We start from the raw sequence: 48,063 nt of genomic DNA, 5'->3' as shown, positions 1-48,063 counted from the left end.
TCGACGACGCCACCTGGGGCAAGGTCGAGGGCTTGGCCAATCGCACCGACGTGGACCTACTCGCCCACTCCAGCCGCTCCGGAAAGGACCTCAGCTACTTCGACGGGCTGACCAACTCGCGCTGGATGCCCTACGTGATCGCGCCCACCGCCGGGTTGTCCCGCTGCGTGCTGGCGTTCTTGATCGCGGCACTGTCCGAGGATTTCGCGGCCGACGCGCGCGGCGTGCCGAAGACCCGCACCGTGCTGCGGCTGGACCATCGGTTGGCCCCGGTGAAGGCGGCGGTGCTGCCGCTGTCCCGCAACACCGACCTGTCCCCGCGCGGACGCGCGCTGGCCGCGCAGCTGCGTCGGGACTGGAACGTGGACTTCGACGACGCGGGCGCGATCGGCCGCCGCTACCGCCGGCAGGACGAGATCGGCACGCCGTTCTGCGTCACCCTGGACTTCGACTCGCTGGCTGATCAGTCGGTGACGGTGCGCGAGCGCGACACCATGAAGCAGGAGCGCGTCTCGCTGGACCGGCTGCCCGGTTACCTGCACGAGCACCTCATCGGCTGCTGAGACACTCGGGGGGTGGCCACCGATCTCGCCCCGCTACGGCTGGGCTCGATCGAGGTCAACCCACCGGTGGTGCTGGCGCCGATGGCCGGGATCACCAACCGTGCGTTCCGCTCGCTGTGCCGTGAGCATGCCCGGGCGGCCGCGCCGCGGACGCCGTGCAGTGCGCCCGGGTTGTTCGTCAACGAGATGATCACTGCCCGCGGGCTGGTGGAGAACGACCGCACCACCCGTTCGATGGTCGCCTTCGAGGTCGACGAGCGCCCGCGCAGCCTGCAGTTGTACGGATCGGACGCGGAGTCCATCGGTGCCGCGGTGCGTTTGGTGGTGGCCGAGGACCTGGCCGACCACGTCGACCTGAACTTCGGCTGCCCGGTGCCCAAGGTGACGCGCAAGGGCGGGGGAGCGGCGCTGCCCTTCAAACGCACCCTGTTCGGGCGGGTGGTCGCCGCTGCGGTGGCCGGTGCCGACGGTCGCATCCCGGTGACCATCAAGATGCGGATGGGCATTGACGCGGACACCCTCACCTACCTCGACGCCGGGCGCATCGCCGCCGCGGAGGGCGTCGCCTGGGTTGCGCTGCACGCCCGCACCGCCGCCCAGCACTACTCCGGGACCGCGGACTGGTCGGCGATCGCCCGGCTGGTCGAGCACGTCGACGTCCCGGTGCTGGGTAACGGTGATATCTGGGAGGCCGCCGACGCGGTGGAGATGCTGGCCGCCACCGGCTGTGCCGGGGTGGTCGTCGGCCGCGGGTGCTTGGGCCGGCCCTGGCTGTTCGGCAACCTGGCAACGGTGCTGGGCGGCGGGTCCGATCCCGGCCACCCAAACCTGCCTACGGTGGCCGCCACGCTGCGCCGGCACGCCCGGCTGATGGCTCAAGACAGTGGGGAGATCTGGGCGTGCTGCGAGATCCGCAAGCACATTGCCTGGTACCTGAAGGGCTTCGCGGTGGGCCCCGCGCTGCGTCGCGCATTGGGCCTGGTGTCCTCTCTTGCCGAGTTGGACGACCTGCTGGGTGCCCTGGACCTCGCCCAGCCCTTCCCGGCCGAGGCCATCGGTGTGCCCCGCGGCCGCACCGGATCGCCCCGACGGGTGGCTTTACCCGATGGCTGGTTGACCGACCCGTTCGACGGCGTCGCGGCCCCCGACGACGCCGCTGACCTGGTGCCGTCAGGGGGCTGAGATCCAATCGTGTCCCCGCACGGGCCGAAACGTGTCCAATTACTCACGGCTCGATTGGGTGATACGGGGCAGAGCACGAAAGAATCCGCTCGGACCGCGACGAGCCCAGCCAACACCCAGGGAGTGCGCATGTCGCTGGAGGAGACCTCGACCGACCCAGTGGTGGTGATCGGGGCGGGACCGGCCGGGCTGACCGCCGCCCTGGAACTGGTGCGCCGCGGCCGTGCGGTCACCGTGTTCGAGGCCTCCGATCAGATCGGTGGCATCTCCCGCACCGAGGTGCGCGACGGCTGGCGGTTCGACATCGGTGGACACCGGTTCTTCACCAAGGTGCCCGAGGTGGAGAAGTTCTGGCACGACGTGCTGCCCGACGAGGACTTCCTGCAGCGCCCGCGGATGAGCCGCATCATGTACCGCGGCAAGCTGTTCGACTACCCGCTCAAGGCCGGCAACGCGTTGAAGGGCCTCGGCATCCTGGAGGCCATCCGCTGCGTGGCGTCCTATGCCTGGGTGCGGGTGCGTCCGCCCAAGGACCAGACCAACTTCGAGGGCTGGGTCGCCGCCCGGTTCGGCTGGCGGCTCTACCGGATCTTCTTCAAGACCTACACCGAGAAGCTCTGGGGCATCCCCGGCACCGCGATCCAGGCCGACTGGGCCGCGCAGCGCATCAAGAACCTGTCGCTGCTCGGTGCGATCAAGAACGCGATCTTCCAGCCCAAGGGCCAGACCGAGTTCACCACGCTGATCGACCGCTTCCAGTACCCCAAATACGGCCCGGGCATGATGTGGGAACGCTGCCGCGACCTGGTGGTCGCCGGCGGCGGCCAGGTGATCATGAACGCCCCGGTGGTCGCGCTGCACCGCGAGGGCGACCGGGTCAACGCGCTCACCGTGATGCACGAGGGCGAGGAGAAGCTGGTCCGCTGCTCCGACGTCATCTCCTCGATGCCGCTGGCCAATCTGGTGCAGGCGATGGACGAAAAGGCGCCGTCACCGGTCATCGAGGCCGCGCAGGGCCTGGGCTATCGCGACTTCCTCACCGTCGCGTTGGTGGTGCCGGAGGCCAACGGCTTCCCGGACAACTGGATCTACATCCACACGCCGGGGGTGAAAGTCGGCCGCATCCAGAACTACGGCTCGTGGTCGCCGTACCTGGTCAAGGACGGGCGCACCTGTCTGGGCCTGGAGTACTTCGTCAATGAGGGCGATGGCACCTGGACCTCCAGTGACTCCGACCTGGTGGACCTGGCCAAGAAGGAACTGGCCGAGTTGGGTCTGGTCAGCATCGAGGCGGTGGAGGCCGGGTACGTGGTGCGGGTGCCCAAGGCGTACCCGATCTACGACGAGGGCTACGACCGCAAGGTCGACATCATCCGGGAGTGGTTGGCCGCTGCGACGGTCAACGTCCAGGCGACCGGTCGCAACGGGATGCACCGCTACAACAACCAGGACCACTCGATGGTCACCGCGATGTACGCCGTGGACAACATTTGCGGGATTCCGCGCGACCTGTGGACGGTGAACGTCGAGGAGGAGTACCACGAGGAGAAGCGCAATGACTCCTCCAGTTCCTCGGGCACCGGCCGCTCCGCGCCGGTGCTGCCCCGCCGCGACCAGGCTCCGGCAGCCTGACGTGCGACGGGATTGACCAGCCCCTCGGTCCTCCGCCGTCCGGAGCGGCACACCGCCCCGGACTCCTCCGTCGCGTGGTGGTGGCGTTTCGCGCCCGCCGCGGCGGCGCTGGTGATACTCGCCGGGGTGGCGCTGCGACTGTGGGCGCACTCCGCGTTGTGGTTGGACGAGGCTCAAACGGTCGCCTTCGCCAAGCAACCGATGTCGCATCTGCCCGCGCTGCTGCGTACTGACGGCGCGCCGCCGCTGTACTACGTGGTGCTGCACGGCTGGATCAAAGCCTTCGGGGACGGCATCTGGGCGGTGCGCTCGCTGTCCATGCTGGCCTCGGTGCTGGCGTTGCCCGCGGCCTGGCTGGTGGCCCGGCGACTGGGTGCCGACCGTGAGGTTGCCTGGATCACCGTGGTGCTGTTCGCGGTCAACCCCTGGTCCATCCGGTATGCCGGTGAGGCCCGGATGTACTCCCTGGTGGCGCTCGAGGTGCTGCTCGGCATGCTCGCCCTGTCGCGGGTGCACCGACGCGGTGACCGGCTGGGCATGCTCGGCCTGGCGTTGTGCTCCGCCGACCTGCTGTACACCCACTACTGGGCGCAGTTCCTGCTGGTCACGGTGGGTGCCGGGTTGGTGGTGGTGGCCTGGCGGCGGCCGGGCGAGCGCCGCTTCGTGGGTCGTGCGCTGCTCGGCCTGGTGCTCGGCGCGCTGACGTTCCTGCCCTGGGTGCCGATCATGCTCTATCAGGCACAACACACCGGAGCGCCCTGGGCGCAGGCGCCGAACCTGGGTTCGCTGGCCGCCCTGCCGCAGGATTGGTCCGGCGGCTACGCCACCGCCGGCACCCTGGGCATGCTGCTGCTGGTGGTCATGCTGGCGGTGGCGATCTTCATCCGCCGGGCCCCGGACGGCGCGGTGACGCTGACCCGACCCGGTGGGACGAGCGCGTGGCTGGCCACGGTCACCGCGGTGACGTTGCTGCTCGCGCTGGGCGCGGCGATGGCGGACAACGGCGCGGTGGTCGGCCGCTACACCGCGGTGGTGGTGCCGCTGGTGTTGCTGTTGCTGGCTCTCGGTGTCGCCCGGCTGCCCCAACCGGCCGCCGCGGCCGTGCTGGCCGGGTTCACCGTGCTCGGCCTCAGCACCGGGGTGACCGCGGCGACCAGCCCGCACACCCGCGCCGACAAGGTCGCCAACGTGCTGAACGCCTCGGCCCGCGAGGGCGACCTGATCGTGTACTGCCCGGACCAGCTGGCCCCCGCGGTCGAGGCCCGGTTGCACGTGACCGGGGTGTCCCGCCTGGAGCTGCCGAGTGAGACCGACCCGTCGGTGGTCAACTGGGTGGACTACAAAGAGCGCGTCGCGGCCATCCAACCGCGGCCCACCGCCGCCCGCATCGAGGCGTTCCTGAAGGGCGATCCGGGCGCGTCCATCTGGTGGGTGGGTACCTGGGACTACCGCACCCACACCCGGATCTGCGGGCCGCTGTACGACCGGCTGCTGGCCGGGCTGGGTCTCCCGACGGTGTTGGTGCCCGACACCGGCGCCTTCGAACACCCCGGGTTGCAGCGGTTCACCCACTGAGCGGGTCGGGGGATCACCGGTAAGAAATCCGGACGCAATAAACTGCCCCGCGGAGAAGACACGAGGTTGAGGAGCACTGGGGTGCCGAAGTTCGTCTACGACTTCACCGAGGGCAACCGCGATCAGAAGGATCTGCTGGGCGGCAAGGGCGCCAACCTCGCGGAGATGACGAATCTGGGGCTACCGGTACCACCGGGCTTCACCATCACCACGGAGGCCTGCCAGGCCTACCTGACGACCGGCTCGGCACCCGCGGAGCTGTCCGCCCAGGTCAGCGACAAGCTGGCCTGGCTGGAGGCTCAGTTCGGCAAGAAGCTCGGCCAGGCCGATGACCCGCTGCTGGTCTCCGTGCGTTCGGGCGCCAAGTTCTCCATGCCCGGCATGATGGAAACCGTCCTCAACATCGGCCTGAACGACGATTCCGTCGCAGGCCTGGCCAAACAGTCGTCCAACGACCGCTTCGCCTGGGACTCCTACCGTCGGCTGCTGCAGATGTTCGGCAAGACCGTGTTGCACATCGAGGGCGAGCACTTCGAGGACGCCATCGACGCGGCCAAGAAGGCCAAGAACACCACCGCCGACCTCGACCTGGACGCCGATGACCTGCGTGGTCTGGTCGAGTCGTTCAAAGGGATCATCAAGCACCACACCGGCGCCGAGTTCCCGCAGGACCCGCGCGCCCAACTCGATGCGGCCGTCTACGCGGTCTTCAACTCGTGGAACGCCCCGCGCGCGATCCTCTATCGCCGCCAGGAGCGCATCCCGGCCGACCTGGGCACCGCGGTCAACGTGCAGTCGATGGTGTTCGGCAACCTCGGCATGGACTCCGGCACCGGCGTCTGCTTCACCCGGGACCCGGGCTCGGGCCAGATCGGCCTGTATGGCGACTACCTGGAGAACGCGCAGGGCGAGGACGTCGTCGCGGGCATCCGGAACACGCTGCAGTTGCAGGATCTGGAGCGCCTGGACAAAACCAGTTTCGACAATCTGGTCGGGATCATGTCCCAGCTGGAGACGCACTACCGCGACCTGTGCGACATCGAGTTCACCATCGAGCGCGGCAAGCTGTGGATGCTGCAGACCCGGGTCGGCAAGCGGACCGCGGGCGCAGCTTTCCGGATCGCCACCCAGCTGATCGACGAGGGCCTGATCGACGCCGACGAGGCGCTGCAGCGAGTCACCGGCGAGCAACTCACCCAGCTGATGTTCCCCAAGTTCGACACCTCGACGAACCCGAAGCGGATCACCAAGGGCATGAACGCCTCGCCCGGTGCTGCGGTCGGCAGGGCCGTGTTCTCCTCCGCAGACGCGGTGGCGTGGGCCGAGCGCGGCGAGGCGGTGATCCTGGTCCGCCGGGAGACCAACCCGGACGACCTCGAGGGCATGATCGCCGCCGCGGGCATCCTGACCAGCCGCGGCGGTAAAACCTCGCATGCCGCGGTCGTCGCCCGGGGCATGGGCAAGACCTGCGTGTGCGGCGCCGAGGAACTCGACGTCGACACCAAGGCCAAGACCATCAAGGCGCCCGGCGGCGTGCTCATCGCCGAGGGCGACGTGCTGTCCATCGACGGTTCTTCCGGCGCGGTCTACCTGGGCCAGGTGCCGGTCTCGCCGAGCCCGGTGGTGCAGTACTTCGAGGGCAACCTCGACCCGGCCTCGGCCGACGCTGACGACCTGGTCAAGGCCGTGCATCGGTTGATCACCCACGCCGACGGCGTGCGCACGATGCGGATCCGCACCAACGCCGACACCCCGGAGGACTCCGCGCGGGCCCGTCGGATGGGCGCCCAGGGCATCGGCCTGTGCCGCACCGAGCACATGTTCCTCGGGGACCGGGCGATCCAGGTGGAAAAGCTGATCCTGGCGAACTCCGACAGCGAGCGCCTCGCGGCGCTGGCGGCCCTCGAGCCGCTGCAACGGCAGGACTTCGTGGAGATCTTCGAGGCCATGGACGGCCTGCCGGTGACCGTGCGGTTGATCGACCCGCCGCTGCACGAGTTCCTGCCCAACCTGACTGACCTGGCGGTCAAGGTCGCCGTCGCCGAGGCATTGGGCCAGGACCCGGGGCATGACAAGGAACTGCTCGTCGCGGTGAACCGACTGCACGAGTCCAACCCGATGCTCGGCCTGCGTGGGGTGCGGCTCGGCGTGGTCATCCCCGGCCTGTTCGCCATGCAGGTGCGCGCGATCGCCGAAGCGGCCGCGCAGCGCAAGCAGGCCGGCGGCAACCCGCTGCCCGAGGTGATGATCCCGTTGGTCGGCGCCGTGCAGGAGCTCGAGCTCATGCGCGACGAGGCCGAGAACGTCATCGCCGAGGTCGCGGCCGCGAGCGGGGTGGACCTGTCGTTCATCCCGATCGGCACGATGATCGAACTGCCCCGGGCCGCGCTGACCGCGGATCAGATCGCCGAGGCGGCCGACTTCTTCTCCTACGGCACCAATGACCTCACCCAGACCACGTGGGGCTTCTCCCGCGACGACGTGGAGGCCGCGTTCTTCACCCAGTACCTGGAGAAGGGCATTTTCGGCGTCTCGCCGTTCGAGTCGCTGGACCGCGAGGGTGTGGGCCGGTTGGTGCGCATCGCGTCGCAGGAGGGTCGGGCCGTCAAGTCCGACCTGAAGCTCGGCGTGTGCGGCGAACACGGTGGCGACCCGGACTCGATCCACTTCTTCCACGCCGTCGGGTTGGATTACGTGTCCTGTTCGCCGTTCCGGGTGCCGGTGGCCCGGCTGGAGGCCGGTCGCGCGGCCGGCGCGGGCGGGTCCGATACCCGCTGATCGTCGTGGCGTGGCGCTAGGTTGGGCGCCGATGGTGGACCAGGCGGAGCTCGCGGACGGTTACGGCCCGGCCGACGTGGAGCGCTGGGTGCCGGAACCGCCCAAGCGGCCGGGTCGGACGGCGTTTCAACGTGACCGGGCCCGGGTGCTGCACTCCGCGGCACTGCGCCGGTTGGCCGCCAAGACCCAGGTGGTGGCGCCGACCAGTGACGATTTCGCCCGCAACCGGCTGACCCACTCCCTCGAGGTCGGTCAGATCGGCCGCGAGCTGGGCCGTCGCATCGGCGCCGACCCGGACCTGGTGGAGACCGCCTGCCTGGCCCACGACCTGGGCCACCCGCCGTTCGGGCACAACGGCGAGGACGCCCTCGACCTGGCCGCGGCGGGCTGCGGCGGCTTCGAGGGCAACGCGCAGACGTTGCGGGTGCTGACCCGGCTGGAGGCCAAGACGCTGTCCGCGGACGGGCACAGCGCCGGGGTGAACCTGACCCGCGCCGCGCTGGATGCCACGGTCAAGTATCCGTGGCCGCGGGGCGCCGGCGGCGGCAAGTTCGGCTGCTACGCCGAGGACGCCGCGGTCTATCGGTGGCTGCGCGCCGGGCGGCCGGACGGCACCCGATGCCTGGAGGCGCAGCTGATGGACTTCGTCGACGACGTCGCGTATTCGGTGCACGACATCGAGGACGGCAACTACGCCGGGCTGGTGGATCTGCGGGTGCTGTTCTCGCCGACCGAGCGCAGCGATCTGGCCAAGCTCGTCGCCGAGGCGTTTCTGGCCGACATCGATCCGGCCGAGATCGACCAGGCCGCCGTGGACCTGGTCGCCGAGCCCTGGTGGCCGCGGGAGCCCGACCGCACCCGGCGCGGCCTGGCCGCGCTGAAGAACATGACCAGCTCGCTGATCGGGCGGTTCTGCGAGGCTGCCGAGCACGCAACTCGGGCCCGGTACGGCGCGGAGTCCCTGACCCGGTACGCCGCGGACCTGGTGGTGCCGCGCGGCACGGCGGTGGAGGTGGCACTGCTCAAGGCGGTCGCCACGCGGTATGTGATGCGCACCCCGCTGCGGTTCGGCGTGCAGGCCAGGGAACGCGCGCTGATCGCCGAGCTCGTCGACGCGCTGGACGCGGGTGCCCCGGAGGCGCTGGAGCCCGCGTTCCGCGCCGACTGGCTGGATGCCGTCGATGGCGAAGCCCGCCGCCGGGTCGTCATCGACCAGATCGCCACGTTGTCCGATGCCGCCGCGGTGAGCTGGCACGAGCGGTTGTGTCGCCCCGACCGATGATTGCGCCGCCGGTGATCGCGGTGGTCGGCGCCACGGCCACCGGCAAGTCCGCGCTCGGCGTGGCCCTGGCCAGGGCGCTGGACGGCGAGGTGATCAATGCCGACTCCATGCAGCTCTACCGCGGCATGGACATCGGCACCGCCAAGATCTCCACGGACGCGCGCCAGGGCGTGCCGCATCATCTGCTCGACGTCCTGGAGGTCGCCGAGCCCGCCAACGTCGCGGAGTATCAACGGGATGCCCGCGCCGTTCTCGCGCAGCTGACCTCCGCCGGTCGCTCCGCGGTCCTGGTCGGCGGCTCCGGGCTGTACCTCCGGGCCGCACTGGACGACCTGGAATTTCCCGGCACCGACCCCGCGGTGCGCGCCCGGCTGGAGGCCGAAGCCGAGCACGCCGAACCCGGCGCGTTGCACGCCCGGTTGGCCGCGCTCGACCCGGTGGCCGGGGCGCGCATCCTGCCCGGCAACACCCGGCGGATCGTGCGCGCCCTTGAGGTCATCGAACTGACCGACGGGCCGTTCATTGCCGAGTTGCCCGAGCCCCGCTATGTGCGACCCGCGATCCAACTCGGTCTGTACCTGGACCGCACTGAGCTCGACCTGCGCATTTCGGCCCGGGTGGACGCCATGTGGCGAGACGGCCTGGTGGCGGAAGTGGCCGGCCTGGCCGAGTTGGGCCTACGTGAGGGACGCACCGCCTCGCGGGCGCTGGGGTACGCCCAAGTGCTGGACTTCCTCGATGGTCGGTGCACCGAGGACGAGGCCCATCAGGCCACCGTGCGCGCCACGCGCAAGTTCGCCCGCCGGCAGCAGAAATGGTTCGACCGGGACCGCCGGATCATCTGGCTCCCCGCGGACGCTACCGAGACGCTGGCGATGGCCCTGCACGAGGTCCGCACCCCCCGCTGAACCCGGAACTTTCCGGTCGAGTGTGCAGTCGGGCACCGCTTACCGGTGGGTAATGCGTGCTCCACTGCACACTCGACTTGAATTTGGGCGCTCTGACTTATTCTGGAGGGCGATGAACAGCGGCGGCCTGCCCTTCGTGAAGGGCCATGGCACGGAGAACGACTTCGTGCTGATCCCCGACCTCGAGGGCCGAGTGCGGCTGACCGCCGCGCAGGTGGCCGCGATCTGTGATCGCCGGGCGGGCATCGGTGGCGACGGAATCCTGCGGGTGGTCCCGACCGATGCGGAGCCCGACGCCGCTGCCTACTGTGGCGCGGCGCGCTGGTTCATGGATTATCGCAACGCCGACGGATCGATCGCCGAGATGTGCGGCAACGGCATCCGGGTGTTCGCCCGCTACCTGGTCGACGCGGGCCTCGAACCTGCGGGCACGATCCCGATCGCCACCCGGGGCGGAGTGCGCACCGTGGACTGCCCGGCCACCGGCCCGATCACCGTGGACATGGGGCCGGCGCAGCTGCCCGATCTCGGGGAGATCGCCGTGCGGGTGGGGGAGCGCACCTGGCCCGCCCGGGCGGTGTTCATGCCGAACCCGCACGCGGTGGTGTTCGTGGACGACCTCGCGGACGCCGGCGACCTGCGCACCGCACCGCTGGTCACCCCGGCCGAGGCTTACCCCGAGGGCGTCAACGTCGAGTTCGTGGTCCGGGTCGGCCCGGGGCACCTGGCGCTGCGGGTGCACGAGCGCGGCTCGGGGGAGACCCGATCGTGCGGCACCGGGATCTGCGCGGCGGCGGTGGCCGCCGGTCGGGCGGGCGGTCCGGACGGATACCTGGTCGAGGTGCCCGGTGGCCGCCTGGAGATCACCGAGACCGAGTCGGGCTCGGTATTGATGACCGGCCCGGCGGTGTTGGTCGCCGCCGGGGAGTGGCACGGAGATATCGGGTGGTCGGAGGAAGCGATCCCGTGGGACGCTTCCGTGCAGACAGCCGCCGTCGGGACAGGGAGCGCATGACGAGCACCGAACGTTTCGAGTTCGACGACGCCGAAGCTGACGGGCTGTCAGAACCGGAATTCGACCTCGACGGCGATCAGCTCGACCTGGCCGACCGACACGCGCTGCGGCGCGTGCAGGGCCTGTCCACCGAGCTCACCGACGTCACCGAGGTCGAGTACCGGCAGCTGCGCCTCGAGCGGGTGGTGCTGATCGGGGTGTGGACCTCGGGTACCGCGGCCGCCGCGGAGAGCTCGCTGCACGAGCTGCGTCTGCTGGCCGAGACCGCGGGCGCCCTGGTGCTCGACGGGTTCGCGCAACGCCGCGACCGGCCGGATCCGGCGACCTACGTGGGTTCCGGCAAGGCCAAGGAACTGCGTGACGTGGTCGTGGCAATGGGGGCCGATACGGTCATCTGTGACGGTGAACTGACGCCGGGTCAGCTGGTGCAGTTGGAGAAGGTGGTCAAGGTCAAGGTCATCGACCGGACCGCGCTGATCCTGGACATCTTCGCCCAGCACGCCAAGTCCCGGGAGGGCAAGGCGCAGGTGGAACTCGCGCAGATGCAATACATGCTGCCCCGGCTGCGTGGCTGGGGTGAGTCGATGTCCCGGCAGGGTGGTGGCCGGGTGGCCGGCGGTGCCGGGATCGGCGGCCGCGGCCCTGGTGAGACCAAGATCGAGACCGACCGGCGGCGCATCCGCACCAAGATGGCCAAGCTGCGCCGGGAGATCGCCGAGATGGGTACCTCCCGGGCCACCCAGCGCGGCGAGCGGCGGCGCAACGCCGTGGCCTCGGTGGCCATCGTCGGCTACACCAACGCCGGGAAGTCCTCGCTGCTGAACCGGATCACCGGGGCCGGCGTGCTGGTGGAGAACGCCCTGTTCGCCACCCTGGACCCCACGGTGCGCCGCGCGGCCACCCCGGACGGCCGGGCGTTCACGCTCACCGACACGGTCGGTTTCGTGCGCCACCTGCCCCACCAGTTGGTGGAGGCGTTCCGCTCCACACTGGAGGAGATCTCCGACGCCGACCTGATTTTGCACGTGGTCGATGGCTCGGACGCTGAACCGGAGGCGCAACTCTCCGCGGTGCGCGCCGTGCTCGCCGAGATCGACGCCCGCAACATCCCGGAGATCGTGGTGGTCAACAAGTCCGACGCGGCCGACGCCTACACCCTGGAGCGCCTGGTCCGCCGCGAGCCGACCGCGGTGGTGGTCTCCGCCCGCACCGGCGCGGGCATCCCCGGTCTGCTGGACGCCATCGCCGCCGGCATCCCGCGTCCGGAGGTGGAGGTGGACGTCCTGGTCCCGTACGACCGCGGCGGCCTGATCTCCCGGGTCCACGAACACGGCGACGTGCTGGTCGAGGAGCACACCGGCGAGGGCACTCGCCTGCGCGCCCGGGTCGGCGAGGCGCTGGCCGCCGAGTTGACCGCGTACGCCGTGCCCTGACAACCGCCCGCTAATCTCGGCACGGTGTCGAACCGGCCCACCGTCTCCGCGTTGCTCGCGGTGGCGGTCGGTGACCTCGATGGGGTGGACCGGCCGGGTCAGCTGCAGATGGCCGAGGCGGTCGCCGACGCGATCAACGATGGCGAACACCTGTTGGTGCAGGCGGGTACCGGCACCGGGAAGTCACTGGCCTACCTGGTGGCGGCGCTGCTGCACCGACGCCCGGTGGTGGTGGCCACCGCGACCCTCGGCCTACAGGCGCAGTTGATCCGCCGCGATCTGCCGCGGCTGGTGGACGCCGCCACCCCCGTGCTCGGTCGCCGGCCGAGCTTCGCAATCCTCAAGGGCCGCAACAACTATGCCTGCCTGCACCGCATCGGGGGCGGGGCGGGCACCGAGGACGGCGACGGGCTGTTCGACGTCGCGGCCGCGCAGGCCCCGACCAGCCCACTCGGCAAAGACGTACTGAGGGCCCGTCAGTGGGCCGAGGAGACCGACACCGGCGACCGCGACGATCTGGTGCCCGGCGTCAGCGACCGGGCCTGGGCGCAGGTGTCGGTGACCTCCCGGGAATGCCCCGGCGCCACGCGGTGCCCGCAGGGGGAGCAGTGCTTCGCCGAGCGTGCCCGGTACGCCGCCGCCGAGGCCGACGTGGTGGTCACCAACCACGCGCTGTTGGCCATCGACGCGCTGGAGAACATCCCGGTGCTGCCCGAGCACGACGCGGTCATCGTCGACGAGGCACACGAACTCACCGACCGGGTGGCCGCGGTGGCCACCGCCGAACTCACCGCCCCGCTGGTGGAACGGGCCGCGCGGGCCGCGACCAAGGTGGCCGACGCGCGTGCGGTGGAGATCCTGGCCGGCGTGGGTGACGGCTTCGCCGCCACCCTGGCCGCGGTGGAGCCGGGCGCCCTCACCGTCATGCCGGCGTTGCTCGGTGCGGAACTGGCCGCACTGCGTGACGCCGCCCGCGGCGTGCTCACCTCGATCTCCACGTCCTCCGGCGACGCCCCGGATGTGCTGCTGGCGAAGAAAATCGCCCGCGCCGGTGTCGAGGAGATCATGGACACCGCGGCCCGACTGACCGCCCCGTCGGAGCACGACGTGGCCTGGCTGGACGTGGAGGAACGGCGCGGCCGGGTGCTGCGGGTGGCCCCGCTGTCCGTGGCCGGGTTGCTGCGCCGGTCGTTGTTCGCCGACCGGACCGTGGTGCTCACCTCGGCCACGCTCACCGTCGGCGGCACGTTCGAACACACCGCGCGCAGCGTCGGGCTGGGTCCGCCCACCGACGACCGCACTCCGGTCGAGCCGGTCGTCGAGGGTCCGACCGCCGACAGCGCCGAGGGCGAGGACGTCGAGGACAACAAACCGATCCGGTGGCGTGGGCTGGACGTGGGATCGCCGTTCGTCTACGGCAAGCAGGGCATCCTCTATGTCGCCGCTCATCTGCCGGCCCCCGGCCGGGATGGCCTCGGCCCGGCCGCGCTGGACGAACTCGCCGCGATGATCGAAACGGCGGGTGGGCGCACCCTGGGGTTGTTCTCCTCGCGCCGGGTCGCCGATTTGACCGCCGCGGAGATGCGCGAACGCCTGCCGTTCCCGGTGCTCTGCCAGGGCGAGGACACCCTGGCCGCGTTGATCACCGCGTTCACCGCGGATCCGGCGTCGTGCCTGTTCGGCACGCTGTCGCTCTGGCAGGGCATCGACGTGCCGGGCGCGTCCTGCAGCCTGGTGATCATCGACCGCCTGCCGTTTCCGCGCCCGGACGACCCACTGGCCACTGCGCGCGCCCGTGCGGCGGACAAGGCCGGCGGCAACGGATTCATGGCGGTGTACGCCGCCCATGCCGCGGTGCGCCTGGCGCAGGGCGCCGGGCGGCTGATCCGCTCGGACACCGACCGCGGGGTGGTTGCCGTACTCGATGCACGGTTGGCCACCGCCCGCTACGGCCGGTACCTGCGCGCTTCGCTACCGCCGTTCTGGTACACCACCGATCCGACGGTGGTGCGCTCGGCATTGGCACGGTTGGCCGCGGAAACCACGGCCCCATCGGGAGACTGAAGCCGCGTCAGACGCGGCGCAGCACGCTCACCACCTTGCCGAGGATGGTCGCGAACTCGCCCGCGATCGGCTCGTACGCGTCGTTGTGCGGCATCAGCCAGATGCGCCCGCCGCGCCGCTTGAAGGTCTTCACGGTGGCCTCACCGTCCAGCATGGCGGCCACGATGTCCCCGGATTCGGCCACCGCCTGCTGGCGCACCACCACCCAATCGCCGTCGCAGATCGCGGCGTCGATCATGGAGTCACCGCTGACCCTGAGCAGGAACAGCGTGCCCTCACCGACAAGTTCGCGGGGCAACGGGAATACCGACTCCACCGACTGTTCGGCCAGGATCGGGCCGCCCGCCGCGATGCGTCCGACGACCGGGACGTAGGCCGCGGCCGGGCGGTTGGCCCGCCACTCCGGCTCGAAGGCATCGGTGCTGCCGTCCGGCTCCACACCGTCGGGCAGCCGTACCTCGAGCGCCCGGGGACGGTTCGGATCCCGGCGCAGGTAGCCCCGGCGCTCCAACGTGGTCAGCTGATGGGAGACCGAGGAGGTCGAGGTCAGGCCGACTGCGTCGCCGATCTCCCGCATGGACGGGGGGTAGCCGCGGCGGTCCACCGAATCCCGGATGACCTCCAGCACGCGGCGCTGCCGCGGGGTGAGGCCGGAGCCGTCCGGTGGTCCGTCGGGCAGCGCGTGCAGCTCGCCGCCGGGTTCCTCCTGCTTGATCCTGCCGGCCACCCTTTGCCTCCTGACTCGCTGCTCCGATGCCGAGCAGAGTAACGCCTTTCGACACTCCGATCAAACAAATGTTCGAACTGATCGTGGATTCTGTCGGTGGTGTCGGGTACAACTGTGGCACTGCGATCCTCGAAAGCATGTTCGACACGCCAAGGCCCGCCAGGAGGTAGTCGTGAACACCGCAACTCTCCCCGAGAACGCCGGCGTGGTGGTCGGCGAGCGGCCCATTCGGATGCGGTTGACCCGGCGCGGACAGGGCGTGCTGCTGGCCGTCCTGCTGGCCGGCATTTTCGTCGCCGGCCTGGCCTTCGGCGCCGCCGCGCACGGCGCGGACTCCGACTCGGCCCCGGTGGCGCACCGCACGGTCGTGGTGCAACCGGGGCAGACCCTGTGGGCACTGGCCCGGCAGGTGTCCCCGCACCGCGATCCCCGGGTCGTGGTGGAGTCCATCCGTGAGCTCAACGCCCTGTCCGGGGCGGGCATCCAGGCCGGGCAAGAGCTGCTGCTGCCGTGACCGATGTGGCCGGTGGGAACGGACCCGACACGCCCGGCCAAACCGGACACGCCGGTCATTTCGCCCCTCCAGGCGGCTGCGACAAGCCTGTGACCTGCATCGCAATCTGCGGCAAGCACCCGACCCGAAAAACGGTGCATCCGACGCGCTTGCGGCGGGGATGGTCGGCACCTACGGTTCCCACATCTAGTAGTTACACGGCTGTAAGTAGTCCACAAGTTGTGCACACGTGGTCCGCAGGACGTGCACACACCGTCCACAGGCAGACCCGTCCCGAGTCCGCAGGAGAGGCCAGTGAACTGTCCGTTCTGCCGGGTCTCCGACACCCGCGTGGTCGACTCCCGCACCGCCGACGACGGGGCGGCGATTCGCCGCCGCCGGCAGTGCGAGCAATGCCAGCGGCGCTTCACCACCGTGGAGACCGCCGGTCTGTACGTCGCCAAGCGCAGCGGCACCACCGAACCGTTCAGCCGGGAGAAGGTGCTCGTGGGCGCGCGCAAGGCCTGCCAGGGTCGCCCGGTCAGCGAGGACGCACTGGCCGTGCTGGCCCAGCGGGTGGAGGAGGCGGTACGCAGCACCGGCGGCCCGGAGATCGCCGCGCACGACATCGGGCTGGCCGTGCTCGGTCCGCTGCGCGAGTTGGACGAGGTGGCCTATCTGCGCTTCGCCAGCGTCTACCGAGGGTTCACCTCGATGGCGGACTTCGAGGCGGAGATCGAGGCACTGCGGGCGGAACAGGCCAGCGCGGTCGCCACCTGACAGACACAAAGAGCGTTGGCACAAAAGATCGTCGGCGCCATCGGCAATGCGGACGCGGCAACGGTTGTTGCATAAGAAGGAGGATTGGGAAGTGACGGAGACGGTGAACGGCGACTCGACGACCGCGACAGGTGGCTGGCCCTCGGTGCCCGGTGGGCAACGGGCCCGGCACAGCCGCGGGTTGACCATCGAGCGGGTGTTCACCACGGCCGGCGCGCATCCTTACGACCAGGTGAACTGGGAACGTCGCGACGTCGTGATGACGAACTGGCGTGACGGCACGGTGATCTTCGAGCAGAAGGGCGTGGAGTTCCCGTCGTTCTGGTCGGTGAACGCGGCGAACATCGTCACCACCAAGTACTTCCGCGGCGCCGTGGGTTCGCCCACCCGGGAGTGGAGCCTGCGCCAGCTGATCGACCGTGTGGTGCACAGCTACCGCGCGGCCGGTGAGCAGCACGGGTACTTCAACACCTCCGCGGATGCCGACGCCTTCTCCGACGAGCTCACCCACGCGCTGCTGCACCAGGTGTTCTCGTTCAACTCCCCGGTCTGGTTCAACGTCGGCACCAGCGCCCCGCAGCAGGTCTCCGCCTGCTTCATCCTCGCCGTCGAGGACACCATGGACTCGATCCTGAACTGGTACCGCGAGGAGGGCCTGATCTTCAAGGGCGGCTCCGGTGCCGGCCTGAACCTGTCCCGGATCCGGTCGTCCAAGGAGCTGCTGTCCTCCGGCGGCACCGCGTCCGGCCCGGTCAGCTTCATGCGCGGCGCGGACGCCTCCGCGGGAACCATCAAGTCCGGTGGCGCCACCCGGCGCGCGGCCAAGATGGTCATCCTCGACGTGGACCACCCCGACGTTGCGGAGTTCATCGAGACCAAGTCCCGCGAGGAGAGCAAGATCCGCGCGCTGCGTGACGCCGGGTTCGACATGGACCTCGGTGGCATCGACATCACCAGCGTGCAGTACCAGAACGCGAACAACTCGGTGCGGGTCACCGACGAATTCATGCGGGCAGTCGAGTCCGGCGATGAGTTCGGGCTGCGCTCGCGTACCACCGGTGAGGTGATCGAGCGCGTCGACGCGCGCGAGCTGTTCCGCTCTATGGCCACCGCGGCCTGGGAGTGCGCCGACCCGGGCATCCAGTACGACGGCACCATCAACGACTGGCACACCTGCCCGGAGAGCGGACGGATCACCGCGAGCAACCCGTGCTCGGAGTACATGCACCTGGACAACTCCTCGTGCAACCTGGCCTCGCTGAACCTGCTCACCTTCCTGCGCGAGGACGGCACCTTCGATGCGGTCACCTTCGCCAAGGTGGTCGAGCTGGTGATCACCGCGATGGACATCTCCATCTGCTTCGCGGACTTTCCGACCGAGGCGATCGGCGACACCACCCGCGCCTTCCGGCAGCTGGGCATCGGCTACGCCAACCTCGGTGCGCTGCTGATGGCCACCGGTCACGGCTACGACTCCGAGGGCGGGCGGGCGCTCGCCGCGGCCATCACCTCGCTGATGACCGGGACCGCCTACCGTCGCTCGGCCGAACTTGCCGGCGTGGTGGGCTCGTACGAGGGCTACGCCCGCAACGCCTCGGCGCACGCCCGGGTGATGCGCAAGCACGCCGCGGCCAATGACACGGTGCGCTCGCTCGGCGAGATGGATCGTCAGATCCTTGACCTGGCAACGAAAACCTGGGCGGACTGCCTGCGCATCGGCACCGAGAACGGCTGGCGCAACTCGCAGGCCTCGGTGCTCGCCCCCACCGGCACCATCGGCCTGATGATGGACTGCGACACCACCGGTATCGAGCCGGACCTGGCGCTGGTCAAGTTCAAGAAGCTGGTCGGCGGCGGCTCCATGCAGATCGTCAACCAGACCGTGCCGCGCGCGTTGGCAAAGCTCGGGTACCAGGTCGAGCAGATTGAGGCCATCGTCGAGTTCATCGCCGAGCACGGCCACGTGGTGGACGCCCCCGGATTGCGGCCCGAGCACTACGAGGTGTTCGACTGCGCGATGGGTACCCGGGTCATCCGCCCGATGGGCCACGTCTCGATGATGGCCGCGGTGCAGCCGTTCATCTCCGGGGCGATCTCCAAGACGGTGAACATGCCCGAGTCGGCGACGATCGAGGAGATCGAGGAGATCTACGCAGCCGGCTGGCGTACCGGGCTCAAGGCGCTGGCCGTCTACCGGGACAACTGCAAGGTCGGCCAGCCGCTGTCGGCGGGCAGCAGCGCCCGGACCGATGCCGCGGCCGAGACGGTGGTGGAGTACCGGCCGATCCGCAAGCGGCTGCCGAAGGTGCGCGACTCCAAGACGGTGTCGTTCTCCGTCGGCGGTGCCGAGGGCTACATGACCGCGGCGGGCTACCCGGACGGCGGGCTCGGCGAGATCTTCCTGAAGATGTCGAAGCAGGGCTCCACCCTCGCCGGGATGATGGACGCGTTCTCCATCGCGATCTCCATCGGCCTGCAGTACGGCGTCCCACTGGACACGTTCGTGCAGAAGTTCACCAACATGCGCTTCGAGCCGGCCGGTATGACCGACGACCCGGACGTGCGGATGTCGGCGTCGATCATGGATTACATCTTCCGGCGGCTGGCCCTGGATTACCTGCCCGCCGACGACCGGGCGGCGCTGGGCATCCACACCGCCGAGGAGCGGGCCCGGCAGCTGGAGACCGGCTCGTACTTCGAGACAGAGACCACCGACGACCAGCTCGACGTGCAGGCACTGGCCCAGTCGGCGCCGATCGAACCCGCCGACCTCTCGGTGGGTGGGGTCTCCGCCACCTGGGAGCTGCCTGGCTCGTCGACCGAATTGCTCGAGGCGCAACAGGGTCGCACCGCCGACGCCCCGCTCTGCCTGAGCTGCGGCACCAAGATGCGCCCGGCCGGTTCCTGTTACGTCTGCGAAGGCTGCGGCTCAACCAGCGGTTGCTCATAGCCACCCGTTCCGCCCGGTGATGACGGGGTGTCCGCTGAGCGAACACTCCCCGTCATCACGGTCGGGCTGGGTTTAGGCTTCGCCGTATGCTCGACCCGCCGGAGTCGGAGAGCTTCGAGGTTGATCTGTTCACGGTGCTCACCGCGCTCGGGTCCGGCCTGCATCGAGATCTCACCCCGATCAGTGAGGGCGGGCAGTACGCACTGGCCAACGCGCTGGTGCTGGCTGCGGGCGAGGAGGGCTGGAGCTTCGCTGAGGTGCCCACCCGCAAGCTCTACGACGCGGTGCTGGCCGCCCGGCGCACGCTGACCTCGCCCTTGGCGCTGGTTCCCGCCGACGTTGCCGACCCCGAGGTGCTGGTCGAACTTGGGGTGGACCCGCAGGGCCCTACCGACATCCCCGGCCTGCTCAAGGCGAAGGCCGCGGTGCAGGTGGTGCCCGGTCTGGTGTTGCTGGCGCGCACCGGGGGGTCGCGTCGCCGCGACGGGACACGGTCGGTCACCATCCCGCTGCCCGGAAGGACGACCTAACCCACAACGTCCGACGAACCGAGCGCTATAGCGCACCATTCGTCGGACGTTGGCTCGGTTACCGCTTCTCGAACTCGCAGGGGACCGGGTAGTAGTCCGCCAGGATCTGGCGCACCGCGCCCTCCGGCGGCGTGCTGTCGCCGAGCTCGGGGGCGTCGTTGAGGCAGAACACGTCCTTGTCCCTGGAGTTCAGCAGCCGGCGCAGTCGCGGCATCTCCGCGGCGACCCCGATATTCACGTAGTCGTAGCGCAACTGGCTCGGCACCGCCTTGCCGATCGCCTGCGCGTAATAGTGGAACAGCTGGTCGGCCACGATGTCCTCGTGGTGACGGAAGCGGCTGGACACCGTCGCTCGATAGATCTCGGCGAATTTCGCCTCCATCTCCTCGTGCACGCTGCGCAGCTGCGGGTACGGCGTGTGCTTGATGGCGTGCGAGATGGTGACGCCGAACTCTTGCTGGATCAGTGCGCGAATGTTCCGGCTGAGGTTGAAGTGCGGCTCGTCGCTGGCCGCCGCGGCGCCGAACGGCCGCCGATTGCGGGACGGGGAGACCAGCGCCATCCCGTGCGGGGTGAAGAACTGACTGGGCGTCAGCGGCCGGCCGAGGAAGAAGTCGTCATTGAAGAAGATGTAGTGCTCGCCCAGCCCGGGAATGTGGTGCAACCGGCTGATGATCGCGTTGGAGTTGAACACCGGCAGCACACTGTGGTCGTCGAAGATGTCCTTGTGGTCGACCAGGGTGATCTTCGGGTGGTTGCGATCCAGCCAGTCCGGACACTGGTTGTCGGTCACCAGGTAGATGTGCCGGATCCACGGCGCGTACATGGCCACCGAACGCAGCGAGAACTTCAGCTCGTCACGCTGCACGAAGCGGTGGTCGCCGTGCGCCAACGGGTGGTACTCCCGACCGTCCGCCGCGGCGCGGGCCCGCAACATCTTCTCTCGCCACACCGGGTCCTCACCGTCGACCCAGGTGTAGACCGCGTCGATCGGGAAGGTGATGTCCTCCAGCATCCGCCGGGTGAAGACCTTGGCGGTGGGGTAGGGCCGGTCGCCCACGGTGCTCTCGACCAACTCGGTGTCGGCAGTGGTCAGGATGTCCGCGGCAACGTTGGGCCGCGGCGCGCGCACCACGCGGGTCTTCTTGTCGGTGGACCAGAACTCGATCTCGCAGGCGAAGTTCGGACCGAGCAGCAGCGTGCCCGTGGCGCTGCGGTAGTACCGCCACACCCGGACCACCCCGGCGCCGGCCACCCCCGGCGACACCGCCGCCGCCGCCACCGGCAATTCCAGTCGCCGGGAGCGTTCGCCCTTGAGCACCGCCTGGATGAGCACCGGCTCGTCGCGCCAGGTGTCGGCCAGTGCCTGCAACACCTCCTCGCGGCGTTTGACGTCGACCGCCACGACCTCTTTGGTCGAGACCAGCCCGCGCACCGAGAACGCCTGAATGCCGGCCGCTTTCAACGCCGTGTCGACGATCTCGAAGTTGGCCATGGTCACGTCGCGCGGCATCTTCTCGCCCAGCGGCACACACCAGCGCTGACCGTCCCGGACCAGGTCCTCACGGAGCACAAAGCGACGGCGGGCGGCGACGATCTCTCGGGCAACCCCGCCGTTGACCTCCTGTACCCCGCCGCTGCGGTCCAGGGCCCGGGCCACTCGATATACCTGGCGCACGCCGCCGCGCGAACGCTCCTGACCGGCCACGACGGACCGGGTCAGCTTGCCGAACACGCCCACGGCGGAGGGCCTCCTACTCACTGGTAGTTTGCCTGGACGTCGCCAGTATGACATCGCGTCGGTTGGCCCTGCCGTGCTGACGCTCCGTCGCACAGGCACTCATTACTTCTTCCGGCGCCCGGTGATGCGCTGGCCCAGCACGATGAAGAACGTGGTCACGAACGCCCCAGCGGCGCCGGAGAACGCGCCCAGGAACGGGAGTACCGCGAACACCGCGAACACCACCGCCGCGGCGATCAGCCCGGAGATCGCACTGACCCGCACCGAGGTCTCGAACACGCTCGGCGCGCGCGCGACGTCGGCCGGCGGCGGCGCGGCCGACCGCGACGACGGATTGCCCAACGCGCGCTCGGTTTCGGCGAGCAGCCGTTCGATCTCGTCGTCGGAATGGGCCATGTGCCAATCATGCCCGCAGTCGGTGTTGCGGGCCCGGCAGGATGTGGCCGTGCCACGTCGCCTCGACCCGCAGCAACGCCAGGACCTGGCCGCCTTGCGCGCCGGCTTTCTCGCCGCGGACTACACCGCCGACGGGATCGCTGAACTGCTCGGCCCGGTGGCCACCGCCGCGCTGGCCCGCAACGAGACCGTGCCTGCCCGTCGGGCCTGCCGGGCGAGCGCGCACCCCGCCGCCGACCTGGTGCGGTTATTCCTGTTGCAGGACACGCTGACCGCCGGTGAGTTGCCGGGGGTGGACGCCGCGACCCGACTGGGCTTGATCGTTCGGGACGGCGAGGAGGTGCGCGCCCGGCTGGACGTGCGACCGCACGACGAGCACTTCTGGGTGGTCGCCGACCTCGGCAGTGGGTTGGACGGGCAGGTGCGCCCGGTGCCCGCCGACCATGTGCTCGGGGTGGGCGGCGCATCGGTCTCATTGGCCGAGTTGACGGTGCGTCAGCCGGTGGCCGCGGCACTGGATCTGGGCACCGGGTCCGGGGTGCAGGCGTTGCACCTCAGCCGGCACGCGCAGTCCGTGGTGGCCACCGACGTGCTGCCCCGTGCGCTGGACCTCGCCGCGTACTCCGCGGCGTTGTCCGAGGTGGAGCTGGACCTGCGCGAGGGCAACCTGTTCGCGCCGGTCGACGGTGAGCAGTTCGACCTGATCGTGTCCAACCCGCCGTTCGCCATCGGCGCCGGATCGGCCCGCACCTATCGGGACGGCGGGCTGCCGTCGGATGACCTGTGCCGACAACTGGTCGGCGCGGCGCCCGGCTTCCTGCGCCACGGCGGGTACTGCCAACTGCTGGCCAACTGGGTGCACCGCCACGGGCAGGACTGGCGGGAGCGGGTCAGGTCCTGGCTGCCCGCGGACTGCGACGCGTTGGTCGTCCAGCGCGAGGTGCTGGACCCGGCCGCCTACGTGTCGTTGTGGCTGCACGACAGCGGTGAGGTCGCTGCGCCGGACTACCTGGAACGCTACGAGCGCTGGCTGGAGGAGTTGGCCGCGCAGGACGCCGAGGGCATCGGGTTCGGCTGGATCACGCTGCGCCGGGTGGACACCGCGGGCTCCCACCGCGTGCTGGACTGGCCCACCCCGGTGGACTCTCCGCTGGGCCCGCACGTGGCCGAGGACCTCGCGCGCACTGCCTGGCTGCGTGCGCAGCAGGGGGATCTGCGCGGATCGGTGCTGCGTGTGGCCGACGACGTCACCCAGCACAGCGTCGGCGAGCCGGGGGCGGAGGATCCGACGCGACTGCTGCTGCGCCGATCCGGCGGGTTGCGCCCGGCGCGTGCGGTGGACACGGCCACCGCGGCGCTGGTCGGCGCCTGCGATGGCACCCTGCCGGTCGGCGTGCTGTTGACCGCGGTGGCCGAACTGCTCCAGATCGACCCGGCCACGCTGGCCGAGCAGGTGTTGCCCACGCTGGCGGAGTTGGTCAGCGAGGGGTTTCTTTCCAACTAGCACTGTTTTCAGCGTGACTCGGCGGCGTCCATCGCGGCCAGGATTCGTTTCTCGGACACCGGGCCGGCAGTGCCCAACGTCTGCGCGAACAGGCTGATGCGCAGTTCTTCCAGTTGCCAGCGGATGTCCCGGACGTCCGGGTCGTCGCGGCGCGCCGCCGGCAGGGCGGTGCGAAACTGCGCGTACTCGCGGGACAGCTGGGTCACCGTGCCCATCCGGGCTTCGTCCCGAACCGGGTCGGCGGGCAACCGTTCCAGGCGGCGGGCTATGCCGCGCAGATAACGGGGGAGTTGCCCCAGGTGCGCCGCACCGGTCGCGGTGACGAAGCCCGGGAACAGCAGCCCGTCGTACTGCGCCCGCATGTCCGTCACCGGCGCGGCGAACGGCCCGCGGGCCGCGGCCGCCAGGGCGGTGTCCACCTCCTGAGCCACTGTCAGAATCGTGCCCACATTGGCAACCACGCGCCGTAAACCGGCGGGCAGCTCCGCCCGCACCGCCTGTACCAGGGCAGCGAATCCGGCCGCGTCCCGGGCCGGTCCACCGTGCGCGGCCATGATGGCGTCCACCGCAGCGTCGGCACAGTCGGCTAACAACGTCGCACCGGTCGCGTGCGGCGCGGCGGCCAGCGCCAGCTTCGCGGGATTCGACAACTCGCCGAGCACGGCCTTGATGGGCGGTGGCACCTGCGTCTGCACCAACCGCCGGGTACCCGACCACATGGCGGCCCGGGCGGTCTCGGCATCGGTGAGCACGCGCAGCGCCACCGTGCCGTTCTCGTCGACCAGCGCCGGGTAGCCGCGTACCACCTGTCCGTCGCGCAGCTGCTCGTGGGTGTCCGGGATCGCCCCACCGGCCGCGCCGGTGGGTGGCCAACCGCGCAGCCCGGTGCGCTCCAACGCGTCGGTGCCCGCGGCCACCAGCTCCTGCAGCGCGGGCTCCAACTCGTTGCGCAACGCGGCCAGGTCTTTGCCCACGGCGAGCACCGCGCCGGAGTCGTCGCACACCCGGAAGGTCGGGCGCAGGTAGCTCGGCACCCGCGACCAGTCCCAGTCCTCGGGGTCGATATGCACGCCGTTGCGTTCGCCGAGTTCGCGCTGCAGGACCACGGTCAGCGATTCCCCGCGGGTGGGGTCCAGCCGGGGGAGCACCGCGGCGGCGTAGGTGGTCGGTGGGGTGAAGCTGCGCCGCATCGCCTTGGGCAGCGCCCGGATCAGCGCCACCACCAAGTCCTCGCGCAGACCGGGCACCTGCCACTCGAAGCCGGAGCCCCGCACCCGGTTGAGCACCGACAGCGGCACGTCGACGGTAACCCCGTCGAACTCGGTACCGGGCAAGAACTCGTAGTGCAGCGGCAACTCCAGCGCGCCCTGGCGCCAGGAGTCGGGGAAGTCCTCGACCCGCACCGCCTCCGCGGCCGCGGCGTGCAGCAGCGCCGGGTCCAGGTCCAGCAGGTGCGGATGCTCGCGCCGCTCGTTTTTCCACCAGGCGTCGAAGTGCCGCGCGGAGACCACGTCGGCGGGCACCCGCGCGTCGTAGAAGTCGAAGACCTGGTGGTCGTCGATCACCAGCCCGCGCCGCCGGGCGCGTTCCTCCAGCTCTGCGGCCTGCGCGCGCAGTTGCTGGTTGTGCGCGAAGAAGCGGTGGTGGGTCGTCCAATCACCCTCGACGAGCGCCGCGCGCAGGAACAGCTCCCGACACAGGACCGGGTCGATACCGGCGTAGTTGACCCGCCGGCCCACCACCAGCGGCAGGCCGTAGAGGGTGACCCGTTCCAGCGCCACCACCGCCCCGCGCTTGCGTTCCCAGTGCGGCTCGGCGTAGTTGCGGGTAACCAAGTGCCCGGCGGCTTGCTCGATCCACTCCGGCTGCACCCGGGCCACGGTGCGGGCGAACAGCCGCGCGGTCTCCACCAATTCCGCGGCCATCACCCACCGCGGTGGCCGGCGGGCCAGCGCCGAGCCGGGGAACACCGCGAACCGGGTGTTGCGGGTGCCGAGGAACACCGTGCCGCGGCCGGTCTCCGGCGCCGCCGGGTCGCGCATGCCCACCATCGTGACCAGCCCGGCGAGCAACGCCCGGTGCACCTGGTCCTCCGGTGCGGACACCGACTGCCAGCGCAGCCCGATGCCTGCCGCCAGCTCGCGCAACTGGGCCACCAGGTCCTGCCACTCCCGCACGCGCAACCAGTGCAGATGCTCACGGGCACACAAGCGGCGGAACGCCGCGGAGCTCATGGCCCGCTGTTGTTCGCGCAGGTAGCGCCACAGATTCAACCAGGCCAGGAAATCTGATCCGGGATCAGCAAACCGGGCGTGCGCGGCGCGAGCGGCGTCGAGCTTGTCGGGTGGGTACTCGCGCGGGTCCTGGATGGACAGCGCCGCAGCGATGACGATCACCTCGCGCAGCGCGCCGAGGGAGTCCGCCTCGACGATCATCCGGCCGATGCGTGGATCCACCGGCAGTGCGGCGAGTTTGCGCCCCACCTCGGTGAGCTTCGGTGCACCGGTGGCCGAGGCCACCGCGCCGAGTTCGGCGAGCAGCAGCATGCCGTCGGCGATCGCCCGGCGGTCCGGCGGTTCGAGGAAGGGGAAGTTCTCGATGGCGCCCAGCCCCAGCGCGGTCATCTGCAGGATCACCGAGGCCAGGTGGGTGCGCAGGATCTCCGGCTCGGTGAACTCCGGGCGGCCCGCGAAGTCCGACTCCGAGTACAGCCGGATGCACACGCCGGGCGCGACGCGACCGCAGCGCCCGGCGCGCTGGTTGGCCGAGGCGCGGGAGATGGGTTCGATGGGCAGCCGCTGCACCTTGCGACGGGTGCTGTACCGGGAGATGCGGGCCGTGCCGGCGTCCACCACGTACCGGATGCCCGGCACGGTCAGCGAGGTCTCCGCGACGTTGGTGGCCAGCACGATGCGCCGCCCCGGGTGAGGTGCGAACACGCGGTGCTGATCGGCGATCGACAGCCGCGCGTACAGCGGCAGGATGTCCACCGCCGGCGTCACCCCGGACAACGAGGCGCGCAGCGCATCGGCGGTGTCCCGGATCTCTCGCTCCCCGGACAGGAACACCAGGATGTCGCCGGGTTTCTCCCCGAGCAGTTCCTCGACGGCCGCGCACATCCCGGTGGCCTGGTCTGACGGTTCGTCGTCGCGGCCCGAGGCGGTAGCCGAGGGCCCATCAACACCGTCGTCCGGCACCAACGGCCGGTAGCGGATCTCCACCGGATAGGTGCGCCCGGATACCTCGATGATCGGCGCGGGTTGCCCGTCGCAGGTGAAGTGACGGGCGAAGCGATCCGGGTCGATGGTGGCCGAGGTGATGATCAGCTTGAGGTCCGGGCGGCGCGGCAACAGTTGGTGCAGATAGCCGAGCAGGAAGTCGATGTTCAGGCTGCGCTCGTGCGCCTCATCAATGATCAGCGTGTCGTAGCCGAGCAACAGCCGGTCACGTTGGATCTGCGCGAGCAAGATGCCGTCGGTCATCAACCGCAGCAGCGTGTTCTCGCCCGCCCGGTCGGTAAACCGCACGGTGTACCCGACCAGCTCGCCGAGTTCGATGCCCAGCTCCTCGGCGACCCGGTCCGCCACCGTCCGCGCGGCGAGCCGGCGCGGCTGGGTGTGCCCGATTTGTCCGCGGATGCCCCGGCCCAGCTCCAGGCAGATCTTCGGGATCTGCGTTGTCTTTCCCGAGCCGGTCTCGCCGGCCACGATGACCACCTGGTGCGCGGCGATGGCCGCGGCGATCTGCTCCCGCCGGGCACTGATCGGCAGGTCGTCGGGATAGTGCACAGACGGCACCGAGTCGCGGCGTGCGGACAACCGTGCAGCGCCGGCCTCGATGTCGCGCGCCAGCGCGGCCAACGCCGCGTCGTCGGAGGCACCACGGCGTCGGGCGAGGCGATCCAGCCGGCGACCCAGGTGATGAGCCTCACGCAGGCTCAGGGAGTCCAGTGCGGCGCGCAACTCCCCGATCCCTGCCATGGCAGGGCCAAACCTTACGTCAGTACACGCCGCCGGTTCTGCGGGCGATGAATAGTGGCCACCGGCGGGAGCCGGTCGGCGAGGTTGTTCCAGTGGGCGTTGGCCGCCGCGTCCACGGCGCAGCGCTCTTCAATGGCGCTGCGCGCGTTGGCCAGCGACCCCCGGTGGATCGGTTCGGAGAGCAAGGTGAGCGTGGCATCGAACGCCAGCGCCGTGATCGCGCCGATTCGAGTGCGCGCCTCGAGGATCATCCCGATCTCCTCTCCGGCGCGTGAGCGCCGCCACTGGGCCGACGGGAAGCCGTCACGTTAACCCCGATGGACGCTCACCACAATGGCCGTCGGGCGTGGCGGCGGCGTCACTTCCTTGTGAATTCCGCGTGAAGCGTCCAGGTTCCCGACACTATGCGGAATGCCTGTTCAACAAGGGTTTGTGGGCGGCAAGGGGAGGGCAAGTTCCGTCGTTCGACAGCCCCGTGGAGCGAGGTCGGACGGCTGTGGTGTGACCAGTCTCATGATCGTCATCTGACGCCATGTCAAAACCTGGCGCAAACCTCACACATCTACGCGGGAACCCGGGCACACCCTCCGCAGCGGGCATGGAACGCCCGGGGTCCCCGGTGCGTCTGAGTTCGAACGGGTGACCCGGGGGGGCACCCCATTGATGTGGGGTGAGTGGGTTTGGCCAGCGTGTCGAGCGTCCGCCGGCGACGGGGGATTGCGGCGCGAGCCGTCCAAAAGCCGGGGATTCGCCGCACGCTGCGCGTGCTGGGCCTGGTGGCGAGTCTCGTCGGCCTCACTGTGCTGTTGCTCACTCGCACCGACGCCCTGCACACCACGGTGACCGGCCCGGTCCATCTGCCGTGGTGGAGCATGGTGGTGATGTTCGGCGCGGCCGAGATGGTCGTGCTGCACCTGCAGATTCAGCGGGAGGCGCAGACCGTCTCGCTCTCGGAGATCCCGTTGGTGATCGGCCTGTTCATGGCCGCCCCGTCGGACCTGTTGATCGGGCGCATCGTCGGGTCGTTCCTGATCTTCACGCTGCAGCGTCGGCAGGCCGCGATCAAGGTGGTGTTCAACACCGCGTTGGTGGCCGCCAGCGGCAGCCTTGCGCTGGCCGTGTGGTCGTTGACGTGGAGCCGGATCGAGGTCGGCCCCGAGGCCTGGGCCGGGGTGTTCGCCGCGGTGATCGCGGCCGGCACCTTCGACGCGATCGCCACCACGATGGCCATCGGTTGTTATGAGAGCAGCGTCAAACTGCACCTGCTGCTGCGTGAGATCGCCGCCGCCGGTGTGCTGGCCGCGGGAGTGGGCACCATCGGCCTGGTCGCGGCCACCGCGATCAGCTACGACGTGCGTGCGGCGTTCCTGGTGGAGGCCGCAGGCGCCCTGCTGCTGCTCGGCTATCGCGCCTATGCCTCGTTGCGCGAGCGGCACGAGAGCCTCGAGCAGCTCTATCACTTCTCCGAGGTGGTCTCCGGCGCGCACGACGTGGACACGGTGCTGCGTTCGGTGCTGGAACAGGCCCGGCAGTTGCTGCGCGCGGACCGCGCCGAATTCCTGGCCTTCGCCTTCCCGTCCAGCCTGGCGCCGGTGCGCATGACGTTGTTGTCCGACGGCGTGCAGCAGGTGGCCGGCCCGGACGAACCGATGTCCGTCGACCCGGTGGTGGAGCGGGTGCGCGCGGAGCGTCATTCCATGCTGCTGGCCCGCCACACCAAGGACCCCGCGCAGCGCGCCTACCTGGACGCCAACGGCCTGCGCGAGGCGATCCTGGTGCCGCTGCACATGGACGGCGCGATCGTTGGCACGCTGTCCGTGGCGAACCGGCTGGGTGAGGTGCGCGGCTACGACGCCGGTGATGTGCGGTTGTTGGACACGGTGGCCAACCACGCCGGTGTGGCCCTGAAATCCGGCAGCCTGATCGCCCGGCTGTCCCACGAGGCGCACCACGACACGCTCACCGGCCTGCCCAACCGGCACCTGCTGCAGCAGGAGCTGGACATTGCGATCTCCGCGATCCGCACCGGCGCCTCGGCCGGTTGCGCGGTGATGATCTCCGACCTCAACGGGTTCAAGGAGGTCAACGACACCCTGGGCCACCAGCACGGCGACGAGCTGCTGCGCAACGTGGCGCGCTCCTTCGTCGGCGTCGCCGCCGGTCGGGCGCTGGTCGCCCGGCTGGGCGGTGACGAGTTCGCGGTGCTGATCACCGACGTCGACGACCCGGAGCGGGCCACCGCGTTGGCCGGCGAACTGGTCGGCGCGCTGGGTCGTCCGGTGCGCATCGACGGGGTCAGTGTCGAGGTCAGCGCCTCGGTCGGGGTGGCCATGGCGCCGATGCACGCCGAGGACGCCTCCGGGCTGCTGAAACGCGCCGACGTCGCCATGTACGCCGCCAAGGCCAACGGCGGCGGCGTCCGCCTGTACGACGAGGGCCTGCAGGAGGCCGCCAACCCCAGCCGCCTGACGCTGGTCTCCGACCTGCGCGCGGCGATCAAGGACGGCGGCATCGAGGCCTGGGTGCAGCCCAAGGCGTCGCTGGCCGACGGCTCGGTGGCCGGTGTGGAGGTGCTGGCGCGCTGGCGGCACCCGGTGGACGGTGTGCGCGGCCCCGCCGAGTTCCTGCCGGTGGCCGAGGCCAACGGCATGATCGGCGCGCTGACCGAGGCCATGCTGGACGCGGCCCTGTCCGCCTGCGCGAGCTGGCACGCCGCGGGCATCGGCGCCGGCGTGGCGGTCAACGTCTCGCCGCGCAGCCTGAAGGACCCCAGCTTCCTGCAGACCGTGTCCGCGGCCCTGGCCCGGTACGGCACCGACCCGCATCTGCTGACCATCGAGATCACCGAAACCAGCCTGATGGCGGACAGTCCGCAGGCCGTTGACCTGCTGCTACGGCTGTCCGCGCTGGGTGTGCGGCTGTCCATCGACGATTTCGGAACCGGCTACTCCTCGTTGGCCTACCTGCGCCGACTGCCGGTGGACGAGGTCAAGTTGGACCGGGAGTTCATCTCGCGGATCGTGGCCGAGCCCAAGGTGCTGATGATCGTGCGCTCGATCGCCGACCTGGCCCGGAACATGGGCATCTCGATCGTGGCCGAGGGCGTGGAGGACGAGGCCACCTGGAATGCCCTGGCCGAGCTCGGCGCGGGTGCCGCGCAGGGCTACCACCTGGGAAGACCGATGCCGGCCGCGGAGTTCCCGGCCTGGCTGGAGCGCTACAACATCAACCTCGCGGTGCGCGGTGTGCCCGGTCCGCTGCTGCCGCGCGGTCGTCGCGGGCGCAGCGACGCGGCGGCCTGATTCGTCCTGCGCGGGCCGTTCAGCGAAAAAGCGGCGCGTCGAGGTTGTTCTGGTGGGTCCGGGTTGGGCACAATTGCGCCGCATCACCAGCTCTCCGGGGCCATGGCGAGATCGCAGGGGAAGGCGTATCTCGGCCGTAGCAACATCCTGGAGGAACTCGGTGACGATCACCCGTGGGGTGCTTTACGTGCACTCTGCTCAGTCCGCCATGTGCGCCCACGTCGAGTGGGCAGTGGTGGGAGTGCTCGGCGTCCAGGTCAAGTTCGACTGGACACCGCAGCCGATCGCGCCCGCGCAGTGGCGCACCGAGCTGTCCTGGCAGGGAGAGGCCGGCACCGCCGCCGAGCTGGCCTCCGCGCTTCGGGCGCACCAGGTCCGCTTCGAGGTCACCGAGGAACCGTCCGCCGGTCACGAGGGCGCCCGGTTCAGCAGCACGCCCAGCCTGGGTGTCTACCACGCGGTGATCGGCGTGCACGGCGACATCATGATCAACGAGGACCGGCTGCGCGCCGCGGTGCTCCGGTCGGAGGAGACCGAGGATTGCGACCTGTCCGACGAAGTCGATCTGTTGCTCGGCCAACCCTGGGACGACGAGCTCGAACCCTTCCGGCACGCCGGCGCCGGCGCCCCGGTGCGCTGGCTGCATCAGGTCGGTTGAGCCGAGTGGTTGAACCGGTCTGGGGAGTCGCTGTGAAAGCCGTCCGCGGGTGTATGAAACCGGCCCCTGAGGGCAGAAAATCGGTGGGACGCGAAGTCCTCCCCTGAACGTGGCCGCATGGCGCCCGCCCGGTGTGTACTCCTTGACCCGGCTGGTTCCTGACGCGGCCACACCACGTGAGACGCAGAGCCGGGCGTGCGCGCCCGGCTCTGCGTCGTGATGATCTGCCGGGGCGTCATAAAGGGATGTTGTTGTGCGCACCGCGGGCCCCCGGAGCGCTCGCCAGGGCCGCTGCTACCGCGGTACGGGTGCGTGCGGGGGCGATGACCTCGTCCACCGCGCCGGCCGCCAGGGCTGCGTTCAGGCCCCCGGTAGCGGCGTGTTCGGCGACCAGGCGTTCCTCCAGCGCGGGACGTTCCGCCTCGCTCGCGGCCGCCAACGCGCGACGGTGCAGGATGCGCACCGCGGCCAGTGGCCCCATCACCTCCAGCGCCGCGCCGGGCCAGGCGAACACCCGGGTGGCGCCCAGCGAACGGGAGTTCATCGCGATGTAGGCACCGCCGTAGGCCTTGCGGGTCACCACGGTCACCCGGGGCACCGTGGCCTCGGCGAAGGCGTGCAGCAGTTTGGCGCCGCGGCGCACCACCCCGTCCCACTCCTGGCCCACGCCCGGCAGGTAGCCGGGCACGTCGACCAGCACGGCCAACGGGACGCCGAACGCGTCGCACATGCGCACGAAGCGCGCCGCTTTCTCCGCCGAGGACCAGTCCAGGCAGCCACCGAGCCGCAGCGGATTGTTCGCCAGCACGCCGACGGTGCGCCCACCGAGCCGACCCAGTGCGGTGACCAGGTTGGGTGCCCAGTGCTCGTGCAGCAGCACCGCGCTGTCCGCGTCCAGCAGGCGAGAGACCAGCGGCGTGACGTCGTAGGCCCGGCGCGCGGATTCGGGCAGGCCGGCGGCCAAATCCACGTCGTGCACCGGGGTGTCGAACGAGCGTTGGTCGGCGAGCAGCCCGACCAGGTTGCGGGTGACCGTGAACGCCTCGTCCTCCTCGGCCGCGGTGTAGTGCACCACGCCGGAGCGGCGGCCATGTGGCTCGGGTCCGCCGAGTAGGTCCGCACCCGCGTGCTCGCCGGTGACCGTGGCCACCACGTCCGGTCCGGTGACGAACACCCGCCCGGCCGGGGCCATCACCACCAGGTCGGTCAGCGCGGGACCGTAGGCGGCGCCCCCGGCCGCCGCGCCGAGCACCAGGGACACCTGCGGGATGCGCCCGGAGGCCCGGGTCATCGCCGCGAATACCCGACCAACCGCCTCCAGACCCGCCACGCCCTCGTTGAGCCGGGCTCCGCCGGAATGCCACAGCCCGATCACCGGGCAGCCCTCTGCCAGCGCGTGGGCGTATGCGGCGCTGATCACCGCGCAGCCGGCCACGCCCATGGCACCGCCGGACACCGCGGGATCGGCGGCAAAGGCCGCCACCGAACACCCGTGCACGGTGCCGGTGACGGCGCGGAAGCCGTCGTCGCCGGACCCGCCCAGGGGCTGGGCGGAGCCGGCGTCGAGGAGATGAGCGAGCCGGGCGTTCGCGATGTCGGCCGGCTCTCGGCCGTTGGTCACCGTGGGCGGCTCAGGAGGTGAAGACCAGGCAGACGTTGTGCCCGCCGAAGCCGAACGAGTTGTTCAGTGCGGCGATGTCGCCCGAGCGCAGGGCGCGCGGTTCGACCCGGACCAGGTCGATGGTGGCCTCGTCGTCCTGGTCGTCGACGTTGATCGTCGGCGGCACCTTGCGTTGCTTGATCGCCAGGGCGGTGAACACCGACTCGATGGCGCCCGCGCCGCCGAGCAGGTGGCCGGTCATCGACTTGGTGCCGGTGACCACGATGTTGTCCACGGCGTCGCCGAAGACGGCGCGCAGCGCGAACACCTCGGCGATGTCGCCCTGCGGGGTCGAGGTGGCGTGGGCATTGACGTGCGCCAGGTCCGCGACGGTGAGCTTCGCGTCCTCGACGGCGAAGCGCAGTGCCCGGGCCACCCCGTGGCCCTCGGGGTCGGGCTGTGCGACGTGGTGCGCGTCGGCGGTCCGGCCGGCGCCGGCCAGCGTGCAGTAAATCTTGGCGCCGCGGGCTCTGGCGTGCTCCTCGGACTCGAGCACCACGCAGCCGGCGCCCTCGCCGAGCACGAAGCCGTCGCGGGCCTTGTCGTAGGGGTGCGAGGCGCGCTCGGGCTCGTCGTTGCGGATGGACATGGCCTTCATCGCGGCGAACGCGGCGATCGGCAGCGGGTGAATCGCGGCCTCGGTGCCACCGGCCACCACGACGTCCGCGCGGCCGCTGCGGATCATCTCCAGGCCCATGGCGAGCGCCTCGGCGCCGGACGCGCAGGCGCTGACCGGGGTGTGCACGCCGGCCTTCGCGCCGATCTCGAGGCCGACCGCGACCGCAGCGGCGTTCGGGATCAGCATGGGGATCGCCAGCGGCGAGACCAGTCGTGGTCCCTTGTTGTTGAGGGTGTCGTAGGTGTTGAGCAGGGTGATGATGCCGCCGATGCCGGTGGCGACCACGACGCCGAGGCGCTCGTTGTCCACCCCGATGGCCTCGCCGCCCGCGTCGGCCCATGCCTCACGCCCGGCGATCAGCGCCAGCTGGCTGCCGCGGTCCATCCGGCGGGCCTGCACCCGGTCCAGGACCTCGCTCGGTTCGACGGCGATCCGGCCGGCAATCCGGACGGGCAGTTGCTCGGCCCAGTCCTCGGTCAGCCCCGCGATGCCGGACGTGCCGCTGAGCAGCGCTTCCCAGGTGGACGGCACGTCCCCACCGACGGGGGTGGTCGCACCCAGACCGGTGACGACGACAGTGGTGTTGCTCATCTCTGCCTACTCCTCCCGGGCGACACGTGCGGCCTGCCCTGCCCTGTCAGCCGGGGCGGGCCGAGGGATCGCGGCCCGCCCGTGATGGTGCGTCAGGCGTTCGCGGCGATGAACTTCACCGCGTCGCCTACCGTCTCCAGGTTCTTGACCTCGTCGTCCGGGATCTTCACGCCGAAGCGCTCCTCGGCCGCCACGATGACCTCCACCATGGACAGCGAGTCGATGTCCAGGTCCGCGATGAAGGCCTTGTCCGGCTGGACGTCCTCGGCGGGGATGCCGACGATCTCGTTGACGATCTCGCCCAGGCCCTCGACGATTTCGGCCTCGGTCACAGCTGCCATCTCGGTGAACTCCTCATGGTGTCGGTGCGGTGGATTGTGCAGTCGGCACAACGGTGTGCGTGGTGCTAGGGAATTGTGACCACCTGCGCGGCGAAGCTCAGGCCGGCCCCGAAGCCGATCAGTAGTGCGGTGTCGCCGCTGCGGGCCTCACCGCGTTCCAGCATGGTCTCCATGGCCAACGGGATGCTGGCCGCCGAGGTGTTACCGGTTTCCGCGATGTCGCGGGCGATATTCACGTGGCTGGGCAGCTTAAGTGCCCGGGCCATGGCGTCGGTGATACGCATGTTGGCCTGGTGGGGGATGAAGGCGTCCAGGTCGTCGAGGGTCAGGCCGGCCGCCTCGACGGCTCGGCGGGCCACCGGGGCCATTTCGAAGGCCGCCCAGCGGAAGACCTGCTGTCCGTTCATGGTCAGCCAGGCACGCTCTCCCGCGGTGGCCTTCTTCACCCAATCGCCGTCCATGATGATGGCCGAGGCCTGGGCACCGTCCGCGCCCCAGACCACCGGGCCGACGCCGGGAGTGTCCGCGGGACCGAGCACCGCCGCGCCGGAGCCGTCGCCGAAGATGAACGCGATGCTGCGGTCGGTCGGGTCGACCAGCGGGGAGAACTTCTCGGTGCCGATGATCAACGCGTACTCGGCGGCACCGGAGCGGATCAGCGAGTCACCCAGGGCGACCCCGTGGCAGAACCCGGCGCAGGCGATGTTCACGTCGAAGGCCGCGGCTGCGGTGGATCCCAGCCGGTGCGCCACTTCCGGCGCCGCGGCCGGGATCTGCACGGTGGTGGTGCAGGAAGCCACGATCACCAGGCCGATCTGCTCCGGGCTGATGCCGGCCGCGGCGATGGCCTTGCCGCCCGCGGCCACCGACATGTCCTGGATGGTCTCCTCGGGCGCGGCGAAGCGGCGAACGGCGATGCCGGAGCGGGAGCGGATCCACTCGTCTGTCGAGTCGATGTGCCGGCAGATGTCGTCGTTGGTGACCACCTGCGCGGGCCGATAGCCGCCCACGCCGAGCAAGCGGCTGTAGGCGGCGCCCTCGCCGGTGCGGATCCGACCGGTCATGACGGTCCTCCCTCCCGTAGCAGCTCACGGGCCGCGTCGAGATCCTCCGGCGTCTTCACTGCGACGCCGGTGACCCCGCGCATGCCGCGCTTGGCCAGACCGGTCAGCGTGCCGCCGGGCAGAAGTTCGATCAGTCCGGTGACGCCGAGGTCCATCATCGTCGTCATGCACCTATCCCAACGAACCGGGTTGGACACCTGGTTCACCAAGTGGGTGAGGAACTCCGCGCCGGTGGCGACCACCGCTCCGTCGGCGTTGGACAGCAGCTTGGTGGTGGGGTCACCGGGGGTGATCGAGCCGCTGAGGTCGGTCAGGTGATGCACCGCGGAGGACATGTGCGCGGTGTGGAAGGCGCCGGCCACTGACAGCGGGATCAGTCGGGCCTTCTCCGGGGCGTCGGCGGCCAGCGCGGCGAGCTGATCCTTGGTGCCCGCGGCCACGAGTTGGCCCGCGCCGTTGTCGTTGGCCGGGATCAGGCCGTGTTCGGCGAGCTTGGCCAGCACCGCCTCGCGGTCCCCACCGAGCACCGCGGTCATGCCGGTGGGGGTGATCGCGGCGGCGGCGGCCATGGCCCGGCCGCGCTCGCGGACCAGCACCATGGCCTGCTCCGCGGTCAGTACGCCGGCCGCGGCGGCCACGGTCAGCTCGCCGACACTGTGTCCGGCCAACAGACCCACGCCGGCGGTGCCGCCGTCCGGGAGCAGTTCGCCGAGCGCGGCCAGGCCCGCGGCCACCAGCAACGGTTGGGCGACCGCGGTGTCCTTGATCTCCTCGGCGTCGCCCTTGGTGCCCAGCGCCACCAGGTCCAGCCCGCTGACCGTGGACAACCACTCCAATCGGGTGGCGACGGCGGGCAGCTCCAGCCAGGGAGCGAGGAATCCGGGGGTCTGCGCGCCCTGTCCGGGCGCCACGATCGCAAGCACAGGTCCACCATCTCGCCTACTGCCGCGTACTGCCGTACCGGGCGCCACCAAGTTGGCTGGACCGACTTGTAGAGATCCTACAATTCGGGCTCGGTCGGTTCGAGTCTGCCCAGCGTGAGCGCTATACGCAGGGTGAACGCCGAGCGGGAATTCGTGGGGACAAGGCCGGTGACGTCAGTCACACGGCGTAGTCGATAGCGGACCGTGTTGGGGTGAACGAACAACATCCGGGCGGTCGCCTCCAGGGAACTCGCGAGTTCTAAAAACGCCGTTACGGTCTCCAGCACCGACGCGCCCGCCTCGGTCAGCGGCCGGTACACCTCGTCCACCAACTGCCGCTTGGCGCGCTCGTCGCCGGCGATGGCGCGCTCGGCCAGCAGGTCCTCGGCGGCCACCGGGCGGGGTGCCTCCGGCCAGGCCGCGGCGGCCCGCAGGCCGGACAGCGCGTCGGCCGCAGATCGAGCCGCGGCCGCCAGGTCGGGCACCGCCGACCCGACCACCACCGGCCCCGGTCCGAAGGCCGGGGCGAAAATCGTGGCCGCCCGGCCGGCATCCTCGGTGCCGCCGACGATTACCACCAGACGTTCGCCCTGCACGCCGGCGAGCACGTCCACCTGCGCGTGCCGGCCGATGCGGTGCACCGCCTTGGCCACCACGGCCGGGTCCTGGCCGGGCGTGCTGCCCACGATCACGGCGACCGAGCCGGGCTGCGACCAGCCCAGCGCGGCGGCCCGGGAGTGCAGTGCCTCGTCGGGTTCGTCGCGCAAAATCGCGTCCACGATCACCGCCTCCAGGCGGGCGTCCCAGGCGCCGCGGGTCTCCGCGGCCGCGGCGTAGATCTGCGCTGCGGCGAACGCCAGTTCGCGGGAGTAGCGAAGCAGCGCGGTGTGCAGCCAGTCCGCCTCGCCGGGCGCGGCCAGTTCTTCGATGCGGCCCTCGATCACGTCCACGGTGATCCGGACCAACTCCACGGTCTGCAGCAGGGACACCGCCCGGGTCATCTCCGGCGGGGCCGCGGAGAACACCTCCACCGGCAGCCGCGCGCCGCGGTGCGGGTCGTCCAGCCAGGCGCAGAAGTTGTTCACCCCGGCCTGCACGATCAGCCCGATCCAGGACCGGCTCTCCGCGGCCATCTCCCGGTACCAGGGCAGTTCGTCCTGCATCCGGTCCAGCGCAGCCGTGGAGATCATGCCGGAGGCGGCGGTGACCCGGCGCACGGTGCGCGGGTGGTCGTGGGCGGAGGTGGATTTCCTCGCCCGGGGCGGCGCCGGCATGGGCGAAGCGTAGCCGGCTACGTTGCTGGGGTGAGCGAGCTTGCGAGCGATCAATGAGCACAGTGCGACCGGGCCTCATGCCGCTGCCGAGGAACGAGGCAGCGGTATGAGCGATCGGGACCCGTTGGCCGACCTGGGGCAGATCGCGTTCCTGCTGGAGCGGGCGCACGAACCGACCTACCGAGTGAGGGCCTTTCGCAATGCCGCTGCGGTGATCGCCGCGCTGCCCGAGGGCGAGCTGCAGGCGCGCGTCGCAGCGGGCACGCTGGAGGAGTTGAAGGGGATCGGCGAGGCGACCGCGGGCACCATCACCGAATCCTTGGCGGGCACGCTGCCGGGCTATCTCGCGAAGCTGGCCGCGCGGGCGCCCGCGTCGGTGGCGCCGGGTGGGGAGGCGATCCGGGCCGCGCTGCGCGGAGACCTGCACTCGCATTCGGACTGGTCGGACGGCGGCAGCCCGATCGAGGAGATGGCCGGCACCGCCGCGGATGTGATCGGGCATTCCTACCTCGTGCTCACCGATCATTCCCCGCGATTGACGGTGGCCAGGGGGCTGACCGCGGAGCGGTTGCGCCGACAGTTGGACGTGGTCGCCGAGATCAACGAGCGGCTGGCGCCGTTCCGGCTGCTCACCGGGATCGAGGTGGACATCCTCGAGGACGGTTCGCTGGACCAGGACCCCGAACTACTGGCCCGGTTGGACGTGGTGGTGGCCAGTGTGCACTCCAAGCTACGCATGGACGCCGAGTCGATGACCCGTCGCATGGTGATGGCGATCGCCAACCCGCACACCGATGTGCTCGGCCACTGCACCGGGCGCATCGTCGGCCGGCATCCCGAGGCGGTAGCCGAGGGATCAGTGGGGCAGTCGGACGGTAAGCGCGGCGGTAGTCGCGGCCGGCCGGAGTCGGAGTTCGACGCGGAGCTGGTGTTCGCTGCCTGTGCCCGCTTCGACGTGGCAGTGGAGCTCAACTCCCGGCCGGAGCGGTTGGACCCGCCCAAGCGGCTGATCCACATCGCCGTCGAGGCCGGCTGCCGGTTCGCCATCGACTCCGACGCGCACGCGCCGGGGCAGCTGGACTGGCAGCCGCACGGCTGTGTGCGTGCGGTGCAGTGCGGCCTGACGCCGGATCAGATCGTGAACACCTGGGACGTCGACGAGCTGCTGGCCTGGGCCGGCCGCAACCGCTGAGGCCGGGTCAGGACGCCGTCGCGGTGGGCGGCGGGCAGTAAGGCGTCGCCGATCCATTGGGTCCACCACCGGCCAGGTCCGCGGCGGCGACCCAGCCGCGGTCCAGTTGCACCCAGGATTGCGCCAGGTCCCGGCAGGTGACCCGGGCCAGCGCGCCCAGCGGCAACGTGCCGCCGGTGTCGTAGCCGGGGCCGGGACCGCTGCGGGTGATGGCGCCGTCGCTGCTGGCCACCGGGCTGGCGTAGGTGCACTCGGGCAGGTCCTTGGCCGCGCCGCCCGCCACCCGTGAGTCGTCGAGGTAGGTGCCGTCGGTGAGCTTGTCCCAGGTCGGTCGCCCGGCGGCCCGCACCTGGCAGACGACCTCCGCGGCGGTGCCGGTCTCCAGCGAGTTCACCCGGGCGGCGGCCACGTCCGGAGCCCGGTGCGACGCGGTGTCCGCCGCGGTGATCGGGAAGCTGCGGGCCACGGTGGCCACCGGGGCGTCCACCAGGTCGGAGTCGATGGCCATGGTCACGCCACCGTGCCGCTCGGTGTGGTCGCCGCGGTACTGCTTCATGCGCTGGCGGTGCGGCCAGGCGGCGTCCGGGATGCCCGGCCAGCTCTGCAACGACCGGGCGCGGTCCCAGCGGGCCAACCACACCGCGTCCGGGCGGGTCAGATCGACCTCGGCATAGCGGGCGGCGGCGTCACCCAATGCGGCGCGGCTGCTGCCGTACATGCCGCCGAGGTAACCGCGGCGGTGCAGTTCCTGCGTCCACCCGGACAGGTACCTGGCCACCGTGCGGGCGCAGGCGGAGTCGGCGGGGTCGTAGCCCTCGATGTCGGCGTAGATGGCGCTGCCGGGCAGGATGCCCAGCGCCCGGGCCGCGGAGACCGCACCCGCGGCCGCGGCGGTGCCCTCTTCGGTGGCGTGCTTGCTGCGCATCGGCTTCTTCTTGCGGTTGTCCCGGCAGGGGGCCTGCAGGCCCATGTCGATCGGGATCAGGTGCCAGCCGACCGCGGTGGTGGAGCGCACCCAGGACGGCGTGAGGTTTATCTGCTCCGCGCAGCCACGATTGCGCCCGGACAGGTAGATGCCGACGCCGCGGTACGGGGAGTCCAACCAGGCGTCCATCGCCTTCAGGCTGGGCGCCTCGCAGGTGTCGAAGGCCTTGCCGGTGAAGGTGGTCACCGAGGCGCCGGCGGGGTAGCTGGGGCCGGGATCGGAGCGGTCCGGACCGGCCTGGGCATCCGGGCCCGCGAACACCGCGGTGGCCGCCCCGCCGACCAGCAGCAGGGCGGCGAGGGTGTTCACCGCCCGGTCCCGCCGATGCGCCAACCGCGGCTTGGCCGCGCCCGTGACCGGGGAAATCCGGGTGGTGCCCGCCATGAAGTGACGCCTTCCGATCGCGCTCTTGTCGCGCGCATCAGACTAGGCGTCAGAGTGACCCATGTGACGGATGTGACAACCGTGGCGTGTCCTGGCCTGCCCGCCCAGCGCAGATGGGGGGTGGGTCAGGTTGCGCCGCCGGCCTCCTGCGCGGTGGTGGCGGTGACGTCGGCCAGGCGGTAGCGCTCCAGCGCCTCGCGGACGGTCTCCGGTTTGACCTCGCCGCGGCGGGACAGGTCGGTCAACGTCTGCACCACGATCGACTGGGCATCGACCTTGAAGTGCCGACGCAGCGCGGCCCGGGTGTCCGAGCGACCGAAACCATCGGTGCCCAGCACGGAGAACTCCGGCACCCACCGGGCGATCTGGTCGGGCACCGCCTTCATCCAGTCGCTGACCGCGACCACCGGGCCGGGTGCACCGTGCAGCATTCGGGTCACGTGCGGTACCCGAACCGGCTCGTCGGGGTGCAGCAGGTTGTGCTCGTCGCACTCCACGGCGTCCCGGCGCAGCTGCGTCCAGGACGTCGCCGACCACACGTCGGCGGCCACGCCCCACTCCTGCGCGAGCAGGTGCTGGGCGTCCAGGGCCCAGATCATCGCCGGCCCGGAAGCGAGGATCTGCGCCCGCGGGGCGCTCTCGGCCACCGCCGGGGCGGCCGCGTAGTGGTACAGCCCGCGTAGGAGGCCGTTTACATCGACGTTCGCCGGCTCGGCCGGCTGCGGGTAGGGCTCGTTGTAGACGGTCAGGTAGTAGAAGACGTTCTCGCCGTGCGGGTGCTCCTCCGACGCCCCGTACATCCGGCGCAGGCCGTCCTGCACGATGTGCGCGATCTCGAAGCTCCACGCCGGGTCGTAGGACACGCAGGCCGGGTTGGTGGAGGCGAGCAGCAGCGAGTGGCCGTCCTCGTGCTGCAGGCCCTCGCCATTGAGCGTGGTGCGACCGGCGGTGGCGCCGAGCATGAACCCGCGACCCAGCTGGTCGGCGAAGGCCCACAGGGCGTCGCCGGTCCGCTGGAAACCGAACATCGAGTAGAAGATGTACATCGGGATCATGTGCTCGCCGTGCGTCGCGTACGCCGTCCCGGCGGCCACCAGGGAGCCGACCGCGCCGGCCTCGCTGATGCCCTCGTGCAGGATCTGGCCCTGCTCGGATTCCTTGTAGGACAGCAGCAGCTTGCGGTCCACCGCCTCGTACGTCTGGCCGTGCGGGGAGTAGATCTTCGCGGTCGGGAAGATCGCGTCCAGGCCGAAGGTGCGGGCCTCGTCGGGGATGATCGGCACGAACCGGTGGCCGATCTCCGGGTCCTTGATCAGGTCCTTGAACAGCCGGACGAAGGCCATCGTGGTGGCCACCGACTGCTTGCCGGAACCGGCCTTCAACTCGGCGTACATGTCGTCACCGGGCAGCTTGATCGGCTTGGGGTGGGCGACCCGTGCGGGCAGGTAACCGCCGAGCGCGCGGCGGCGGTCCTGCAGGTACTGGACTTCGTCGGAGTTCTGCCCCGGGTGGTAATACGGCGGCAGGTCCGCCTCCAGCGCGGCGTCGGTGATCTCCAGGTGCAGCCGGTCGCGGAACTCCTTGAGGTCGGCCTTGGTCAACTTCTTCATCTGGTGCGTGGCGTTGCGTGCCTCGAAGCTTTTCAGCGTCCAGCCCTTGATGGTGTGCGCGAGGATCACCGTGGGTTGTCCGACATGTTCGGTGGCGGCCTTGAACGCCGCGTAGACCTTGCGGTAGTCGTGCCCGCCGCGGGACAGCTTGGTGAGCTGATCGTCGGTCAGCTGTTGAACCATCTTGCGCAGTCGCGGGTCGGTGCCGAAGAACGTCTCCCGGATGTAGTTGCCGTCCTCGGTGGTGAATGTCTGGAACTGTCCGTCCGGGGTGGTGTTCATCGCGTTGACCAACACGCCGTCCACGTCTGCGTGCAACAGCGGGTCCCAGTCCCGGCCCCAGATCACCTTGATGACGTTCCAGCCGGCGCCGCGGAAGTAACTCTCCAGCTCCTGAATGATCTTGCCGTTGCCGCGCACCGGGCCGTCCAGGCGCTGCAGGTTGCAGTTGATGACGAAGGTGAGGTTGTCCAGCTCCTCGCGGGCGGCCAGGCCGATGGCGCCCAGCGATTCCGGCTCGTCCATCTCACCGTCGCCGAGGAAGGCCCATACCCGACTGCGCGAGGTGTCCTTGATCTGACGGTTCAACAGGTACCGGTTGAACCGGGCCTGGTAGATCGCGTGCAGCGGGCCCAGGCCCATGGACACGGTGGGGAACTCCCAGAAGTCCGGCATCAACCGCGGGTGCGGGTAGGAGGGCAGCCCGCCGCCGGGGTTGGTCAGCTCCTGGCGGAAGCCGTCGAGCTGCTGCTCGGAGAGTCGGTCCTCGAGGAACGCGCGGGCGTAGATGCCGGGGGAGGCGTGGCCCTGGATGAACACCTGGTCGCCGGACTCGCCGCCGGTCTTGCCGCGGAAGAAGTGGTTGAAGCCGACCTCGTAGAGGCTGGCCGAGGACGCGTAGGTGGCGATGTGCCCACCGACACCGATGCCGGGGCGGTTGCCCCGGGAGACCATCACCGCGGCGTTCCACCGGATGAACGCCCGGATGCGCCGCTCGACGAACTCGTCACCGGGGAACCAGGGCTCGGCCTCGGTGCCGATGGTGTTGATGTAATCCGTGCTACGCAGACCCGGCACGCCCACCTGGCGTTCCCGGGCGCGCTCCAGCAGGCGCAGCATGAGGTAACGGGCTCGGGCCCGGCCGCCGGTGTCGACGATGGCATCCAGCGACTGCAGCCACTCCCTGGTCTCCTCCGGATCGACGTCCGGCAACTGGCTGGGCAGCCCGTCGGAGATGACCGAGAAACGTTCGCGTCCTGTCGTCAACGCAGCGTCCTGTTCTGTTCGGGTGCCTTCCGCTGGTCGAGCGGGGCGGCGGAACTTGCTTGGTTTGCCTCCCATCGTTGTCCCTGCCGGCCTCCGATGCACTCCTACCCCCGGGTAGACGGGTGTGTCCTCGGTCATCCCCAGCACCGGCGCCACGGAGGCTCGGTACTTGCGTCGGGGCGTCAGGCGCGGTGGACTACCGCGCAGCAGCGTCGGCTGCGAGTTCTTTTCAGGAGGGTTCTTCCGTGAGCGCGAGCGCCGAGGGCGCGGGGGGTGCGGCCCCCGGGCGTCTCGGGTTCACCGCCGGTCAGGTTGTCCAGGAGCTGGGTTACGACGACGACGTCGACGACGACCTGCGCGCCGCGATCGAGGACGCCATCGGCGGCGAACTGGTCGATGAGGACTACGACGACGTCGCCGACGCGGTCCTGCTGTGGTGGCGGGACGGCGACGGGGACCTGGTGGACACCCTGGTGGACGCCCTGACCTCGCTGGCCGACGGCGGCGTGATCTGGGTGCTGACCCCCAAGGCCGGCCGCGACGGACACGTCGAGCCCAGTGACATCGGCGAGGCGGCGCCCACCGCCGGGCTGTCCCAGACCAGCAGCATCTCGGCCGCCCGGGACTGGTCGGGTACCCGTCTGGTGGCCCCGAAGGCGGCCCGCAAGACCCGCTGACGGCACGCCGGCTAATCTGTCCGCCATGAACCACGGGGCGGATGCGGTCGAGGTGGGGGCGTCGGCACCGGATTTCGGGCTGCGCGATCAGCACAACGTGGTGGTCTCGTTGTCGGACTTCCACGGCCGGGCGGTGCTGCTGGTCTTCTACCCGCTGGCCTTCACCGGCGTGTGCGCCGGTGAGCTCAACCTGATCCAGGCGGACCTGGACGTGCTGCAGAACGATCAGGTGCAGGTGCTCGCGGTGTCCGTGGATTCGCCGTACACGCTGCGCGTGTTCTCCGACGCCGAGGGCCTGAAGTTCCCGTTGCTGTCGGACTTCTGGCCGCACGGCGGTACCGCGCAGGCCTACGGGATTTTCGACCCCGAGGCCGGGGTCGCCACCAGGGCCTCGTTCCTCATCGACCGCGATGGCGTCGTGCGCTGGAAAGTGCTCAGCGACCTGTCCCACCCGCGCGACCACGCCGCTTACCTCGAGGCAATCGCTACTGTGACGGGCGCAGAGGGCGCATAGCTCAGCGGTAGAGCGCCGCGCTTACAACGCGGTGGTCACAGGTTCGATCCCTGTTGTGCCCACTCTCAAGCACCCCGCTGCACGGTTAGAGCTCGGTCCACCACTCGTGCGAGCCCGCCTCGGCGGTGGTGCTGCGCTGGCCGGGGATGGACGACTGCGCGCCCTGACGGAAGCCGCGGATGGTCTCGATCGAGGCGCGGGTGTTGAACACCAGCGCGAACACGACGCCGAGCACGAGCAGGTGCAGCAGCAGCACGAACGCAGTCAGCACCAGGGCCGCGAGGCCACCGCCGCCATGACCGCTGGTCCAGTTCCACGTCCCGGCGATGACGCCCAGCGGATCCAGGAACTTGCTGATCACTGCCCAGTCCTCTCTGAAAAAGCTGCGTCGAAGCGATGTCCGATTCGACGCAGCACGCGCCGGCGCGGATTCGGTCGTTCGGTCCGAGTTGCATCAGCCGAACGGCTGAGACGGGTTGGGACGTTCGGGTGGCCTTCGTCCGATTGCGGGCGCGTCGGGAATTCGATGCGCGTATCCCGGAACCGTCGGCCCCGATCCGTGCGTCGGATCAGGGACACATTCGGGGGAAGGTGGGGCACGCGAATGGCCGTTCTCGGTCTGCACCGGGCGGCGCGCTCCGACGCCCCGGCGCGGCTGTGGATCCCGCGCCAGGTGGCCGCCGAGTGGGACGTGCTCGGGGCGCCGGCCCGCGCCATGCGTGTCGACCCGCTGAACGTGATGCTCGCGTTGGTCAACTGGATGGTGCTGCTCCTGCTGCTCTGCGGCTTCCTGCTGGCCCAGACGCTGCCGCTGGACTCCGCGCTGACCGGTACCGCTGCGTCCTGCCCGCCCGGCGCGCAGACCTGCGCCACCGCGCCGCAGCACACCGCCAAGTGATCCTCGCGGGGCCCGGGGCCCCGCTCGTCAGCCTGTAATCTCACCGGCGTGTCCGACGCCGAACCGCCGCGGTTGCGCGATGTCCTCGCCGTCCTGGACCAGCTTTACGACCCGCGCACGGCCGCGTCCTGGGACGCGGTGGGCCTGGTCTGCGGGGATCCCGACCAACCCGTACGCCGGGTGCTGTTCGCCGTCGACCCGGTGACCGCGGTGGCCGAGGAGGCGCGTGCCTTCGGCGCGGACCTGCTGGTCACCCATCACCCGTTGTTCCTGCGCCCGGTGCACGGGGTGCCGGCGACCACGGCCAAGGGCCGCGTCGTGCACCGCCTGCTGACCGCCGGGTGCGCGCTGTTGGTCGCGCACACCAACGCCGACGTGGCCCGGCCCGGCGTTTCCGACGCGCTGGCCGCGGCGCTCGGTCTGCCGGCCGGGAAACCGATCGAACCGGAGCCGGGTGCCGCGCTGGACAAGATCGTCACGTTCGTGCCGCACCCGCAGGCGCAGTCGGTGCTGGATGCCCTGGCCGCGGCCGGCGCCGGCGCGATCGGGGACTACGACCGCTGCGCGTTCACCGTCGAGGGCACCGGCACGTTCCGTCCGCTGGCCGGCGCCTCTCCCACGATCGGGCAGGTCGGGGCCGTCGAGACGGTCGACGAGACCCGCCTGGAGATGGTGGCACCGCGGGGGAGTCGGGCGGCCGTGGTGGCGGCGCTGCGCGCCGCGCACCCCTACGAGGAGCCGGCCTTCGATGTCACCGAGCTTGCCCCGGAGCCGTCGGCCTGCGGGATCGGACGGATCTGCGAGTTGCCCGCTGCCGAGCCGCTGTCGGCATTCATCGAGCGCGCGGTGCGCGGGCTGCCGCGCACCGCCACCGGGGTACGGGTGGCGGGCGACCCGGACCGACCGGTGCGCCGGGTAGCGGTCTGCGGTGGGGCCGGGGATTCCCTGTTCGGGGCGGTGGCCGCGGCCGGGGTGGACGTCTATCTGACCTCCGACCTGCGTCATCACCCGGCCTCGGAGGCCCTGGAGGCCGGCGGCCCGGCGCTGGTGGACGTCGCGCACTGGGCCGGGGAATGGCCGTGGCTGAACGACGCGGCGCGGGCGCTGTGCGCCGGGTTGGCGCAACGCGACCCGGCCGGCGCGACTACGGTGGAGACCCACATCTCCACATTGTCGACCGACCCGTGGACCTCGCACGGTGCGTGAGGAGGAGCCCTGAACGTCGCGCTCTCCGACCAATGGCGGTTGCTCGACCTGGCGGATCTCGACTTCCGGCTGGACCGGCTGGCCCATCGTCGGGACACGCTGCCGGAGACCGCGACGTTGGCGGTGCTGACGCGGCGTCAGGCCCAGGTGGCGGACCTGCTGGTGGCCGCCCAGACCGAGGATTCCGACGTCGGCCGGGAACAGCTCAAGGCCGAAGCCGACGTTGAGGCGGTGCGCAGCCGGGCGGTGCGCGACCAGCAGCGGCTGGATGCCGGTCAGGTGAGTTCGGCCAAGGAGCTGGAGAGCCTGTCCCACGAGATCGTCAGCCTCGCCCGGCGACAGGCCGAACTCGAGGACACCGTGCTGGAGATCATGGAACGCCGGGAGGCCGCCCAGACCCGGGCGGCGGAGCTCGCCGCCGAGCGCGACACCATCGCCGCGGACCTGGTGACCGTCCGGGCCGCCCGCGATGCGGCGTTGGCCGAGATCGAGTCCGAGTCCGCCACGTTGGGTGGGGAGCGTGCCACGCTGGCCGGGGGCCTGTCCGGTGAGTTCGTGGCGTTGTACGACAAGATCCGCGCCGCAACCACCGGCGGGGTGGGCGCGGCCGCGCTGCGCCGGGGCAGCTGCGAGGGCTGTCGCATGCAGTTGTCCACCACCGACCTCAGCGTGATCAAGGCCGCCCCGGAAGATCTGGTCATCCGCTGCGAGGAGTGTCGACGAATCCTGGTCCGCGTGGCCGATTCGGGTCTGTGATCGATTGATGACCGGTCGACGGTTGGTCGTGGAGGCCGATGGGGCCGCCCGCGGCAATCCGGGCCCGGCGTCCTACGGCGCCGTGGTGCGCGACGCGGACACCGGTGAGGTGTTGGTGGAACGCGCCGCGACGCTGGGCGAGACGACCAACAACGTCGCGGAGTACTCCGGCCTGATCGCGGCACTGGAGGCCGCGTTCGAACTGGACCCGGCGGCCCGGGTCGAGGTGCGGATGGACTCCAAACTGGTCATCGAACAGATGGCCGGGCGCTGGGCGGTCAAGCACGCCAACCTCAAGCCGCTGGCCACGCGTGCGCGTGCGCTGATCCCGACCTCCGACCGGGTCAGCTGGACCTGGATCCCGCGTGCGCAGAACGGGCACGCCGATCGGCTGGCGAACCTTGCCCTGGACGGTGAGTCCGCCGAGGTGCTCGTCCCGCCCTCCGGTGACGAGGTGACGGTCCGCACCGACGCCGCCCCGAAGATCATCGGCTGGGCCCGCGACCTGGGCACCATCACCACGTTCCGGTTGCTGCGCCACGGGCAGACCGAACACACCCTGCAGCGCCGGTTCAGCGGCGGTTCCAGCGACCCGGCGTTGACCGAGGTG

At 70.5% G+C, this 48,063-nt stretch carries 38 protein-coding genes and 1 tRNA gene; 25 read left to right on the top strand and 14 right to left on the bottom strand.

Annotated features, from left to right (window positions below; translation table 11 throughout):
• From VGJ14_09790 to VGJ14_09745, 10 genes are all read left to right on the top strand, one after another.
• A partial coding sequence (locus VGJ14_09790) for a His/Gly/Thr/Pro-type tRNA ligase C-terminal domain-containing protein (protein HEY2832705.1) occupies positions 1-563 on the top strand: 563 nt, incomplete at its 5' end.
• Positions 564-575: 12 nt separating this feature from the next.
• A complete protein-coding gene (dusB, locus tag VGJ14_09785) occupies positions 576-1,745 on the top strand; it encodes a tRNA dihydrouridine synthase DusB (protein ID HEY2832704.1) in 1,170 nt (389 codons plus the stop codon).
• Between the two features lie 129 nt (positions 1,746-1,874).
• Positions 1,875-3,377: an NAD(P)/FAD-dependent oxidoreductase gene (locus VGJ14_09780; GenBank protein HEY2832703.1), complete on the top strand. Its 1,503-nt coding sequence runs from the start codon at positions 1,875-1,877 to the stop codon at positions 3,375-3,377.
• A 12-nt stretch (positions 3,378-3,389) separates the two neighbouring features.
• Positions 3,390-4,952 carry a glycosyltransferase family 39 protein gene (locus VGJ14_09775; protein HEY2832702.1) on the top strand — a complete coding sequence of 521 codons (1,563 nt, stop codon included), beginning with the start codon at positions 3,390-3,392 and terminating at the stop codon, positions 4,950-4,952.
• 81 nt (positions 4,953-5,033) lie between these two features.
• On the top strand, positions 5,034-7,730 hold the full coding sequence (gene ppdK, locus VGJ14_09770) for a pyruvate, phosphate dikinase (GenBank protein HEY2832701.1): 2,697 nt from the start codon (positions 5,034-5,036) through the stop codon (positions 7,728-7,730).
• A 10-nt stretch (positions 7,731-7,740) separates the two neighbouring features.
• Complete coding sequence (locus tag VGJ14_09765; GenBank protein HEY2832700.1) at positions 7,741-9,012, top strand: deoxyguanosinetriphosphate triphosphohydrolase; 1,272 nt, start codon at positions 7,741-7,743, stop codon at positions 9,010-9,012.
• Positions 9,009-9,920: a tRNA (adenosine(37)-N6)-dimethylallyltransferase MiaA gene (gene miaA, locus VGJ14_09760; GenBank protein HEY2832699.1), complete on the top strand. Its 912-nt coding sequence runs from the start codon at positions 9,009-9,011 to the stop codon at positions 9,918-9,920. The genes VGJ14_09765 and miaA overlap by 4 nt, the downstream gene beginning before the upstream one ends.
• Positions 9,921-10,032: 112 nt before the next feature.
• Positions 10,033-10,935 carry a diaminopimelate epimerase gene (dapF, locus tag VGJ14_09755; GenBank protein ID HEY2832698.1) on the top strand — a complete coding sequence of 301 codons (903 nt, stop codon included), beginning with the start codon at positions 10,033-10,035 and terminating at the stop codon, positions 10,933-10,935.
• Positions 10,932-12,368, top strand: a complete 1,437-nt coding sequence (gene hflX, locus VGJ14_09750) for a GTPase HflX (GenBank protein ID HEY2832697.1) — start codon at positions 10,932-10,934, stop codon at positions 12,366-12,368. Before dapF ends, hflX begins: the two co-directional genes overlap by 4 nt.
• Positions 12,369-12,392: 24 nt before the next feature.
• Positions 12,393-14,432 (top strand): ATP-dependent DNA helicase, encoded by a 2,040-nt coding sequence (locus VGJ14_09745; protein HEY2832696.1) that lies wholly within the window; start codon positions 12,393-12,395, stop codon positions 14,430-14,432.
• 7 nt (positions 14,433-14,439) lie between these two features.
• On the opposite strand, the gene lexA is transcribed toward VGJ14_09745, so the two are convergent.
• The gene (gene lexA / locus VGJ14_09740; protein ID HEY2832695.1) at positions 14,440-15,111 is read right to left on the bottom strand and encodes a transcriptional repressor LexA; all 672 of its coding nucleotides are present in this window, start codon (positions 15,109-15,111) and stop codon (positions 14,440-14,442) included.
• A gap of 220 nt (positions 15,112-15,331) precedes the next feature.
• Here lexA and VGJ14_09735 point away from each other — a divergent pair, with 220 nt between their 5' ends.
• From VGJ14_09735 to VGJ14_09720, 4 genes are all read left to right on the top strand, one after another.
• Positions 15,332-15,673 carry a LysM peptidoglycan-binding domain-containing protein gene (locus VGJ14_09735; GenBank protein HEY2832694.1) on the top strand — a complete coding sequence of 114 codons (342 nt, stop codon included), beginning with the start codon at positions 15,332-15,334 and terminating at the stop codon, positions 15,671-15,673.
• Between the two features lie 294 nt (positions 15,674-15,967).
• Positions 15,968-16,432, top strand: a complete 465-nt coding sequence (gene nrdR / locus VGJ14_09730; protein HEY2832693.1) for a transcriptional regulator NrdR — start codon at positions 15,968-15,970, stop codon at positions 16,430-16,432.
• 91 nt (positions 16,433-16,523) lie between these two features.
• Positions 16,524-19,382: a vitamin B12-dependent ribonucleotide reductase gene (locus tag VGJ14_09725; GenBank protein HEY2832692.1), complete on the top strand. Its 2,859-nt coding sequence runs from the start codon at positions 16,524-16,526 to the stop codon at positions 19,380-19,382.
• A gap of 86 nt (positions 19,383-19,468) precedes the next feature.
• Positions 19,469-19,912: a hypothetical protein gene (locus VGJ14_09720; protein ID HEY2832691.1), complete on the top strand. Its 444-nt coding sequence runs from the start codon at positions 19,469-19,471 to the stop codon at positions 19,910-19,912.
• A gap of 58 nt (positions 19,913-19,970) precedes the next feature.
• On the opposite strand, the gene VGJ14_09715 is transcribed toward VGJ14_09720, so the two are convergent.
• Positions 19,971-21,674 carry a stealth conserved region 3 domain-containing protein gene (locus VGJ14_09715; protein HEY2832690.1) on the bottom strand — a complete coding sequence of 568 codons (1,704 nt, stop codon included), beginning with the start codon at positions 21,672-21,674 and terminating at the stop codon, positions 19,971-19,973.
• Positions 21,675-21,755: 81 nt separating this feature from the next.
• Complete coding sequence (locus tag VGJ14_09710; GenBank protein ID HEY2832689.1) at positions 21,756-22,049, bottom strand: hypothetical protein; 294 nt, start codon at positions 22,047-22,049, stop codon at positions 21,756-21,758.
• A gap of 49 nt (positions 22,050-22,098) precedes the next feature.
• On the opposite strand from VGJ14_09710, the gene VGJ14_09705 reads away from it, so the two are divergent.
• A complete protein-coding gene (locus tag VGJ14_09705) occupies positions 22,099-23,553 on the top strand; it encodes a methyltransferase (GenBank protein HEY2832688.1) in 1,455 nt (484 codons plus the stop codon).
• Between the two features lie 8 nt (positions 23,554-23,561).
• Here the strand turns inward: VGJ14_09705 and hrpA are convergent, their stop codons facing one another.
• Both hrpA and VGJ14_09695 read right to left on the bottom strand, forming a co-directional pair.
• Entirely contained in the window at positions 23,562-27,533 is a 3,972-nt protein-coding gene (gene hrpA / locus VGJ14_09700) for an ATP-dependent RNA helicase HrpA (protein ID HEY2832687.1), read from the bottom strand.
• A gap of 14 nt (positions 27,534-27,547) precedes the next feature.
• Complete coding sequence (locus tag VGJ14_09695) at positions 27,548-27,784, bottom strand: hypothetical protein (GenBank protein ID HEY2832686.1); 237 nt, start codon at positions 27,782-27,784, stop codon at positions 27,548-27,550.
• Positions 27,785-28,207: 423 nt separating this feature from the next.
• Between VGJ14_09695 and VGJ14_09690 the strand changes: the two genes are divergently transcribed.
• Both VGJ14_09690 and VGJ14_09685 read left to right on the top strand, forming a co-directional pair.
• Positions 28,208-30,835, top strand: coding sequence for an EAL domain-containing protein (locus tag VGJ14_09690; GenBank protein HEY2832685.1), 2,628 nt, complete (start codon positions 28,208-28,210; stop codon positions 30,833-30,835).
• Positions 30,836-31,001: 166 nt separating this feature from the next.
• The gene (locus VGJ14_09685; protein ID HEY2832684.1) at positions 31,002-31,493 is read left to right on the top strand and encodes a DUF3145 domain-containing protein; all 492 of its coding nucleotides are present in this window, start codon (positions 31,002-31,004) and stop codon (positions 31,491-31,493) included.
• A 235-nt stretch (positions 31,494-31,728) separates the two neighbouring features.
• Here the strand turns inward: VGJ14_09685 and VGJ14_09680 are convergent, their stop codons facing one another.
• From VGJ14_09680 to VGJ14_09655, 6 genes are all read right to left on the bottom strand, one after another.
• Positions 31,729-33,114, bottom strand: coding sequence for a carboxyl transferase domain-containing protein (locus VGJ14_09680; protein HEY2832683.1), 1,386 nt, complete (start codon positions 33,112-33,114; stop codon positions 31,729-31,731).
• Between the two features lie 10 nt (positions 33,115-33,124).
• Positions 33,125-34,363: a beta-ketoacyl-ACP synthase II gene (gene fabF / locus VGJ14_09675; GenBank protein ID HEY2832682.1), complete on the bottom strand. Its 1,239-nt coding sequence runs from the start codon at positions 34,361-34,363 to the stop codon at positions 33,125-33,127.
• A 92-nt stretch (positions 34,364-34,455) separates the two neighbouring features.
• Positions 34,456-34,704 carry an acyl carrier protein gene (locus VGJ14_09670; protein HEY2832681.1) on the bottom strand — a complete coding sequence of 83 codons (249 nt, stop codon included), beginning with the start codon at positions 34,702-34,704 and terminating at the stop codon, positions 34,456-34,458.
• 65 nt (positions 34,705-34,769) lie between these two features.
• On the bottom strand, positions 34,770-35,768 hold the full coding sequence (locus tag VGJ14_09665; GenBank protein HEY2832680.1) for a beta-ketoacyl-ACP synthase III: 999 nt from the start codon (positions 35,766-35,768) through the stop codon (positions 34,770-34,772).
• Positions 35,765-36,691 (bottom strand): ACP S-malonyltransferase, encoded by a 927-nt coding sequence (locus VGJ14_09660; protein HEY2832679.1) that lies wholly within the window; start codon positions 36,689-36,691, stop codon positions 35,765-35,767. The genes VGJ14_09665 and VGJ14_09660 overlap by 4 nt, the downstream gene beginning before the upstream one ends.
• Positions 36,692-36,768: 77 nt before the next feature.
• On the bottom strand, positions 36,769-37,965 hold the full coding sequence (locus VGJ14_09655) for a helix-turn-helix domain-containing protein (protein HEY2832678.1): 1,197 nt from the start codon (positions 37,963-37,965) through the stop codon (positions 36,769-36,771).
• 106 nt (positions 37,966-38,071) lie between these two features.
• On the opposite strand from VGJ14_09655, the gene VGJ14_09650 reads away from it, so the two are divergent.
• Positions 38,072-39,157 (top strand): PHP domain-containing protein, encoded by a 1,086-nt coding sequence (locus VGJ14_09650; GenBank protein ID HEY2832677.1) that lies wholly within the window; start codon positions 38,072-38,074, stop codon positions 39,155-39,157.
• Between the two features lie 7 nt (positions 39,158-39,164).
• On the opposite strand, the gene VGJ14_09645 is transcribed toward VGJ14_09650, so the two are convergent.
• Together VGJ14_09645 and aceE are read right to left on the bottom strand one after the other, a co-directional pair.
• Positions 39,165-40,526, bottom strand: a complete 1,362-nt coding sequence (locus VGJ14_09645; protein HEY2832676.1) for a DUF1906 domain-containing protein — start codon at positions 40,524-40,526, stop codon at positions 39,165-39,167.
• Positions 40,527-40,651: 125 nt separating this feature from the next.
• Complete coding sequence (gene aceE / locus VGJ14_09640; protein ID HEY2832675.1) at positions 40,652-43,372, bottom strand: pyruvate dehydrogenase (acetyl-transferring), homodimeric type; 2,721 nt, start codon at positions 43,370-43,372, stop codon at positions 40,652-40,654.
• Between the two features lie 275 nt (positions 43,373-43,647).
• Here aceE and VGJ14_09635 point away from each other — a divergent pair, with 275 nt between their 5' ends.
• The 3 genes from VGJ14_09635 to VGJ14_09625 all read left to right on the top strand — a co-directional run bounded on the left by VGJ14_09635 (position 43,648) and on the right by VGJ14_09625 (position 44,655).
• A complete protein-coding gene (locus VGJ14_09635; GenBank protein HEY2832674.1) occupies positions 43,648-44,079 on the top strand; it encodes a DUF3052 domain-containing protein in 432 nt (143 codons plus the stop codon).
• Between the two features lie 25 nt (positions 44,080-44,104).
• Positions 44,105-44,593 (top strand): peroxiredoxin, encoded by a 489-nt coding sequence (locus VGJ14_09630; protein ID HEY2832673.1) that lies wholly within the window; start codon positions 44,105-44,107, stop codon positions 44,591-44,593.
• A tRNA-Val gene (locus VGJ14_09625) sits at positions 44,584-44,655 on the top strand. Before VGJ14_09630 ends, VGJ14_09625 begins: the two co-directional genes overlap by 10 nt.
• A 23-nt stretch (positions 44,656-44,678) precedes the next feature.
• On the opposite strand, the gene VGJ14_09620 is transcribed toward VGJ14_09625, so the two are convergent.
• Positions 44,679-44,954, bottom strand: a complete 276-nt coding sequence (locus VGJ14_09620; GenBank protein HEY2832672.1) for a hypothetical protein — start codon at positions 44,952-44,954, stop codon at positions 44,679-44,681.
• Positions 44,955-45,197: 243 nt separating this feature from the next.
• Here VGJ14_09620 and VGJ14_09615 point away from each other — a divergent pair, with 243 nt between their 5' ends.
• From VGJ14_09615 to VGJ14_09600, 4 genes are all read left to right on the top strand, one after another.
• Positions 45,198-45,491 carry a hypothetical protein gene (locus VGJ14_09615; protein ID HEY2832671.1) on the top strand — a complete coding sequence of 98 codons (294 nt, stop codon included), beginning with the start codon at positions 45,198-45,200 and terminating at the stop codon, positions 45,489-45,491.
• A 48-nt stretch (positions 45,492-45,539) separates the two neighbouring features.
• Positions 45,540-46,697, top strand: a complete 1,158-nt coding sequence (locus VGJ14_09610; protein ID HEY2832670.1) for a Nif3-like dinuclear metal center hexameric protein — start codon at positions 45,540-45,542, stop codon at positions 46,695-46,697.
• 39 nt (positions 46,698-46,736) lie between these two features.
• Positions 46,737-47,453, top strand: a complete 717-nt coding sequence (locus tag VGJ14_09605) for a C4-type zinc ribbon domain-containing protein (protein HEY2832669.1) — start codon at positions 46,737-46,739, stop codon at positions 47,451-47,453.
• A 7-nt stretch (positions 47,454-47,460) separates the two neighbouring features.
• Positions 47,461-48,063: reverse transcriptase-like protein (locus VGJ14_09600; protein HEY2832668.1), on the top strand; the 603-nt coding region annotated here is incomplete at its 3' end.

Source organism: Sporichthyaceae bacterium, assembly GCA_036493475.1.
Taxonomy (GTDB): Bacteria; Actinomycetota; Actinomycetes; order Sporichthyales; family Sporichthyaceae; genus DASQPJ01.
Note: the sequence above shows the minus strand (reverse complement) of the source record. Positions and strands in the feature narration are given on the sequence as shown.

Coding starts and splice junctions, on each gene's coding strand:
- VGJ14_09630 (HEY2832673.1), top strand. CDS start 44,105: ATGAACCACGGGGCGGATGCGGTCGAGGTGGGGGCGTCGGCACCGGAT.
- VGJ14_09655 (HEY2832678.1), bottom strand. CDS start 37,965: ATGCCGGCGCCGCCCCGGGCGAGGAAATCCACCTCCGCCCACGACCAC.
- miaA (HEY2832699.1), top strand. CDS start 9,009: ATGATTGCGCCGCCGGTGATCGCGGTGGTCGGCGCCACGGCCACCGGC.
- VGJ14_09720 (HEY2832691.1), top strand. CDS start 19,469: ATGCTCGACCCGCCGGAGTCGGAGAGCTTCGAGGTTGATCTGTTCACG.
- VGJ14_09670 (HEY2832681.1), bottom strand. CDS start 34,704: ATGGCAGCTGTGACCGAGGCCGAAATCGTCGAGGGCCTGGGCGAGATC.
- VGJ14_09615 (HEY2832671.1), top strand. CDS start 45,198: ATGGCCGTTCTCGGTCTGCACCGGGCGGCGCGCTCCGACGCCCCGGCG.
- hrpA (HEY2832687.1), bottom strand. CDS start 27,533: ATGGCAGGGATCGGGGAGTTGCGCGCCGCACTGGACTCCCTGAGCCTG.
- dapF (HEY2832698.1), top strand. CDS start 10,033: ATGAACAGCGGCGGCCTGCCCTTCGTGAAGGGCCATGGCACGGAGAAC.
- hflX (HEY2832697.1), top strand. CDS start 10,932: ATGACGAGCACCGAACGTTTCGAGTTCGACGACGCCGAAGCTGACGGG.
- VGJ14_09710 (HEY2832689.1), bottom strand. CDS start 22,049: ATGGCCCATTCCGACGACGAGATCGAACGGCTGCTCGCCGAAACCGAG.
- VGJ14_09645 (HEY2832676.1), bottom strand. CDS start 40,526: ATGGCGGGCACCACCCGGATTTCCCCGGTCACGGGCGCGGCCAAGCCG.
- VGJ14_09695 (HEY2832686.1), bottom strand. CDS start 27,784: ATGATCCTCGAGGCGCGCACTCGAATCGGCGCGATCACGGCGCTGGCG.
- fabF (HEY2832682.1), bottom strand. CDS start 34,363: ATGAGCAACACCACTGTCGTCGTCACCGGTCTGGGTGCGACCACCCCC.
- VGJ14_09665 (HEY2832680.1), bottom strand. CDS start 35,768: ATGACCGGTCGGATCCGCACCGGCGAGGGCGCCGCCTACAGCCGCTTG.
- VGJ14_09650 (HEY2832677.1), top strand. CDS start 38,072: ATGAGCGATCGGGACCCGTTGGCCGACCTGGGGCAGATCGCGTTCCTG.
- VGJ14_09780 (HEY2832703.1), top strand. CDS start 1,875: ATGTCGCTGGAGGAGACCTCGACCGACCCAGTGGTGGTGATCGGGGCG.